This window comes from Amycolatopsis sp. NPDC000009, from assembly GCF_055563465.1.
In genome coordinates, this window is record NZ_JBVHDI010000009.1 from 230,426 (window position 1) to 284,414 (window position 53,989).

Annotated in this window: 61 protein-coding genes (2 of these 61 cut by a window edge); 29 read left to right on the forward strand and 32 right to left on the reverse strand. The window is 69.3% G+C overall.

The genetic code is table 11. The features are described from left to right. Window positions 1-650 carry the 5' portion of a thymidine kinase gene (locus ACZ3HL_RS24420; RefSeq protein WP_465419080.1) on the reverse strand. It extends 109 nt beyond the left edge of the window, so 650 of the gene's 759 nt are visible here — the first part of the coding sequence; it begins with the start codon at window positions 648-650; its stop codon lies beyond the left edge, outside the window. Window positions 651-680: 30 nt separating this feature from the next. Next, the gene (locus tag ACZ3HL_RS24425) at window positions 681-2,081 is read right to left on the reverse strand and encodes an MFS transporter (RefSeq protein WP_465533928.1); all 1,401 of its coding nucleotides are present in this window, start codon (window positions 2,079-2,081) and stop codon (window positions 681-683) included. Between the two features lie 234 nt (window positions 2,082-2,315). Here ACZ3HL_RS24425 and ACZ3HL_RS24430 point away from each other — a divergent pair, with 234 nt between their 5' ends. Further along, window positions 2,316-3,026 carry a transglycosylase family protein gene (locus ACZ3HL_RS24430; RefSeq protein WP_465533930.1) on the forward strand — a complete coding sequence of 237 codons (711 nt, stop codon included), beginning with the start codon at window positions 2,316-2,318 and terminating at the stop codon, window positions 3,024-3,026. A 57-nt stretch (window positions 3,027-3,083) separates the two neighbouring features. On the opposite strand, the gene ACZ3HL_RS24435 is transcribed toward ACZ3HL_RS24430, so the two are convergent. Further along, window positions 3,084-3,863, reverse strand: a complete 780-nt coding sequence (locus tag ACZ3HL_RS24435) for a glycerophosphodiester phosphodiesterase (RefSeq protein ID WP_465533932.1) — start codon at window positions 3,861-3,863, stop codon at window positions 3,084-3,086. 66 nt (window positions 3,864-3,929) lie between these two features. Here ACZ3HL_RS24435 and ACZ3HL_RS24440 point away from each other — a divergent pair, with 66 nt between their 5' ends. After that, on the forward strand, window positions 3,930-4,313 hold the full coding sequence (locus tag ACZ3HL_RS24440; protein ID WP_034320669.1) for a hypothetical protein: 384 nt from the start codon (window positions 3,930-3,932) through the stop codon (window positions 4,311-4,313). A 1-nt stretch (window position 4,314) separates the two neighbouring features. Here the strand turns inward: ACZ3HL_RS24440 and ACZ3HL_RS24445 are convergent, their stop codons facing one another. Next, the gene (locus tag ACZ3HL_RS24445) at window positions 4,315-5,295 is read right to left on the reverse strand and encodes a tyrosine-type recombinase/integrase (protein ID WP_465456841.1); all 981 of its coding nucleotides are present in this window, start codon (window positions 5,293-5,295) and stop codon (window positions 4,315-4,317) included. A 563-nt stretch (window positions 5,296-5,858) separates the two neighbouring features. Between ACZ3HL_RS24445 and ACZ3HL_RS24450 the strand changes: the two genes are divergently transcribed. Next, window positions 5,859-6,419 (forward strand): DUF4303 domain-containing protein, encoded by a 561-nt coding sequence (locus tag ACZ3HL_RS24450; RefSeq protein WP_465533934.1) that lies wholly within the window; start codon window positions 5,859-5,861, stop codon window positions 6,417-6,419. 43 nt (window positions 6,420-6,462) lie between these two features. Beyond that, window positions 6,463-6,903, forward strand: coding sequence for a VOC family protein (locus ACZ3HL_RS24455; RefSeq protein ID WP_465533936.1), 441 nt, complete (start codon window positions 6,463-6,465; stop codon window positions 6,901-6,903). On the opposite strand, the gene ACZ3HL_RS24460 is transcribed toward ACZ3HL_RS24455, so the two are convergent. Further along, on the reverse strand, window positions 6,869-7,240 hold the full coding sequence (locus tag ACZ3HL_RS24460) for a winged helix-turn-helix transcriptional regulator (RefSeq protein WP_465533938.1): 372 nt from the start codon (window positions 7,238-7,240) through the stop codon (window positions 6,869-6,871). The genes ACZ3HL_RS24455 and ACZ3HL_RS24460 overlap by 35 nt on opposite strands. A gap of 92 nt (window positions 7,241-7,332) precedes the next feature. Here ACZ3HL_RS24460 and ACZ3HL_RS24465 point away from each other — a divergent pair, with 92 nt between their 5' ends. Together ACZ3HL_RS24465 and ACZ3HL_RS24470 are read left to right on the forward strand one after the other, a co-directional pair. Then, the gene (locus ACZ3HL_RS24465; RefSeq protein ID WP_465533940.1) at window positions 7,333-8,172 is read left to right on the forward strand and encodes an NAD(P)H-binding protein; all 840 of its coding nucleotides are present in this window, start codon (window positions 7,333-7,335) and stop codon (window positions 8,170-8,172) included. A 50-nt stretch (window positions 8,173-8,222) separates the two neighbouring features. Then, window positions 8,223-9,044 carry a class I SAM-dependent methyltransferase gene (locus ACZ3HL_RS24470; RefSeq protein WP_465533942.1) on the forward strand — a complete coding sequence of 274 codons (822 nt, stop codon included), beginning with the start codon at window positions 8,223-8,225 and terminating at the stop codon, window positions 9,042-9,044. A 1-nt stretch (window position 9,045) separates the two neighbouring features. Here ACZ3HL_RS24470 and ACZ3HL_RS24475 read toward each other — a convergent pair whose 3' ends face one another. From ACZ3HL_RS24475 to ACZ3HL_RS24490, 4 genes are read right to left on the reverse strand one after another with little or no spacing between them, the layout of a single operon-like run. Continuing rightward, window positions 9,046-9,687: a class I SAM-dependent DNA methyltransferase gene (locus ACZ3HL_RS24475; RefSeq protein ID WP_465533944.1), complete on the reverse strand. Its 642-nt coding sequence runs from the start codon at window positions 9,685-9,687 to the stop codon at window positions 9,046-9,048. Window positions 9,688-9,697: 10 nt separating this feature from the next. Beyond that, window positions 9,698-10,456 carry a putative protein N(5)-glutamine methyltransferase gene (locus ACZ3HL_RS24480; RefSeq protein ID WP_465533946.1) on the reverse strand — a complete coding sequence of 253 codons (759 nt, stop codon included), beginning with the start codon at window positions 10,454-10,456 and terminating at the stop codon, window positions 9,698-9,700. Continuing rightward, complete coding sequence (locus ACZ3HL_RS24485; protein ID WP_465419109.1) at window positions 10,453-11,220, reverse strand: NAD(P)-binding domain-containing protein; 768 nt, start codon at window positions 11,218-11,220, stop codon at window positions 10,453-10,455. Before ACZ3HL_RS24485 ends, ACZ3HL_RS24480 begins: the two co-directional genes overlap by 4 nt. 2 nt (window positions 11,221-11,222) lie before the next feature. Next, entirely contained in the window at window positions 11,223-11,738 is a 516-nt protein-coding gene (locus tag ACZ3HL_RS24490; RefSeq protein ID WP_465419111.1) for a DinB family protein, read from the reverse strand. A gap of 144 nt (window positions 11,739-11,882) precedes the next feature. On the opposite strand from ACZ3HL_RS24490, the gene ACZ3HL_RS24495 reads away from it, so the two are divergent. From ACZ3HL_RS24495 to ACZ3HL_RS24520, 6 genes are all read left to right on the forward strand, one after another. Next, window positions 11,883-12,416, forward strand: a complete 534-nt coding sequence (locus tag ACZ3HL_RS24495) for an RNA polymerase sigma factor (RefSeq protein WP_465419113.1) — start codon at window positions 11,883-11,885, stop codon at window positions 12,414-12,416. 20 nt (window positions 12,417-12,436) lie between these two features. Then, on the forward strand, window positions 12,437-12,895 hold the full coding sequence (locus ACZ3HL_RS24500) for a peroxiredoxin family protein (protein WP_465533948.1): 459 nt from the start codon (window positions 12,437-12,439) through the stop codon (window positions 12,893-12,895). A gap of 32 nt (window positions 12,896-12,927) precedes the next feature. Then, entirely contained in the window at window positions 12,928-13,533 is a 606-nt protein-coding gene (locus ACZ3HL_RS24505) for a TetR/AcrR family transcriptional regulator (protein WP_465419117.1), read from the forward strand. Beyond that, window positions 13,517-15,136, forward strand: a complete 1,620-nt coding sequence (locus tag ACZ3HL_RS24510; protein WP_465419119.1) for an acyl-CoA dehydrogenase family protein — start codon at window positions 13,517-13,519, stop codon at window positions 15,134-15,136. Before ACZ3HL_RS24505 ends, ACZ3HL_RS24510 begins: the two co-directional genes overlap by 17 nt. A 306-nt stretch (window positions 15,137-15,442) precedes the next feature. Further along, on the forward strand, window positions 15,443-15,874 hold the full coding sequence (locus tag ACZ3HL_RS24515) for a hypothetical protein (RefSeq protein WP_465419121.1): 432 nt from the start codon (window positions 15,443-15,445) through the stop codon (window positions 15,872-15,874). A 30-nt stretch (window positions 15,875-15,904) separates the two neighbouring features. Beyond that, entirely contained in the window at window positions 15,905-16,552 is a 648-nt protein-coding gene (locus ACZ3HL_RS24520; RefSeq protein ID WP_465533950.1) for a DUF4865 family protein, read from the forward strand. Here the strand turns inward: ACZ3HL_RS24520 and ACZ3HL_RS24525 are convergent. Continuing rightward, complete coding sequence (locus tag ACZ3HL_RS24525; RefSeq protein ID WP_465533952.1) at window positions 16,489-17,649, reverse strand: SWIM zinc finger family protein; 1,161 nt, start codon at window positions 17,647-17,649, stop codon at window positions 16,489-16,491. The genes ACZ3HL_RS24520 and ACZ3HL_RS24525 overlap by 64 nt on opposite strands. Further along, on the reverse strand, window positions 17,646-20,363 hold the full coding sequence (locus tag ACZ3HL_RS24530; protein WP_465533954.1) for a DEAD/DEAH box helicase: 2,718 nt from the start codon (window positions 20,361-20,363) through the stop codon (window positions 17,646-17,648). The genes ACZ3HL_RS24525 and ACZ3HL_RS24530 overlap by 4 nt, the downstream gene beginning before the upstream one ends. Before the next feature lie 68 nt (window positions 20,364-20,431). Between ACZ3HL_RS24530 and ACZ3HL_RS24535 the strand changes: the two genes are divergently transcribed. Then, a complete protein-coding gene (locus ACZ3HL_RS24535; protein WP_465419129.1) occupies window positions 20,432-21,226 on the forward strand; it encodes a TetR/AcrR family transcriptional regulator in 795 nt (264 codons plus the stop codon). Between the two features lie 32 nt (window positions 21,227-21,258). Here ACZ3HL_RS24535 and ACZ3HL_RS24540 read toward each other — a convergent pair whose 3' ends face one another. From ACZ3HL_RS24540 to ACZ3HL_RS24560, 5 genes are read right to left on the reverse strand one after another with little or no spacing between them, the layout of a single operon-like run. Then, on the reverse strand, window positions 21,259-21,492 hold the full coding sequence (locus ACZ3HL_RS24540; protein ID WP_465533956.1) for a hypothetical protein: 234 nt from the start codon (window positions 21,490-21,492) through the stop codon (window positions 21,259-21,261). A 5-nt stretch (window positions 21,493-21,497) separates the two neighbouring features. After that, a complete protein-coding gene (locus ACZ3HL_RS24545) occupies window positions 21,498-22,046 on the reverse strand; it encodes a hypothetical protein (RefSeq protein WP_465533958.1) in 549 nt (182 codons plus the stop codon). Next, window positions 22,030-23,430 carry a hypothetical protein gene (locus ACZ3HL_RS24550; protein WP_465533960.1) on the reverse strand — a complete coding sequence of 467 codons (1,401 nt, stop codon included), beginning with the start codon at window positions 23,428-23,430 and terminating at the stop codon, window positions 22,030-22,032. Before ACZ3HL_RS24550 ends, ACZ3HL_RS24545 begins: the two co-directional genes overlap by 17 nt. Then, a complete protein-coding gene (locus ACZ3HL_RS24555; RefSeq protein ID WP_465419138.1) occupies window positions 23,427-23,714 on the reverse strand; it encodes a hypothetical protein in 288 nt (95 codons plus the stop codon). The genes ACZ3HL_RS24550 and ACZ3HL_RS24555 overlap by 4 nt, the downstream gene beginning before the upstream one ends. Before the next feature lie 12 nt (window positions 23,715-23,726). Further along, window positions 23,727-24,752 carry a hypothetical protein gene (locus ACZ3HL_RS24560; protein WP_465533962.1) on the reverse strand — a complete coding sequence of 342 codons (1,026 nt, stop codon included), beginning with the start codon at window positions 24,750-24,752 and terminating at the stop codon, window positions 23,727-23,729. A 74-nt stretch (window positions 24,753-24,826) separates the two neighbouring features. Here ACZ3HL_RS24560 and ACZ3HL_RS24565 point away from each other — a divergent pair, with 74 nt between their 5' ends. From ACZ3HL_RS24565 to ACZ3HL_RS24575, 3 genes are all read left to right on the forward strand, one after another. Beyond that, window positions 24,827-25,960 carry a glycosyltransferase gene (locus ACZ3HL_RS24565; RefSeq protein ID WP_465533964.1) on the forward strand — a complete coding sequence of 378 codons (1,134 nt, stop codon included), beginning with the start codon at window positions 24,827-24,829 and terminating at the stop codon, window positions 25,958-25,960. Then, window positions 25,957-27,183, forward strand: a complete 1,227-nt coding sequence (locus ACZ3HL_RS24570; protein WP_465533966.1) for an RNA polymerase sigma factor — start codon at window positions 25,957-25,959, stop codon at window positions 27,181-27,183. The genes ACZ3HL_RS24565 and ACZ3HL_RS24570 overlap by 4 nt, the downstream gene beginning before the upstream one ends. A gap of 72 nt (window positions 27,184-27,255) precedes the next feature. Beyond that, a complete protein-coding gene (locus tag ACZ3HL_RS24575; protein WP_465533968.1) occupies window positions 27,256-28,029 on the forward strand; it encodes an alpha/beta fold hydrolase in 774 nt (257 codons plus the stop codon). A gap of 5 nt (window positions 28,030-28,034) precedes the next feature. On the opposite strand, the gene ACZ3HL_RS24580 is transcribed toward ACZ3HL_RS24575, so the two are convergent. Next, entirely contained in the window at window positions 28,035-28,526 is a 492-nt protein-coding gene (locus ACZ3HL_RS24580) for an anthrone oxygenase family protein (RefSeq protein WP_465533970.1), read from the reverse strand. A 32-nt stretch (window positions 28,527-28,558) separates the two neighbouring features. Beyond that, the gene (locus tag ACZ3HL_RS24585) at window positions 28,559-29,386 is read right to left on the reverse strand and encodes a Rossmann-fold NAD(P)-binding domain-containing protein (protein WP_465419151.1); all 828 of its coding nucleotides are present in this window, start codon (window positions 29,384-29,386) and stop codon (window positions 28,559-28,561) included. Between the two features lie 80 nt (window positions 29,387-29,466). Between ACZ3HL_RS24585 and ACZ3HL_RS24590 the strand changes: the two genes are divergently transcribed. After that, window positions 29,467-30,405, forward strand: coding sequence for an AraC family transcriptional regulator (locus tag ACZ3HL_RS24590; RefSeq protein WP_465419153.1), 939 nt, complete (start codon window positions 29,467-29,469; stop codon window positions 30,403-30,405). Here the strand turns inward: ACZ3HL_RS24590 and ACZ3HL_RS24595 are convergent. Beyond that, window positions 30,384-31,337 (reverse strand): helix-turn-helix transcriptional regulator, encoded by a 954-nt coding sequence (locus ACZ3HL_RS24595; RefSeq protein ID WP_465533972.1) that lies wholly within the window; start codon window positions 31,335-31,337, stop codon window positions 30,384-30,386. The two genes, ACZ3HL_RS24590 and ACZ3HL_RS24595, sit on opposite strands and share 22 nt — an antisense overlap. A 115-nt stretch (window positions 31,338-31,452) precedes the next feature. On the opposite strand from ACZ3HL_RS24595, the gene ACZ3HL_RS24600 reads away from it, so the two are divergent. After that, window positions 31,453-32,091 carry an SDR family NAD(P)-dependent oxidoreductase gene (locus tag ACZ3HL_RS24600; RefSeq protein WP_465533974.1) on the forward strand — a complete coding sequence of 213 codons (639 nt, stop codon included), beginning with the start codon at window positions 31,453-31,455 and terminating at the stop codon, window positions 32,089-32,091. A gap of 5 nt (window positions 32,092-32,096) precedes the next feature. Here ACZ3HL_RS24600 and ACZ3HL_RS24605 read toward each other — a convergent pair whose 3' ends face one another. Beyond that, window positions 32,097-32,900, reverse strand: a complete 804-nt coding sequence (locus ACZ3HL_RS24605; protein WP_465533976.1) for a pentapeptide repeat-containing protein — start codon at window positions 32,898-32,900, stop codon at window positions 32,097-32,099. Window positions 32,901-33,162: 262 nt separating this feature from the next. Between ACZ3HL_RS24605 and ACZ3HL_RS24610 the strand changes: the two genes are divergently transcribed. Further along, window positions 33,163-34,344: a S8 family peptidase gene (locus tag ACZ3HL_RS24610; protein ID WP_465533978.1), complete on the forward strand. Its 1,182-nt coding sequence runs from the start codon at window positions 33,163-33,165 to the stop codon at window positions 34,342-34,344. A 116-nt stretch (window positions 34,345-34,460) separates the two neighbouring features. Here ACZ3HL_RS24610 and ACZ3HL_RS24615 read toward each other — a convergent pair whose 3' ends face one another. Further along, window positions 34,461-35,291 (reverse strand): SGNH/GDSL hydrolase family protein, encoded by an 831-nt coding sequence (locus tag ACZ3HL_RS24615; RefSeq protein WP_465419516.1) that lies wholly within the window; start codon window positions 35,289-35,291, stop codon window positions 34,461-34,463. A 146-nt stretch (window positions 35,292-35,437) separates the two neighbouring features. Here ACZ3HL_RS24615 and ACZ3HL_RS24620 point away from each other — a divergent pair, with 146 nt between their 5' ends. Next, window positions 35,438-36,670: a PucR-like N-terminal domain-containing protein gene (locus ACZ3HL_RS24620; protein ID WP_465533980.1), complete on the forward strand. Its 1,233-nt coding sequence runs from the start codon at window positions 35,438-35,440 to the stop codon at window positions 36,668-36,670. On the opposite strand, the gene ACZ3HL_RS24625 is transcribed toward ACZ3HL_RS24620, so the two are convergent. Next, on the reverse strand, window positions 36,620-37,471 hold the full coding sequence (locus ACZ3HL_RS24625) for a helix-turn-helix transcriptional regulator (RefSeq protein ID WP_465533982.1): 852 nt from the start codon (window positions 37,469-37,471) through the stop codon (window positions 36,620-36,622). The two genes, ACZ3HL_RS24620 and ACZ3HL_RS24625, sit on opposite strands and share 51 nt — an antisense overlap. An 85-nt stretch (window positions 37,472-37,556) precedes the next feature. Here ACZ3HL_RS24625 and ACZ3HL_RS24630 point away from each other — a divergent pair, with 85 nt between their 5' ends. Together ACZ3HL_RS24630 and ACZ3HL_RS24635 are read left to right on the forward strand one after the other, a co-directional pair. Further along, window positions 37,557-38,336: an SDR family NAD(P)-dependent oxidoreductase gene (locus ACZ3HL_RS24630; RefSeq protein ID WP_465533984.1), complete on the forward strand. Its 780-nt coding sequence runs from the start codon at window positions 37,557-37,559 to the stop codon at window positions 38,334-38,336. Window positions 38,337-38,434: 98 nt separating this feature from the next. Further along, complete coding sequence (locus ACZ3HL_RS24635) at window positions 38,435-40,081, forward strand: WXG100 family type VII secretion target (protein ID WP_465533986.1); 1,647 nt, start codon at window positions 38,435-38,437, stop codon at window positions 40,079-40,081. Between the two features lie 9 nt (window positions 40,082-40,090). Here ACZ3HL_RS24635 and ACZ3HL_RS24640 read toward each other — a convergent pair whose 3' ends face one another. Beyond that, window positions 40,091-40,696, reverse strand: coding sequence for a GNAT family N-acetyltransferase (locus ACZ3HL_RS24640; RefSeq protein WP_465533988.1), 606 nt, complete (start codon window positions 40,694-40,696; stop codon window positions 40,091-40,093). Between the two features lie 284 nt (window positions 40,697-40,980). Next, window positions 40,981-41,886, reverse strand: coding sequence for an NADP-dependent oxidoreductase (locus ACZ3HL_RS24645; RefSeq protein WP_465533990.1), 906 nt, complete (start codon window positions 41,884-41,886; stop codon window positions 40,981-40,983). A gap of 93 nt (window positions 41,887-41,979) precedes the next feature. Here ACZ3HL_RS24645 and ACZ3HL_RS24650 point away from each other — a divergent pair, with 93 nt between their 5' ends. After that, window positions 41,980-42,915 carry an AraC family transcriptional regulator gene (locus ACZ3HL_RS24650; RefSeq protein WP_465533992.1) on the forward strand — a complete coding sequence of 312 codons (936 nt, stop codon included), beginning with the start codon at window positions 41,980-41,982 and terminating at the stop codon, window positions 42,913-42,915. A gap of 15 nt (window positions 42,916-42,930) precedes the next feature. Here the strand turns inward: ACZ3HL_RS24650 and ACZ3HL_RS24655 are convergent, their stop codons facing one another. Both ACZ3HL_RS24655 and ACZ3HL_RS24660 read right to left on the reverse strand, forming a co-directional pair. Continuing rightward, complete coding sequence (locus ACZ3HL_RS24655) at window positions 42,931-43,632, reverse strand: class I SAM-dependent methyltransferase (RefSeq protein ID WP_465533994.1); 702 nt, start codon at window positions 43,630-43,632, stop codon at window positions 42,931-42,933. Next, complete coding sequence (locus tag ACZ3HL_RS24660; protein ID WP_465533996.1) at window positions 43,629-44,195, reverse strand: CGNR zinc finger domain-containing protein; 567 nt, start codon at window positions 44,193-44,195, stop codon at window positions 43,629-43,631. Before ACZ3HL_RS24660 ends, ACZ3HL_RS24655 begins: the two co-directional genes overlap by 4 nt. Window positions 44,196-44,276: 81 nt before the next feature. Here ACZ3HL_RS24660 and ACZ3HL_RS24665 point away from each other — a divergent pair, with 81 nt between their 5' ends. After that, window positions 44,277-45,422 carry an epoxide hydrolase family protein gene (locus ACZ3HL_RS24665; RefSeq protein ID WP_465533998.1) on the forward strand — a complete coding sequence of 382 codons (1,146 nt, stop codon included), beginning with the start codon at window positions 44,277-44,279 and terminating at the stop codon, window positions 45,420-45,422. Between the two features lie 9 nt (window positions 45,423-45,431). On the opposite strand, the gene ACZ3HL_RS24670 is transcribed toward ACZ3HL_RS24665, so the two are convergent. The 3 genes from ACZ3HL_RS24670 to ACZ3HL_RS24680 are packed head-to-tail and all read right to left on the reverse strand — an operon-like array spanning window position 45,432 to window position 47,277. Then, complete coding sequence (locus ACZ3HL_RS24670) at window positions 45,432-45,719, reverse strand: hypothetical protein (protein ID WP_465534000.1); 288 nt, start codon at window positions 45,717-45,719, stop codon at window positions 45,432-45,434. Next, on the reverse strand, window positions 45,716-46,507 hold the full coding sequence (locus ACZ3HL_RS24675; protein ID WP_465534002.1) for a dienelactone hydrolase family protein: 792 nt from the start codon (window positions 46,505-46,507) through the stop codon (window positions 45,716-45,718). The genes ACZ3HL_RS24670 and ACZ3HL_RS24675 overlap by 4 nt, the downstream gene beginning before the upstream one ends. A gap of 2 nt (window positions 46,508-46,509) precedes the next feature. Beyond that, window positions 46,510-47,277: an MBL fold metallo-hydrolase gene (locus ACZ3HL_RS24680; protein WP_465419187.1), complete on the reverse strand. Its 768-nt coding sequence runs from the start codon at window positions 47,275-47,277 to the stop codon at window positions 46,510-46,512. Between the two features lie 99 nt (window positions 47,278-47,376). On the opposite strand from ACZ3HL_RS24680, the gene ACZ3HL_RS24685 reads away from it, so the two are divergent. Beyond that, window positions 47,377-47,967 (forward strand): CGNR zinc finger domain-containing protein, encoded by a 591-nt coding sequence (locus ACZ3HL_RS24685; protein WP_465419189.1) that lies wholly within the window; start codon window positions 47,377-47,379, stop codon window positions 47,965-47,967. On the opposite strand, the gene ACZ3HL_RS24690 is transcribed toward ACZ3HL_RS24685, so the two are convergent. Beyond that, window positions 47,958-49,091, reverse strand: a complete 1,134-nt coding sequence (locus ACZ3HL_RS24690; protein ID WP_465534004.1) for an FAD-dependent oxidoreductase — start codon at window positions 49,089-49,091, stop codon at window positions 47,958-47,960. The genes ACZ3HL_RS24685 and ACZ3HL_RS24690 overlap by 10 nt on opposite strands. Next, window positions 49,088-49,762, reverse strand: a complete 675-nt coding sequence (locus tag ACZ3HL_RS24695; RefSeq protein ID WP_465534006.1) for a TetR/AcrR family transcriptional regulator — start codon at window positions 49,760-49,762, stop codon at window positions 49,088-49,090. Before ACZ3HL_RS24695 ends, ACZ3HL_RS24690 begins: the two co-directional genes overlap by 4 nt. Window positions 49,763-49,947: 185 nt before the next feature. Here ACZ3HL_RS24695 and rox point away from each other — a divergent pair, with 185 nt between their 5' ends. Next, entirely contained in the window at window positions 49,948-51,375 is a 1,428-nt protein-coding gene (rox, locus tag ACZ3HL_RS24700) for a rifampin monooxygenase (protein ID WP_465534052.1), read from the forward strand. Between the two features lie 230 nt (window positions 51,376-51,605). Here rox and ACZ3HL_RS24705 read toward each other — a convergent pair whose 3' ends face one another. Continuing rightward, entirely contained in the window at window positions 51,606-52,052 is a 447-nt protein-coding gene (locus ACZ3HL_RS24705; RefSeq protein ID WP_007034427.1) for an Lrp/AsnC family transcriptional regulator, read from the reverse strand. A gap of 92 nt (window positions 52,053-52,144) precedes the next feature. On the opposite strand from ACZ3HL_RS24705, the gene ACZ3HL_RS24710 reads away from it, so the two are divergent. The 3 genes from ACZ3HL_RS24710 to ACZ3HL_RS24720 form a co-directional block, all read left to right on the forward strand. Further along, window positions 52,145-53,014, forward strand: a complete 870-nt coding sequence (locus ACZ3HL_RS24710; RefSeq protein WP_465419195.1) for a TIGR03619 family F420-dependent LLM class oxidoreductase — start codon at window positions 52,145-52,147, stop codon at window positions 53,012-53,014. After that, on the forward strand, window positions 53,011-53,439 hold the full coding sequence (locus tag ACZ3HL_RS24715; RefSeq protein WP_465419196.1) for a nucleoside deaminase: 429 nt from the start codon (window positions 53,011-53,013) through the stop codon (window positions 53,437-53,439). Before ACZ3HL_RS24710 ends, ACZ3HL_RS24715 begins: the two co-directional genes overlap by 4 nt. Window positions 53,440-53,748: 309 nt before the next feature. Then, window positions 53,749-53,989, forward strand: the start of a protein-coding gene (locus ACZ3HL_RS24720) for a tyrosine-type recombinase/integrase (protein WP_465534008.1). Its footprint extends 884 nt past the window's final position; only the first 241 of its 1,125 coding nucleotides appear in the window; the start codon lies at window positions 53,749-53,751; its stop codon lies off the right edge, out of view.

Below are 53,989 nucleotides of genomic sequence, written 5' to 3' on the forward strand. Positions count from 1 at the left end.
GAACGTGATGCCGGTGAAGATTCAACGATCGTCTGCTCGGTATCCGCCACCACCACGGTGTCGCCTGCCCGCAGCACCTCACCGTCGGACACCCGCGCGTTGAACCGCCCCGTCTGCCCACACCAGCACAGCACCTCGACCTGAACCGGCTGCAACTCGTCCGCCAGCTCGAACAACCGCGCCGCACCCGGGAACAACATGCTCCGGAAATCCGTCGCGATCCCGAAGCAGTACACGTCGATCTGGACGTCATCGGCCAGTTCAGCCAGCTGATCCACCTGATCGGGCGACAAAAACTGCGCCTCGTCGACGATCAAGTAGTCCACGTGCCGCCCGGCCGCCCACTGCTCGCGCACCAGCAACCGCAGATCGGTCTCGTTCCCCACCTCGATCGCCTTGCGCGTCAACCCGATCCGGCTGGTGATCTGCGGCTCCCCGGACCGGTCATGCCGCACCAGCACCATCCCGCGACGACCCTGCCGCGCGTGGTTGTGGTCGATCTGCAACGCCAGCGTCGACTTCCCGCAGTCCATCGGCCCGTAACAGAACTTCAACTTCCCGACGACCGGCACACCCCGCCGTGAACCCGCCACCGGCACCGACGACAACGCGTCCGTGGGATCCGGGCCACTCTCCTTCAGTACGGTCACGACGGTCGACCCTATCGGCACGCTCCGCCCTCACAGCACCGCCGGTGGTCGGTTGCCCGCCGCCTCGATCGCCCGGCGCACCGGGACCAGCCACACGAACACGAAACCCAGCACGAAGAAGATCACCAGAGCGATGATCGCGTACCGGAACGACCCGGTGATCTGCCCGACCGCGGCGAACAACAGGGGACCGAGCCACGACGTCCCCCGCTCACCGACCACGTACAGCGAGAAGTACTGCGCGTCCTTGCCCTCAGGGATCATCTGCCCGAACAACGACCGCGACAACGCGTTCGTCCCGCCCAGCACCAGCCCGATCCCGACCGCCACCGCGTAGAACTGCAGCGGCTGACCGGCCTCGATGAAGAACGCGAAGCACAGCACGACCACCCAGGCCACCAGACTGCCCAAGATCGTCTTCTTCGCCCCGATCCGAGCCGCGATCGCACCATGGATCATCGCGCCGGCATAGGCCAGGAACTGGATCACCAGGATCGTGACGATCAACACCTGGGTGCTGTACTTCAGCTCGTCCTTGCCGTACTGAGCCGACACCGCCACCACCGTCGTGATCCCGTCGGTGAAGACCAGGTAGCTGCCGAGGAACGCCAGCGTCAGCGGATACGCCCTCGCCTCCTTGATCGTCCGCCCCAGCTCCTTGAACCCCGCCGTCAACACCGACAAGCCCCGCTCACTCGACTTCGGCACATGAGTCTGGGGGAGCGAACGCACCGCCGGGATCGTGAACACCGCCCACCAGATCCCCGACGTCAGGAAGCAGATCTGGATCGCCAATCCTTCACTCACCCCGAAGGACTCGTGCCCCATGAAGAACCCGAGCTGCAACGCCAGCGCCAGACCACCGCCGAGATACCCGAAAGCCCACCCCTTCGACGACACCGCGTCCCGCTCATCAGGCTCCGCGATGTCCACCAGGAACGAGTAGTAGACGACCAGCGCACCGCCGTAACCGATGTTGGCCAGGATGAACGTCCAGACCCCGACCTCCCAGTTCGTCCCCGCGATGAAGAACATCGCCGCCGACGCCACCGCACCCAGGAACGCGAACCCGCCGAGGATCCGCCGCTTGTGCCTGCTCCGGTCCGCGATCGCGCCGGCGATCGGCAGCACCAGCACCTGCGTCACCGTCGCGATCGACAGCAGATAGCCCCACAGCGAACCCGCGGGGAAGTGGAGCCCGAACAAAGAGACGTCGCAGCTCTGAAGGGTGCTCGAAGCTCCACTCGAATCGGTGCACGCCCTGTCCCCGTTAAGGGTGAAATTCGCCTTCGCGTCCGCCGACGCGATCTCGCTCAAATAGAGCGCGCCGAAGACGGTGATCACCGACGAATAGAACGGCGAATTGGCCCAGTCGTAGAGGTACCAAGCCCGCCACACCCGCTTGCGTTCACGGGTCACGGCCACCGTCATGCACTGCTCCTGAAGTCGAGAACGTCGAGGTCAGCGGGAGACTACTGGTGATCACGGCCACGTGTCCGGCACGAGTCCGGACCGTGTTCGTTTCGACGCGGGACGAACCCTTCCCGGACACCTTCCCGACCATCCTCGGCGTGTCGCTGCCACGATCCCCGTGTGTTTCGTGTGAGGCTGGTGAGCGTTCTGTGACTCTTGTGAAGCACGGAACTGATACTTACTGTTCCGCTCATGAGGACCCATCGCCTTCGCACAGCACACCGCGTAGTGGCGAGAACACTCCTGCTCGCCCTCGCCGTGACGGGCCTGCAGATCGCCACCACCGGATCCGCCGCCGCGGATCCCCACGGCTCCCACTGGGCCAAGCTCCGCATGTGTGAATCGAGCGGGCGCTACAACATCAACACCGGCAACGGCTACTACGGCGCCTACCAGTTCGACCTGCCCACCTGGCGCAGCGTCGGCGGCCAAGGCCGACCCGACCAGGCCGCCCCCCGCGAGCAGGACTACCGGGCCCTCTACCTCTACCGCATGCGCGGCTGGCAACCCTGGGAATGCGCCGGCAAACTCGGCTTCCGCAACGACAGCGACGGCCGCAGCAAACGCGTCCCGTCCTACGCCGACTCCGCCTACATCGGCGGGGGAGGACAACCCGCCCCGCCGCCTCCGCCCAAGCCGAAGCCCACCCCGCCCGCTCCGCCCGGCGGCCCCAAACCCGCCTGGCCCGGCGTCGTCTACGCCTACGGCGACTGCGCGGCACCCCTGAAGCAGTTCCAGCTGCGGATGAACGCCTTCGGCTACGGGTTCACCGGAACAGGCTGCTACTACGACAAAACCCGCGAAGCCGTCCTCGCCCTCCAACGGGCGAACGGCATCAACGACTCAGGACGACTCGGCCCCAAGACCTGGGACGCCGCCTGGAACGGCAAAGCACCCCGATGACCCTCGCGTTTAGTCCTCTAAATGCGCTTGGAGCGCATTTAGAGGACTAAACGCGGATCAGGAAGGCCAAGCGCCGCGTTCCCGAAGCACCTCACGCAGCAGATCCGGCCGGTCCGTCACGATCCCGTGTACCCCCAGATCCAGCAACAACCGCATCTCCGCCGGATCGTCCACCGTCCACGTGTGCACCTCGAAACCCCCACGCGTCGCCTGCCGCAGGAACGCCCGATCCACCACCTTCAACCGCCCCTGCCGCACCGGAACCTGCGCCATCGCGCCCCGCGACAATGCCCGCAACGACACCAGCGGCAAGAACCCGTTCGCCCACATCACCGCCACCGCACGCGGCCCCATCGCGGTCACCAGCTTCGGCCCCGCCAGCTTCCGGATCCGCGCCAGCCGCGCGTCGGAGAACGACGCCGCCGCGACCCGGTCATACGCGCCGGTCCGCTCGACCGCCCGCACGAACGGTGCCACCGCCTCGTTCGACTTCACATCGATGTTGAACCGCGCCTCCGGCAACTCCTCGAGGACGTCCTCCAGCCGCGACAACGGCACACGCCCACCGACCTTGACCGACCGCAACTGGGCCCACGTCTGCCGGGAGATCAACCCAGCGCCGTCCGTCGTCCGGTCCAACGACGCGTCGTGATGAACCACCACCACACCGTCCGACGTCGCGTGCACGTCCGTCTCCAGATAGCGATAACCCTCCGCCACCGCCTGCCGGAAGGCGGGCAACGAATTCTCCAGTCCTTCCAGGTCACCGAGGTGCCAGCCCCGATGGGCGAAGGCACGCGGGAGAGGGTCGGCGAGATACGGGAACAGTGTCGGCACCCCACTAGTGTGCACTTCGGTCGTGGCCCCGGCATGATCGCCGGATGGCCAGCTAGGGTCTGATCCGTGAGGGAAGTGGCCGAACACCCGAAGACGTCCGCCGAAGAGGTGTCCGAGCTACGCCGCGCCGGAGCACCCAAACACTGCGGATGGTGCGGCCGACGGCTCGAACAAGGCGGCAACGTCGGCAGGCGCCGCCGCTACTGCGGGCAATCCTGCCGCCAGCGCGCCTACGAACGCCGCACCGCCCTCCAACGCAGCGGTCTCCCCGAAGACGCCGTCGTCCTCTCCGACACCGAGATCGCCACCCTGCAGGACAGGCTCTTCCAGCTCCGGTGCGCCGCCGAAGACGTCGTCACCGCGGCCGACGACGGCGCTTCCGTCGCCGAACTCCGTGGCCTCGCGGGCGAAATCGCCCAAGCCGCCAAGGACCTCGAACAACTCCGCTGAACTACACGATCCCGTCCAGCGCGCGGTACGTCCGGTTGCTCGCGGCCGCCGCCCGCTGCTCACGACCGGTCGCCTCGATGTAGTTCTGACTGGTCGCCAGGCTCGCGTGCCCCAACAGCGCCATGATCTCCGAGGCTGTCGCGCCGTCCTCCGCCAGCCGTGTCGCGAAGGTGTGCCGCAACGCGTGGAGGTTCGCTCCGACCGGCACGCGGTCGTGCAGGCCCGCCCACCGGTAGCAGGATTTGACGAGGTACTCCAGCGCGCCGCGGCCGATCGGCTCGCCGGCACGATCCCGGAGGAGGGGAGTGGAGGGCCCGAACCGCTGCTGCGGGAACCGGCGGCGACAGGAGGCGAGGTACTCCTCGATGATCTTCTCCATGATCGGCTGCACCGGGATCGACCGGTCTCGGCTTCCCTTGCCATGGACGTGCAGCCGCATCTCGCCCTGGCGTCCGACCAGCGACCTTGCCGTCAGCGCCCGCATCTCCGCGGCACGCAGCCCGGCGACCAGCCCGAGCGCGATCACCAAGACGTCCCGCTCCGGCCACGGATCCCGCGTCCGGCGCGCACCGTCGGCGGCGGCCGCGAGCAACTGCTCCGGGGTTTCCTCACCCCGCAAGGGTTTCGGCGTCAACGGCGGCGCCTTCGGCCGGGCGACGGCGCCCATCGGATTGCCCGCGAGCAGTCCGTCGGACACACAGAAGGTGAGGAACTGGTTCCAGGTCGACCACGCCCGCAGGACCGAGCTCTTCGCGTGTGTGTCCGCGAAAGCGCCGAAGGCGTTGCGGAGTGCCTGGGCGGTGAGCATCTCGACCATGAGATCGTCCGGGGAGCGGTCCAGCTCGCGGAGCAGAAGAGCGGTGATGCCGGCGAGGTCGCGACGGTAGGCGTCGGTGGTGTGAGGAGAATCCTTACGGGGACGACGTGCGGCGAAAAAGGCTTGCTGTGCCTCGGAAACCCTCATGAGCATCTTGTACCGCATGGCACCGACAGTCTTACACTGGGTTATATTCCGTTTCATGCATAATAGTGATTATGCATGAAACGGAGTGATTGGTCCGGTAACTCCTCGCGGGGGATCTTGGTTCGCTTCGCTCTCTTCCGGATGTCATGAAAGGGTCGTTCCTGACGTTTTTCGTCCTGAACGACCCTTTCATGACATCCCTGACCATCGGGGGCACCTCAGGGGTTGCGAACGTCCCGACTCGACCGACTCGGCGAGATCTGGCCGCCGTAGACGCCTCCGTTGATCATCTGCAGCCAAGGGTTCCCAGATTGATTCGTCACAGTGACGTATTAGGGCCGGGTGATCGGACATCCGTTTCGCATCCCTGGGGGTGCCATCTGGCGACCTGGCGGCCAGGTCTCACGACGGGGCCAGGGTGGGCTGAAGGGAGCCATGTCCACATCTGGCGCAATGGAGGGCGCTTTCGCTGTGCGACATGCGGTGAAGGACGCTTTCAGTCCGCACCGGAGGCCCCTCTCGGGCGTCGTTATCCAGGCCAGCCAAAGTGCCGATAATGTACATTATGTCAAGTAAGCGTCGTGAGCGCCTTCCCCTCGGCGGTGTGGTTCGATGCCGCGATGATCCCGACCGAAGCGGACCTCGCCGGCGCGTTGACCAAGGCCACTCGCGCGGCTGTCACAGATCTGTTCCGCGGCAACCCCGGCCACACCTTCTACTACGTCACGCTGACGACACCCGGCGAAGCATTCGGCCCGGCGCTGTCGGCGTGGTCGCACGAGGCGCTGGCTCAGCGAACGGACGCCGACGAAGTCCGCTACTCCTATGCCGATTCCCCGTTTTCGATCTCGGGTGAGGAACATCTGAAGCCGGTCCGCGATCTGTTCGCCGCCCGGCCGGAGGTGTTCGAACTCGACGACGAAGCCTCCGACGCCGAGTTCGAACTTCGACTCCGCGCGATGGAGACGGCACTTCGCAGGCTGGCCGAGGAAGGACTGTTCGGTGCCGACGAGGCTCGCGCGGAAATGCTGATCCTGGCCGAGGTCGTTCCTGACGACGAGGACAACGTCGCCCGGGCTCGTCGGCTCAACCCGCCCGGGCCGGCACTGGACACGTGGCTGGCTTACTGGGACGTCAACTGATACACGACACAAGATGTCGCGTATTCGGTGGAATGGTCTCGCCATGGGATCTCGACTCAATCCGTACATCAGGTACAACGGGAACGCACGGCAGGCGACGGAGTTCTACCACCAGGTGCTCGGCGGCGAGCTGGAGATCGGCACGATCGCGGATTTCGGTTCGCCGGGCTCCCCCAACGCCGACAAGGTCATGCACGCCCAGCTCGACACCCCGCACGGATACACGCTGATGGCGAGCGATGTCGATGGCCAGATCGAGGAGGTGCCGCACTCCCCTGGCAACAACGTCGCGGTCTACCTCGGTGGCGACGGCGAGCTGCGCGGCCATTTCGAGAAGTTGGCCGTCGGCGGCACCGTGACCATGCCTCTGGAGAAACAGGTGTGGGGTGACGAGGCCGGCGCGCTCGTGGACAGGTTCGGGATCACCTGGATGGTCAACATCGCCAGCGCTACTGCGCGTCAGGAGGAGCCAGGCGCCGAGTGATCCGGTCGAACAGTTCCACCAGTGGCTCGCTCACGTCCCGGCCGAACTCCGTCAGTCCATAGTTGACCTGTGGTGGCGTTGTGGGTTCGACCTGCCGCCAGATCAGGCCATCCTGGACGAGTGCGCGCAGGGACTGGGCGAGCATCTTCTCGCTGATCCCCTGGATGCTCTCGCGTAGCTCGTAGAAGCGGAGATCGTTGCGCTGCAAGGAGATCAGCACCCAGATCCCCCATCGACTGGTGACGTGATCGACCACGTCACTGGCGGCGCAGTCGGTGTGAAACACCTCATACCGCGGCTCCGTGTCGGCCGGTTTGAACTGCGCGCCTCCCGCCATGGGAGGAGCTTACCCCGGGGTATGTACTTACGAAAAGTTAGCCGCTGTCCCTAGCGTCGTCGCCACGTCAAGATCGAACGAAGGAGCTGTTCATGATCGTGGTGACCGGGGCTACCGGGAACATCGGCAGGCCGTTGACCCAGGCGCTGGCCGAGGCGGGCGAACAGGTGACGGCGGTGTCGCGGCATGCCGCGGCGGCACCGTCCGGCGGCAGGCATGTGGTGGCCGATCTGGCCGAGCCCGCCACGCTCGAACCCGCCTTGGCCGGAGCGAAGTCGTTGTTCCTGCTGCTTTCCGGCGATTTGCATGCCGTCGGGGCGAACCCTGCCGACATCATCGGCCGGGCCGCGGCCGCGGGTGTCAGCCGGATCGTGCTGCTCTCGACGCTGGGTGTGGCGACGCGGCCCTTCGGCACGACGCGGGTCGCGATGCGTGAGCTGGAGGACGTGGTGAGGGAGTCCGGTTTGGACTGGGCGATTTTGCGGCCGGGTGGTTTCGCGTCCAACGCGTTGTGGTGGGCGGAGTCCGTGCGCTCGCGGCAGGTGGTCGCGGCGCCGTTCGGTGACACCGGGGTGCCGATCGTCGATCCGGCGGATATCGCGGAGGTCGCGGCCGCCTGTCTGCTGGATGATCGGCATCTCGGTGAGGTGTACGAGCTGACCGGCCCGGCGGTGATCACGCCACGCGAGCAGACCGAAGTGCTCGCCACCGTGCTGGGTTCGCCGGTGCGCTTTCAGGAGCTCACCCGTGCCGAGGCGAAGGCCGGTATGGCGCTGAGCATGCCGGCGGAGCTCGCGGACGACACGTTGGACATTCTCAGTTCTCCGACGTCGGCGGAACTGCGCGTGAGCCCGGATGTGCACCGGGTGCTCGGCCGTGCGCCGCGGTCGTTCGCCGATTGGGCCGCGAGGAATGTCGCCGCGTTCCGCTGAGGGGTTCGCGCTAGGGTCATCCTCCGGAAACGAACCTGGGGGTTGTCGAAATGCGTGTCGATCCGTCCAACGACCGGATGTTGAAGGCGTGGGATGGTGACGACGGCTCGTTGTGGGCGAAGCGCGCGAAGCGTTTCAACGACGGTGTCGCCGCGTACCGGGACCTGTTCTTCTCCGCGGCCGATGTCCAGGCGGCGGACCATGTCCTCGACGTCGGCTGTGGTGCCGGGCAGACGACGCGGGACGCGGCGCGGCTGGCTGCCGAGGGTTCGGCGCTGGGTGTCGATCTGTCCAGTGAGATGCTCGGTGTCGCTCGTCGGCTCGCCGAGGAGGAGCGTGTTCCCAACGTTTCTTTCGAGCAGGTGGACGCGCAGGTGCATCCGTTCGCCGAGGCGCGGTTCGACGTGGTGATCAGCAGGCATGGCTCGATGTTCTTCGGTGCTCCCCTGGCCGCGTTCTCCAACTTGGGCAGGGCGACCCGGCCTGGTGGCCGTCTGGTCCTGCTGACGTGGCAGCCGTTGCGGCTCAACGAATGGATCACCACGTTCCGGACGATCTTCGCGGCGGGTCGTGCGGTGCCGTCGTCGGATCTCGCGCTGAGCGACCCGGCCGAGACCGAACGGTTGCTGCTCTCGGCCGGGTACGCCGATGTCCGGTGCACCGCGGTGAACAAGCCGATGTACTTCGGCCGGGACGTGGATGACGCGGCCGACTTCATCGTCGAGCAGCACGGTGGGCGGTTGAGCGACCTGGATGACACCGCTCGAGCCGGTGTCATCCAGGCCTTGCGGGCTGATCTCGCCGAGCATCAGACCGACCGAGGCGTTTTCTACGGCTCGGCGGCCTGGCTCGTCGAGGCCCGGCGTCCTTGAGCTACTGCTTGCGGGCGATCAGGTAGGCCTGTTGCGTGCTTTCGAACTCCCCCGTTGGCTCGCGGACAAGGGTGGAGAGCACGCTGAACTTCGCCTCCCCCAGCTGCTCGGCGATCTTCTCGGGCGACAGGCGGTAGGCGTCGCAGGAGATGTCGTGCCCGTACGCGTGCTCGATGTGGCGTACTTCGTCGCCGACCTGGAAGGCCACGAGCAGGTGGCCGCCCGGGGCGAGGATCCGGTGGAAGTCGGCGAAGATCTCCGGCAGCCGCTCGCGTGGTGTGTGGATGATCGAGTACCACGCGACGACGCCGGCCAGTGCGCCGTCCTCAATGGACAATCCGGGCATCTCGCCGGTCTGGAAGTCCAGGTGGGGATACCACTTCCGGGCGACGGCGACCATTTCCGGCGAGAGGTCGACGCCGTGGATGTCGAGCCCCAGCTGGTGGAGGTGTTCGGTGATGCGGCCGGGTCCGCAGCCGATTTCGGCGACGCGGCCGCCGCCGGCGGCTTGGACGAGTTCGGCGTAGGCGCCGAGTATGGCGCGGTCCCAGGTGGATCCGGCGAGGTGGTCGCGGAGGAGTTCGGCGTAGTCGGCCGCGACCGTGTCGTAGGCGGTGCGGGTGGTTTGGAGGTAGTCGGTCACGGCGGCGACCCTATCCCCTGGCTCCGACGACAATCGTCGCGTACAGCTCGTCGTCGGTGCTCACTTCGGGGGTCAAACCGTTGTGTGCCATGGCTTCCGCGGTGCTCGCGGCTTGGCTTTCACCGGTCTCGATCAGCAGGTGCCCGCCCGGGGCGAGCCACTGCGGGGCTTCGGCGGCGACACGGCGGTGGACGTCGACTCCGTCGTGCCCGCCATCGAGGGCGACGCGGGGTTCGTGGTCGCGTGCTTCGGGCGGCATCATCGCGATGGCGTCGGTCGGGACGTACGGGGCGTTGACGACCAGGATGTCGACGCGGCCTCGTAGCGTCGCGGGCAGCGGTGCGTAGAGGTCGCCCTCGAAGACCTCTCCCCTGGCTTGGGCGACGTTGATGCGAGCGCAGCGGACGGCGGCCGGCTCGATGTCGGCCGCGTAGAGCCGGATGTCGCCGAGTTCGGCGGCGATGGCGGCGCCGAGCGCGCCGGTGCCACAGCAGAGGTCGAGGACGACCGCTCCTGGCCGGGCGAGGGCGGCGGCGTGGCGGACGAGGAGTTCGGAGCGTTGCCGTGGCACGAAGACGCCGGGTGCGACGGTGATGCGCAGTCCGTGGAATTCCGCCCAGCCGAGGATGACTTCGAGTGGTTCGCCGTCGACGCGGCGCTGGATCATCGTGTCGAGTTCGTCGGGTGTGCGGGCTTCGGCGGTGATCAGGCGGGCTTCGTCTTCGGCGAAGACGCATCCGGCGGCGCGGAGCCTGTCGATGACGGTCACTGGTCTCGCAGTCTGGTGAGGATTCCGTCGAGAGCCTGGCGGACGGTGTCGGGGACGCCGTTGGTGCGCAGGTCGGTGAGGAATTGTTCGTTGAGCCCACCGGGGGTCATGTGCTTGCCGGTGAGGGTTTCGAGGGAGCCGCTCTGCTGGACGAGGGCGTGTCCGAGCTGGCCGAAGATATGCCTGGTGAAGGTGGTCGCCGTGGTGTCTTCGATGCCTTGGTCGGTCATCCAGGCGGCGATGGTGCCGAGATAGTCGAGGTGGGCGGCGAAGGTGGCCGTGGCGCCGCTGAAGACGTCGAGGTCCTTTTCCGCGGCGGGGACGACGCTGCCGCCGATGCGGTCGAAGAGGGCTCTGGCTTCGGGGTTGTCGGGGTACATCGCGGTGAGGCTTTGGCGGCGCGCGGCAGGGGGCAGCGGGATGCTGCGGACGACTTCGCCTGCCGGGGCGGCCCAGTCCCGCAGCTGGTCGAGGGGGACGCCGGCGAGGGCGCTGATCAGGACGTGTCCGGGCCGGAAGGTGAGGTCTTGGAGGACTTCCTCGGCGATCGGCGGGCGGACGGCGAGGATGATCGTCTTGGCGCTGTCGACGACTGCTTGGTTGCTGTCGCGGACTTCGACGTTGGCGAAGCGTGCCGAGAGTTCTTGGCCGACGCTGCGGCTGCGGGGTGAGAGGAAGATCGAGGGTGGGTCGGCGATGTCCTTGCTGAGGCCTTCGACGATGGCGGCGGTGATCTCGCCCGCGCCGACGAATCCGTATTCCATGGTCAGGCTCCCGTGTGGCCGTCGACGCGTTCGCGGATGAGGTCGGCGTGGCCGTTGTGGCGGGCGTATTCGCCGATCATGTGGAGGTACAGCATGCGCAGCGAGAACGGGTTCCCGCCGAGGTCGAAGGTGTCGTCGAGGGATCCTTCGGCGGCGGCTTCGTCGGCGAGGCGGATCTCGTCCAGGAGGATGTCGTATGCCTCTTCGGCTTTGGCGGCGTCGAGGACTTCGAAGTCGTGGTCCTTGCCGAGGGCGGGGTCGTAGAGGGGTTCGATGTCCTGTGCGGCGTAGCGCAGGCGGAACCAGAAGCGTTCGACCTTGGCGAGGTGCCGGATGAGGCCGAGGAGGGTCATGTTCGACGGCGGGACCGACGCCGTGGCGAGCTGTTCTCCGGTGAGGCCGGCGAGTTTGTGGAGGAAGGTGCTGCGGTGCCAGGCCAGCAGGGAGGGCAGGAGGGTCCGCTCGTCGGCGGCGGTGTCGCCGGACGGCCGGGTGACCTCGGGGGCGGTCCATGTCATAGCGGCGATCATGCCATCGGGTGACGTGGGGTTCGTGGTGTGCCCGCTGGGGTGAGCGGGGTCACGTGGAGGCTGCTGAATCCTTTCGCGAGGGTCGCGGCTCTTGTAGGGGCCGGGACAAGCTCGGCGCAGGAGGAGGTTGTCGTGGAGGCCGAGTGGCCGAGGGAGTCGTTGATCGTGGCGGCGCAGGGCGGGGACGCGTCCGCCATCGCCGCGCTGGTCTCGGGTTCCCATCCGCATGTTCAGCGGTTCGCGCGGTCGCTGTGTGCTTCACCGGAGGACGCGGAGGATTCGGCGCAGGAGGCGCTGATCATCCTGTACCGGAAGATCGGCACGTTGCGGGCCACGGGTGCGCTCGCGTCGTGGATGTTCCGGATCGTGCGCAACGAATGTCTTCGCCGGGCCCGCCGGGCGTTGCGTGGTGTGGATCCGGCGGAGTCCGTCGCGATGGTTTCGGCCGAGGAAGACGCGTTGGATCGGCTGGAGGCGCAGCGGGTGGCGGCGGCGATCGCCGAGTTGCCCGCGGACCAGCGTCGCGTCTTGATCATGCGTGACATCCAGGGCCATTCGGGCCGGGTGGTCGCGGACGCGCTCGGGCTGAGCACGGCCGCGATGAAGTCCCGGTTGCATCGTGCGCGGGCGACGGTTCGTGCTCTTCTCGACAACCCCGTTTCCTGACCTTCCGTTGAGGAGTTTTCATGCTCGAAATCGGTTCCACGGTCCCTGACGTCGCGCTGGAGGACACGACTGGACAGGTCGTGCGGCTTTCGGAGTTCCGCGGTACGGCAAGCGTGCTGATCTATTTCATGCGTTCGACCACGTGTCCGGTGTGCACCGGCCATGTGAAGGACCTGGCGGCGCGGTCGGAGGAGCTGGCGGCCGCCGGTGTGCGGGTGCTGGTGGCGGTTCCCGAGGGCCGGGCGGAGGCCAAGGCGTGGCGGGCGAAGCGCGGGTTGTCGCTCCGGGTGGTCTCGGGCCGGGACGGCACGCCGCATGAGGCGTTCGGGCTGGCGAAGAAGATGCTGCAGCAGTCGGGCAGTGTGCTGATCGACCGGGACGGGGTGGTCCGGCATGCCCATGCGGCGACCATGCCGACCAGTGCTTATGACAAGAAGGGCATCGCGAAGGCCATCGAGGAGCTCGCCAGGGTGCGTTGACTGAAGGTATGAATCAGTGCTTCACTTCTTGGGTGCCGTATCGCCGTACACCGAAGGTCCAGGAGCGCCTGGACGCCCAGCGTGACGCCGTCCTCGCCGCCGCCATGGAGCAGTTGGCCGAGCGCGGGTACGCGGGCTGCTCGGTGTCGGCGGTCGCCGAGCGGGCGGGAGTGGCGGTCGGGAGCGTGTACCGCCACTACCCCACCAAGGCAGCCCTGGTCGTGGAGTTGTTCCGCAAGGTCGTCACGCGTGAGGTCGAGGCGGTGCGCGAGGTGTCGGAGCGGCCCGGCTCGCCGGCGGAGCGGGTCGTGGCGGTCTTCGACACCTTCGCGAGCCGGGCGCTGAAGACGCCGCGGATGGCGTACGCGCTGCTGGCCGAGCCCGTCGACGCGCCGATCGAGGCCGAGCGGCTGGTGTTCCGTCGTGCCTTCCGTGACGTCGTGGCCCAGCACGTGGCCGACGGCGTCCGGTCCGGGGTACTGCCCGCCCAGGACGCGGACGTCACCGCGGCGGCGCTCGTCGGGGCGGCCGCGGAGGTGCTGATCGGCCCGTTGACCACCGGCAGTGCGGACGAGGTGTCCGGGCTGCGCACTTTCGTCCTGCGTTCCTTGGGAGGTTTCGATGCCGGTCACTCATGAGGTCACCAATCAGGTCCCGCCGCTGGCGGACTACGACGTCGCCGCCGATCCGGCCTTGCTGGAAGGGCTGGAGCGGGCGGGTGCGGGCTGGGCCGTGGCCGAGGTGCACGCGCTCGGCAGGCTGGCCGGGAGCGAACAGGCTCAGGAGTGGGGCAGGCTGGTCAACGAGAACGAGCCGGTGCTGCGGACGCACGACCGGGTCGGGAACCGGATCGACGAGGTCGAGTTCCATCCGTACTGGCACGAGCTGATGGACGTCGCGGTGTCGCACGGGCTGCACGCGGCGCCGTGGCGGGATTCCCGTCCGGGCGCGCACGCGGCGCGGGCGGCGAAGATGTACGTCTGGGGGCAGGTCGACGCGGGGCACACGTGCCCGATTTCGATGACGTACGCGGCGGTTCCGGCGTTGCGGTTCAATCCCGAGCTGTCCGCGCGGTACGAGCCGTTGCTGGCGGCGACGGAGTACGACTTCGGGTTGCGTGAGCCGAGTTCGAAGCGCGGGCTCATCGCCGGGATGTCGATGACGGAGAAGCAGGGTGGATCCGACGTACGGGCGAACACGACCACGGCGCGTCCGCTGGGTGACGGCAGCTATGTGATCGTCGGGCACAAATGGTTCACCTCCGCGCCGATGTCGGACATGTTCCTGACGCTGGCGCAGGCGCCGGGCGGGTTGTCGTGTTTCCTGCTCCCCCGGGTCCTGCCGGATGGCACGCGTAACGGGATCCGGTTGCAGCGGCTGAAGGACAAGCTGGGCAACCGGTCCAACGCGTCGTCGGAGATCGAGTACGACGACGCGATCGGCTGGCTGGTCGGCGAGGAGGGCCGCGGGGTGCGCACCATCATCGAGATGGTGAACAACACCCGGCTGGACTGCGCGGTCGGGAGTGCCGCGGGGATGCGGTACGGCGCCGTGCGGGCGATCCACCACGCTCGGCATCGGCAGGCGTTCGGGGCGAATCTGGTGGATCAGCCGCTGATGGGCAACGTGCTGGCGGACCTCGTCGTGGAGTCCGAGGCGGCGACGACGGTCGGGATGCGGCTCGCGTCGGCGACCGACCGGCCGGAGGACGAGCAGGAGCAGGCGTTCCGGCGGCTGGGGCTGGCGGTGACGAAGTACTGGGTGTGCAAACGCGGTCCTTCGCACGCGGTGGAGGCGCTGGAATGCCTGGGCGGGAACGGGTATGTCGAGGAATCGGGGATGCCGCGGCTCTACCGTGAGGCTCCGCTGATGTCGATCTGGGAGGGTTCGGGCAACGTCGCGGCGCTGGACGCGTTGCGGGCGATGGCGAAGCAGCCGGAGTCGGTGGCGGCGTATTTCGCGGAGGTCGAGCAGGCGTCCGGCGCCGACACGCGGCTGGACGACGCGCTGGGCAGGCTGCGCAAGGAGCTGTCGGATCTGTCGGACATCGAATACCGGGCGCGGCGGCTGGTCGAGTCGATGGCGCTCGTGCTCCAGGGGTCGCTGCTGGTGCGGCACGGGACGCCGGCGGTGGCCGACGCGTTCTGCGCGTCGCGGCTGGGGGGCGACTGGGGTGTCGCGTTCGGGACGCTTCCGTCCGGAGTGGACACGCGGGCGATCATCGCCCGCGCGGAGGTCTGAGCGACGCGGAGTGCCAGCCTTCCACGATGTCCGTGAAGGCCTCCTTGCCTACCTTCAGGGTAGGCAAGGAGGCCTTCACGGACATCTGAAGTTCGGGGCGCGGTGGAGGCCTGTGAGTCCTTGCCCAAGTCGGCGGTTTCACCGTCGCTTTTCGCGCGTTTCGGACTCTCGGTGTCCAGATGACCACGTGCTGCGGCGGTCCGGCCGATTCCCCCGGTCGGACCGCCGCCGATCACTGCGAACAGCCGCAGGATTGCGGAATTCGGGTGCATGCAAGGGCTCGCGCTTCGGCTACGTTCGTCGGTCATGGTCGATCGCCGAAGATGCCTGGCCCTGGTTCCCCTGGTGCTGTTCGCCGCCGGCTGCGCGGCGGCCGAGCCGACGCCGATCTTCGCCGCGGCGAGCTCGACGCCTTCCGCGGAGAGCGTGCCGTTGATGGGGGCGGCGGCCCCGTCCGGCGCACCGTTCGTGGCGGCGGACGGAAGGGACCTGAGGGCCTGCGCCGACGGCGAGTGTGAGGTCCTGGTCCGGACCGGCGACCAGGTTCCCAACGACGGGGGCGCAGGCCCGCTGGCGGTCGCGGTCCAGGCGGGGAAGGTGGGACTCGCCCCGGCCTCCGGTGGGATGGGCGGGGCGATGTCCGGTCCGGCGGGGGCGGTCCACCAGATCAACCGGCAGGTGATCGTCGTCGTCGCGGTCAAGGACGATGAGGGGATCATCCGGCTCAACCGGAAATAGCGAGTTCCTGTACCTACTAGTATGTACGGCATGCATGCGATGCAGTACGAAATCACCCTCCCCGCCGACTACGACATGGGCGTCATCCGCGAGCGCGTCGCCACGCGCGGGCATCTGCTTGACGACTTCGGCGGTCTGGGGCTGAAGGTCTACGGGATCCGCGAGCGCGGCGTCGACGGCTCGACGCTGAACCAGTACTCGCCCTTCTATCTGTGGCACGACGAGGCCGGGATGAACGCGTTCCTCTTCGGCGGCCCGTTCAGCGGCATCGTCGAATCCTTCGGGCGACCCGCCGTGCAGCACTGGACCGTGCTCGGCTTCGAGGAGGGGCCCGCGTTCGGCTCCGCTCCGGTCGCGGCGGGAAAGCACGTCGTGCGGATCCCCGACGAGACCGACCCGGTCGCCTTCCTCGGCGAGGCCCTCGACGGGCTGCGCGAGCACCTGCGCCGGGACGGCGCGCATTCGGGCGCGCTGGCCGTCGATCCGCGGACCTGGCAGGTCGTCCGCTACAGCCTGTGGGCGGGCGAGGCACCGGACTCGGACGAGACCCGGTATCGGATCCTCCACCTGTCCTCGCCGCACCTGGATCAGCTGCGGCGAGGACGGCAGTGGGATCAGCCGAGCATCGCGGCGAACAGCGCGCCGGGATCGGCTTCGGGCGGACCGGCCGGCCACTGATCCCGGTACGGGTACCAGAGCCCGTCCTTGCCCAGCCGCACCTGCACCCCTGTTCCGTGGACGGCGCAGTGATTCCGTTCGACGTCCAGCCCCTCGCCGGGGTCGTCCACGACCTCGGCGAAGGCGGCCCGTGCCCGGCCCATCGCCTGCGGTGGCGGGGACCACGTGGTCTCCAGGACGTCGAGACCGGCGCGGCCACCGTGCCGCCAGGCGAGCACCGCGCGATCGAAGCCCTCACCGCTCTCGGCCGGGCGCAGCCTGTCGGCAGCCTCCGGACGAGTGGCGGCCAGGCGGACGGCGTCCTGTTTGCGGGTGAGCTTCGGCTGCGACGTCAACAGCGCACCGGCCGTCTGGCTCGCGTTGGCCACCAGCAGGGCGAAGGTCTCGGCCGGGATGCCGGGCGCCCCGGGCACGGTCGGACCTCCGGCGGGCACGAACCCGTCGAGATCCGGCAAGGGACCCGGCTCGTCGGCGTACGCGCGCTCGGCCGCGATGCCGTCGTCCCCGGTCCGCACGAACCGAGGTGCGTTGCGCCGCTGCAATTCGTCGAGCAGCTCCCGCTCCCCCATGCCACGCATCAGCAGCAGCACGAAGGGATCCGCGTCGAGCAGCCACGAGGCTTGGAACGACAGCGCCGCGGCATGGCGGCACGGCAGCTCCCAGCCGGGGCAGTCGCAGTCCGGATCGAGGTCACCGATCCCGGGCAGCAGATGCACCCCGGCGTCGTCGGCGGCTTCGACCAGGTCGTGCGGCATGTCCCGGTCCAGCAACGCGGCGAGATGCCCGGCGCGCGAGGCGACCCGGTCGAGGAACCGGTCCCACTCGTCGGCGGTCAGCTCCGCGAGCCGGACCTCGGTGCGGTACTGGCCCTCCTGGTCGTCGACCACGGCGGCGATCCGGCCAGGGCTGACCGTGATCGGACCGACCCGGCCCGCCGCGGCGTACTTGCGACCCTGTTTGAGCTGACGCAGATCCAGCGCGGTGTCCTCCATCGCGCTGATCCACGCCCGGCCCCACCACGAGCGGGCGAACTGGCCACGGCCGCCCTGGGCACCGAAGGCGGGGAAACCGCGGACGCGATCGTCTGGCGTGCTCATCGGCGGCTCCTCAACTCGACCAGATCGGCCAGCTCCTCGTCGGTCAGTTCGGTCAGCGCGGCCTCGCCGCCGGCGAGCACCGCGTCGGCGAGCGCCCGCTTCTCCCGCAGCATCGCCGCGATCCGGTCCTCGACCGTGCCCTCGGCGATGAGCCGGTGCACCTGCACCGGCCTGGTCTGCCCGATCCGGTACGCGCGGTCGGTCGCCTGGTCCTCCACCGCCGGGTTCCACCAGCGGTCGTAGTGCACGACGTGATCGGCGCGGGTCAGGTTGAGCCCGGTCCCCGCCGCCTTGAGCGACAACAGGAACACCGGCACCTCGCCGGCCTGGAACCGGCGCACGAGCTCCTCGCGTTTGGGCACCGGGGTGCCGCCGTGCAGCAGCTGTGTGCCGATCCCGCGCTGCGCGAGATGCCGTTCCAGCAGCCGCGCCATGGCGACGTACTGCGTGAACACCAGTACCGATCCGTCCTCGGCGAGGATGGTGCCCAGGAGTTCGTCGAGCAGTTCGAGTTTGCCCGATCGCCCGTCCAGTACCGCTTCCGACGGCTCCTTGAGGTACTGCGCGGGATGGTTGCAGATCTGCTTGAGCCCGGTGAGCAGTTTGACGATCCGGCCACGGCGCGCGATGCCCTCGCTCCCGGCGATCTCGGCCATCAGTTCGCGCACCGTCGCCTCGTACAAGGCCGCCTGCTCGGCGGTGAGCGTCACCGGCCGGTCGGTCTCGGTCTTGGGCGGCAACTCCGGCGCGATCCCCGGATCGGATTTGCGGCGGCGCAACAGGAACGGGCGGACCAGCCGGGACAGGCTCTCCGCGGCCTCCGGATCCTTCCCGGACTCGACCGGTTTCGCCCACACCCGGCGGAAATCGGCCATGGTCCCGAGCAGTCCCGGCGTCGTCCAGTCCAGGATCGCCCACAACTCGGCGAGGTTGTTCTCCACCGGGGTGCCCGTCAAGGCCACCCGCGCCGACGATTTCAGCGTCCGCAACGCCTTCGCCGTGCCGGAGCGATGGTTCTTGACGTGCTGCGCCTCGTCGGCGACCAGCAGTCCCCAGTGGACGCCCGCCAGCGGTTCCGGGTCGGCACGCAGGGTGCCGTAGGTCGTGAGCACGAAGCCGCCGTCGAGATCAGCGAGGGAGCGTTCGGTGCCGTGGAACCGGCGCACCGGGACACCGGGGGCGAACCGCGTGATCTCGCGCTCCCAGTTCCCCAGCAGCGAAGCCGGGCAGACGACCAGCGTCGGGCCGTCCGCGCGATGCAGATGGAGCGAGATCAGCGTGATCGTCTTGCCGAGACCCATGTCGTCGGCGAGGCAGCCGCCGAGCCCGATCGAGGTCATGGCGGTGAGCCACTGCAGGCCACGCATCTGGTAATCCCGCAGGGTCGCGGCCAGCCCGGGCGGCGGCGCCTGCGGCTCCGGTGGCGCGAGCAGCCGTTCCCGCAGCGCGGCGAGCCAGCCGTCGGTGAGGACGTCGACGCGTTCCCCGTCGACCTCGGCTGTCCCGCTCAGGGCGGCGCCGAGCGCGTCGATCGGCGTGAGCGGCTTCAGCGCGCGATCCCGCGCCTTCGCCGCCAGCGCCGGGTCGACGAGCACCCACTGATCGCGCAACCGCACGACTGGACGGTGTGCCTCGGCCAGCGCGTCCATCTCGGCCGCGGTGAGCGGTGCGCCGCCGAGTGCCAGCTGCCAGTCGAACTGCAGCAGGGTGCCGCCGGCGAAGAAGGACGGAAGGTCGGCGGGCGGCGCGTCACCGCCGCCGACGACGGCCTTCGCGCTCAGGTCACGGACGAGATCGGCGGGCCAGTGCACGTCGATGCCCGCCGTGGCCAGCAGGGGCGCGGCGGTGGTGAGCAGTTCGGTGATGTCGGCGTCGCCGAGTCCGACCTCGTCGGGCACCGCGGCGCCGAGGAGGGGTTCCAGCGGTGGCCACAGTTGCGCCGCGCGGCGCAGGGCCAGCATCACGTCGATCCGCGCTCGCGGGCCGAACCGGTCGTCGCCTGCCCAGAGCGCGGCGGCGTCGACCAGGACGCCGGGGTCGGCGAGACTGTGCACCTGGACGACCCCGCTGAACCGGCCGCTCGTGAAGTCGTCTCCCGGTGCCTCGATCCGCACCGAGACCCGGACGCCGGAGTCCAGCCCCGCCGCGACTTCGGCCGCCCAGTCCCGCAACTGCGGGACACGATGGGCGGGCGTGGCGGCGAACGCCTTGACTCCGGCCGCCTGTGCGGCCGCGGGCGTGCGGGGAAGGGTGTCGGCCACCGCGTCGAGGAACGCGCGCAGCAACGGATACCGCGCGGGGAGCAGGTTTCCCTCACCCGGGATCGCCCGTGCCCGCGCCGGCATCGCCTCGGACAGCTCCCGCAGCCAAGCTGCGTCGGCGGGTTCCAGCGGGCCCGCGCGCCAGGCGTCCACATCGGACTCCGTGAGCCCGGGCAGCAGCCTGCCCGCCTCGGCCAGCTTCAACGCGGCCGTGGCCGCGGTACTCCAGAACCGCGCGGAGGGATCGTCGCTCTCGCGAAGCCGCAGCAGCGCGGGGAGCGCCTCGGCCATCGGCAGCCGTACGCACGGCACCGTGACGATCTCGGGGAGGGCGACAGTCACCTCCCCGGCCCCTGGCACGTCCCCCTCGGCGTTCCAGAAGACGAATCCGCTGGTCCGTGGGGGGTTGTTCGGTTCGAAAACGACACTGCCGAAACCGTCGTGAGACGCCACTCAGCCCCAATCTCTGTACGGTGTACAGTTCAGGATAACACAACTCTGTACACCGTAGAGAGAACGTGATGACAGACGCGGACCACACCGGCACGGGCGATCCACGGCGGACCATCGAACTGCTCTGGGGTGTGCGCGAGAAGCCCCGTCGCGGCCCCAAACCGAAGCTCACCGTCGAGGAGATCGTCACCGCTTCGATCGAGCTGGCCGACACCGAGGGCATCGCCGCGCTGTCGGTGCGCCGGGGCGCGGAGAAGCTCGGCGTCTCCCCCATGACGATCTACACCTACATCCCCGGCCGCGCCGAACTCCTCGACCTGATGATCGACCGGGTCCACGGCGAACTGACCGATCCGCCCGAGAGCCACGACTGGCGGGTCGCGATGACGATCCTCGCCGAGGACGCGTGGGAGATGTACCACCGGCATCCGTGGATGCTCCAGCTCACCACCGGCCGTCTCCCCCTCGGCCCGCACACCTTCGCCAAACACGAACGCGAACTGAAGGCCGTCGACGCGATCGGCCTCACCGACCTGGAGATGGACGCCGTCGTGGCGATGGTCAACGGATTCGTCCAGGGCATCGCACGCGGTTCGGTGGAATCGGCGAGTCTCGTGCGGCGATCCGGGCTGACCGACCTGGAGTGGTGGACCGCCAGCGCGCCCGTGCTCGCGGAGATCCCCGAAGCCGATGCCGGGCTGTTCCCGCTCGCGGCGCGGATCGGGCAGGCGGCCGGGGAGACGCACGGTGCGGCGAGCGCGCCGCTGCACACCTTCCGCTTCGGGCTGGCGCGGATCCTGGACGGCGTCGAGCAACTGCTGAACGGCGGCTCCGGTACCTCGGGGGTCGAGCTGCCGTCGTGAGTGGTAATGACGGTTAGAACGATCATTACCACTCACGACTTGCCGCGTCGCCGTAGTGAGCGGTAGACCAGCCACAGCGCCAGCGCGACCGGGATCAGGATCGCCGTGAACAGGATTCCCCCGAACATCCCGTAGCCGTGCGGGTCGAAGGACAAACCGGTCGCGCTGAGCACCACACGGACGGCGAGCAGCACGATCACCGCGGCGACGCAGACGAACGCGCCGAGCACGACACGCCGTATCACCGTCCGCGAAGTGTTCTCCATATCCGTCACTCCGGGTCGGGAGTGCAAATGGTCAGGAACGACTTCCGGTTCTCCCGCTGGACACCCGACGCGTCGAGCCAGCCGCTCCGGCCGAACAGGTAGGTCCCGGCCGGATGCTGGGCCGACTCCCGCAGCACCTGGGCGACGTCGGCCTTGGCACCGTTCGCTTTCGGGCCGTCGACGGCGACGCTGACCGAGCCTGCCTTGGTCCAGTCGTAGGCCGCGGGCAGCGGTGTCCGTATCTGGAGCGGACTCTCGGTGTCCGGAAAGGACACCCCGAGCAGGTCCAGGCGCTCGACCCGCACCCCCGGCCGCGGCGCGGCCCACACCTGCTCGGTGCTCGCCTGCGTGCCGGAGTCGAACGTCAGCCGCAAGCCGGTGACGCCCTCGCACGGGGTGCCCGTCCACAGTTTCAGGACGCCGTCGTCGACGCGGAACCCGGCCTCCGGGGGCAACGACGGCGCGAACTGCGCCTTGGTGTCGCACGCCGCGGTCACCGCCACCACGAACAAGGCGGCGCAGGCGACGCGTGACGCCCTAGTGATATCCGCCATCGGTGAGTCCCGCGTCTTCCTCGGTTTCGTTGCCGCCGGTGATCTGCTCCCACGCGTAGGAGGCGAGGAAGCCGGCATAGCCTTCGCGCGCCCATTGCTGGGAGTGACGCTCCTCGTGATGCAGCAGCCGGTCCAGGTCCAGCGAACCCTGGGACGCGCCCTTGTCGTCCTCGTACCAGGCGTGACCCGACTTCGCGACCTCGCGAAGCTGCTGTGCCGGGTCCTTCGCGTCATCGATGTTCAGCATGAACGTGTCGCCCCAGGCGGTTCCGCCCTGCTGGCTGAACTGGTCCTGGATGAGATTCCCGCCGAGGCCCATCATCATGCCGTTCGGGGTGGTCACCAGCCGCCCGCCGTTGCCGTGCACGAAGCCCACGTCGTCGTCGTAGCTCCAGGAGTTCTCCCGCTGCCGCTCGGTGATCCGCCGCAGCTCCTCGGACCCGTACGGCGTCGGCGCGAAGTCGGTCTTCTCGCCTTCGGTCCCGTAGTCGGTGCCCGCGTTCATGATGTAGGTCATCCGCACCGCCTTGGCGGCGTCGTCCCCGCTGATGTCGGTGGGCATCAGGAAGTACGACTTGAAGGTCCCGTCGCCGTCCTCGTCCTCGCGGATCTCCTCCATGCCGTCGAGGACCTTGAAGTCCTCGGGCGTGATGTCGTGTTCGGAGGCGATCTTCTTGATGGTGTCGATCGATACGCCCCGGCGTACGGCGTTCTCGAGCCACTGCCGGTAGTGGCCGGACGCGGGTGGCCCGGTCAGCAGCCCCGCCTCGCGCAGGGACTGCTCCATCTCGATCACCTTGGCGTCGATCTCCCCGCTCTTCTTGGCTCCCGCGAGGGTGGTCGCTCCGTCATCGCTGACCTCGCCGTCCTGCGCGAGCCGCATCACGCGGGCGAGGGCGGCGTCGATGTTGGTCGCCGTGGTGAGGATCGCCTTGGTTTCCTGCTCCAGCTGCTTCCTGATGGTCTCGCGGTGCCGTCGGGACTCGGCGTACTCTTCGGCCTCGAACCGCGATTTCGGCGGTGGGTCGGCAGGTTTGTCGTCCACGAGCGCGCCGTCGGCGGCGATGCGGAACTGGTAGGTGTGGGCGAGGGAGTCGTTGTTGGCGACCCTGGTCTTCAGGGCGGCGACCTCGTCCGACGCGTTCTGCAGGGCGGTTTCGACGGCGGACAGTTCCGCGACCAGGACCTCGGCCTTGTTCCGCGTGTCGCCCAGCGAACCGCGTGCGCGCTCACCTGCCGGGCCGCGCCAATCGGGCAGTTTCCGGGCGTCGTCGAGTTCGTCCTGCAACCCGATGAGCTTGTCCCGCCGCCCGCCCAGGTTGGTGGCCGCCGTGTCGAGCGCCTCGGCGTCCCATTTGCGGACGTCGTCGTAGCCGATCGTCATCGCCCGAACGCCTCCTCCGCGGAGTTTTCGTTCTCGGCGTACGCGTTCGCGGCCTTCGTGATCGATTCGCTCCAGCCGTCGATCTCGCCGGCCCACCCCTTCGCGCGCTCGGTGAACGTCGACGCCAGCGTGGGCGCGCTCTTCGCCGCCTCGCCACCGGGCAATGCCGTCGCTATCGCGTCCAGGCCGGTGCCCGGTTCCACGGCCCTGGCCTGGTCCGCGGCGGATCCCGCCGCCTTGGCCGCGTTCCGCAGCTGACCGATCTGGACCTCGTACCCGCTCACAGCCGGTGGACTCTACTTGAGCTCGGGGGCCTCCACAGGCGATTTGGGCGATTCTTCGACTACCGGGGGACGGGCGAGTTCGGCCAACTGCCGGACCACGTCGTCGTACCGCGCCTGATCCGCGGCGGCACGGGCCTGTGCGCGCTCCAGTTCTTCGGCCAGCGCCGTCGTCCGGGCTTCGGCGAGGCTCCTGGCCGTGTGCTCCTGAGCGAGTTCGGCTCGGACCCGGTCCAGATCTCCACGCAGAGCTGTCGATTCCGCCCGCGCGGCGGCACAGTCCTTTTCGGACACCGTCGCCCTGGCCTTCGCTTCGTCGAGCCGGTCCAGCAGTGCTTCGAGCTCCGCGACGGCCCGGGCCAGCGCCGTGTCGCGCTCGCCGAGCTCCGCCGTCAGCCGGGTCTTTTCCTCACGGACGGCCGCGAAGTCCTCGCGCAGCGTCCGGAGGTCGGAGACCAGCGTGTCGCGGGCGCGTTCGGCCGCCACGGTCGCGGCCTCCGCGGCGCCCCGGGCCCGTTCGTGCGCGGCGACTTCGGCCCACGAACGCTGGCGAGTCTCCTCCGCGTCCTTCAAGGCCTGCTCGGCGGTGCGTTCCGCTTTGGCCTTGGCCATCTTGTCGTCGCGGGACGCGGCCAGCGCGGTCGCGCGGGCGGTGTCGGCCTTGGCCGCGGCCTGCTGCGCGTCTTCGGCCTCGCGCCGGGCCGCGGCCGCGTCGGTTTCGGCTTCGGTGACCCGCCCCAGCGCCGCCTCGGCGGCGTTGTCGAACCGCGAGCGCATGGCGTCCAGCAGTTCCACCAGCGACGCCGCGGCCGGGGTGAACTCGTCGGCGATCCGGCGGACCTCCAGCAGCGGGTCGGCCACGCTCGCCACGGCGGCCGCCCGCCGGGCGCGCGACGCGGCGTCGGCGTGGGTCTTGCCGCAGTAGGCCGAAGGCCTGCCGCCCTTGCGTTTCCCGTCGGCGTCCACCGCGGGCGGGGGCAAGGGATTCTCGCAGCCTTCCAGCGCGCACAGCCGGACCTCGTCGGCGTCCGTATCGATCACCGCAGCAGGGTAGCGCTGCCCGCCCGCGCGAAAAGCGAGGCAACGCCGGGAGGACCACCGATAGGGTCGATCGCGTGCGTGTCCTGTTCACCTTCGCCGGCGGCAACGGTCACTTCCGGCCGCTGCTCCCCCTCGCCCGCGCGCTCACCGACGCGGGCCACACGATCGCGTTCACCGGCGAGCCGTTCATGGTCCCGGTCGTCGAAGCGACGGGATTCGCCGCGTTCCCGTCGGGGCCCAACCTCGGCAGTGACGGTCGCCGTCGCCCGTTGCTTCCCGTCGACAGGGACCGGGAGGACGCCGATCTCCGCGACGGGTTCGTCCGTCGCACCGCGCCCCTGCGCGCGAAGGACGTCTTGGCGCTCTGCGAAGACTGGGCACCGGATCTGCTCGTCTGCGACGAAGCCGATCACGGCGCGATGATCGCGGCCGAACGGCTCGGTCTCCCTCACGCGACCGTCCTGGTCATGGCAGCGGGTGTCCTCATCCGTCCCGGTCTGGTCGACGACGCGCTCAACGAGGTCCGTGCCGCCCATGGGCTTCCCCCGCAGCGGGATCTCGAAATGGCCTACCGCCATCTCGTGCTCTCACCGTTCCCCGCGGGCTTCCGCGATCCACGGTTCCCGCTGCCGCCGACCACGCAGCCGTTCCACGATCCCGTTCCCGGTCGTGGGCCGGTGCCGGACTGGTACGTCGAGGGCCGCGAGACGGTCTACTTCACCCTAGGCACGATCTTCAACACCGAATCCGGCGACCTGTTCGCCCGGGCGCTGGCCGGCCTGCGGGAGGTCGACGCGACCTGTGTGGTGACCGTCGGGAACCTCATCGACCCCGCCGAGTTCGGCCCGCAACCGGAGCACATCCACCTCACGAGATATCTGCCGCAGGACGACGTCCTCCCGTACTGCGACGCGGCCCTCACCCACGGCGGTTCGGGCAGCCTGCTGGGCGCGATCGCCCACGGGCTGCCGATGGTGCTGCTCCCGATGGGCGCCGACCAGCCCCACAACGGCGACCGGGTCACCGAACTCGGGCTCGGCACCGTCCTCGACGTCCTCGAAGCCACGGCGGAAGACATCCGCGACGCCGTGACCACGGTGCTGAGGGAACCGTCCTACCGGGAGGCGGCCGGGCGGTTGCGTGACGAGGTCACGGCGTACCCGCCGCCGGAGAAGGTCGTCCCGCTCCTGGAAGGTCTGCTGCGGTGACCACCGAACTCGACGCCGCGATCACCCGGGCGTTCCGCGAGGAGTCCGGACAGGTGATCGCCACCCTGATCCGGATCACCGGCGACTGGGACCTGGCCGAGGAATGCGTCCAGGAGGCGTTCGCGCTCGCGCTGCGGACCTGGCCCCGCGACGGTGTCCCGGCGAAACCCGGCGCCTGGCTGACCACGGCGGCACGCAACCGGGCCACCGACCGGATCCGGCGGGAGACCGTCGGTGCGGCGAAACTGCGGGAAGCCGCCGCGCTGGACGTCCACACCGAGCCGGAACAGGACGAGAGCGGCGTTCACGACGACAGACTCCGGCTGATCTTCACCTGCTGCCACCCCGCGCTGCCGCTGGAAGGCCAGGTCGCGCTCGCGTTGCGGACCTTGGCCGGGCTCACCACCGCCGAGATCGCCCGCGCCTTCCTCGTCTCCGAGGCCACGATGTCGCAGCGTCTGGTCCGGGTGAAACGGAAGATCCGCACCGCGGGCATCCCGTACCGGGTGCCGCCGGCCGATCTGCTGCCCGAACGCACGGCCGCGGTACTGGGGATGCTGTACCTGCTGTTCAACGAGGGCTACTCGGCCAGCGCCGGCACCGATCTGCTCCGGCCCGACCTGTCCGCGGAAGCCATCCGGCTCACCCGGATCCTCGCGGACCTGATGCCAGGCGAACCCGAGGTTCTCGGGCTGCTGGCCTTGGTGCTCCTGCACGACGCCCGGCGTGCCACGCGGGTCGACGGTGACGGCACCCTCGTCTCACTCGAAGACCAGGACCGCGGCCGCTGGAACACCGCCGAGATCACCGAAGGCACCGAGTTGCTGGAGTCCGCGCTCCGCCGCGGCGTCCCCGGGCAGTACCAGATCCAGGCCGCCATCGCCGCCTGCCACGCGACGGCGGCGCACGCGTCCGAGACCGATTGGGCGCAGATCGCCGCCCTCTACGGGGAGCTACTGCGTTTCGTGCCCTCGCCGGTCGTCGAGCTGAACCGCGCGGTCGCCGTCGCCATGGCCGAAGGTCCCGAAGCCGGGCTCGTGCTGGTCGACCAGCTCGCCGGCAGTCTTCCGGGCTACCACCTGCTTCCCGCGACCCGCGCGGACCTGCTGCGGCGCCTCGGCCGCCTCGATGAGGCCGCCGGCGCCTATCGCGAGGCGCTCACGCTCGCCGGTACGGACGCCGAGCGCACCTACCTGTCGGGAAAACTCGCCGAAATCTCCTGACATCGGGTGTCTGTCCCCGGCGACGCCGTTCGTCGGTGGGTGACAAGTCCCGACAGAGGAAGGGGTCCTCCGATGGCCGTTCTCGACGTTCCCGGTGCCCGGCTGCACCACACCGTCACCGGCAGTGGTCCGGTGCTCCTGTGCATCCCCGGTGGTGCGGCGGATTCCGGCATGTTCGCGCCGATCGCGGGCCTGCTCGCGGAGCACTACGCCGTGATCACCTACGACCCGCGCGGGATCTCCCGCAGCACCCTCGACGATCCCGATGAGGAACAGCGGATCGAGGTCCACACCGACGACGCGCTCCGGCTGCTCGACAGCGTGAGTCCCGAACCCGCGGTGATCTTCGCGTCCAGCGGCGGTTGCATGCAGGCCTTCGAGCTCGTCGCCCGCCATCCCGGTCGGGTGCGGACGCTCGTGGCACACGAACCGCCGCTGACGAGCCTGCTGGACGAGCAGCCCGACGTCGATCCCGACGAGCTGCTGCACATCCACCGCGAGCACGGCATCGAGGCGGCGATGGCGAAGTTCATGGCCGACGCCGGCTTCGAGGCCGGCGAGGGAGACCTGCCACCGGAGATGCGGAAGAACATGGAGTTCTTCGTCGTCCACCTGATGACGATGATCGGGAACTACACCCCGGACTACCCGGCCCTGAAGGCGTCGGCGACCCGGATCGTCATCGGTGTCGGCAAGGAGTCGGCCGGGCAGCCCGCACATGAGGCCGCCGTGCTCGCGGCCGGCCGTCTCGGGCTGGCTCCGACCTATTTCCCTGGCGACCATGGTGGTTTCGCCTCCGAAGCCGCCTCCTTCGCTCCGCTGCTCCGGGAGGTGCTCGACGCCTGACCCGGTCAGGCGCGGACGTGCACGATCAGCCCGCCCACGAGAGCGCCGAAGCCGCCGATCGCGGCCAAGGTCCGGACCAGGTTCCACCGTTCCCAGACACCCTCGAACTTCGCCCGCAGCGCCTCGAAGTCGGTTTTGTCGCCGTCGAAACCGGCTTCGAGCGCGTTGTTCAACGGCACGTTGATCGCCATCGTCACGATCAGCATCACCAGCAGCAGGACGAACCCCGCGATGAGCCACGGCAGCGCGGACCGCAGTTCCGACCGGAAGTGCAACGCCGCGGCCGCCGCGGCGAGCAACGGCGCGCCGCCGAAGCTGAGCCCGAACCAGCCGTTGAGGATGGCGATGTTGATCTCCCGCATCCCGGTCACATAGGTCCGGGCGTCGGCCCGGCCCAGCCCCGGCATGACCGAACACGTGTAGGCGTAGAACAAGCCCGCGATCAACCCCGCCGTGATGACGGCCGCGATCAGGACGATCTCGCTCAGCGTCGCCATTCCTGTCGCCTCCCTTCCGATTCCCGCTCGTTTCACTGATTCCAGACCCCGGTGGCCGCGGCTTTCGCGGCATACAGGGAGAAGTCCCTCGCGGGCCTGCCCAGCACCTTCTCCACGTCACCGGTGAGGGATTCGTTCCGGCCGTCGAGGACCCGGGTGAACAGGTCGGTCAGGCCCTCGATCTCTTCCTCCGGCACACCCTGTTCGGCCGCTCCCGCGGCGAACTCCGCCGGGGAAACCGGAACGTACTGGATCTCCCGTCCCGAAGCCTTGCCGATTTCCGCCGCCGCGTCCGCGAAACCCAGCAATCGGGGCCCGGTCAGCTCGTACACCTCGCCGTCGTGCCCGTCGGTGGTCAGCGCGGTCACCACGACGTCGACGATGTCCTCGACGTCGATGAACGGCTCGGTGACCTGCCCGGCGGGCAGCACGATCTCCCCGGCGAGCACCGGCTCCAGCAAGAAGTGCTCGCTGAAGTTCTGCGCGAACCAGCTGGCCCGCACGACCGTCCACTCGGCACCGGAGTCCCGCACCCCCTGTTCGCTGACCACGGCCTCCTCCTCGCCGCGGCCGGACAGCAGGACCAGCCGCCGTACGCCGTGCTCGACGGCCAGCTTCGAGAAGTCGCGGATCGCTTCGGCGGCACCGGGGAAGGCGAGGTCGGGGTAGTAGGTCACGTAAGCCGCGCTGACTCCGGTCACCGCCGCCGGCCAGGTCGACCGGTCGTTCCAGTCGAACCCGGGACGTGACGCCTTGCGGACCTCGACGCCCCGCTCGGTGAGGCGCTTCGCCACCCGGCTCCCCGTCTTGCCGGTAGCGCCGAGGACCAGGACCGTCTCGTTGTTCTTCGTCTCTGTCATGCCCCTAGTCAAGCGCCTCCCAATGAGACGGAACATAGTTCAAAGGCTCTATTCCATGTTTCATCGTCTACACTCGGAGCATGGATCCCCTCGCCGGTCTGCTCGACGGACCTCGCGCCCGTGGCGCGTTCCTGCTGAAGTCGGTCATGACCCCGCCGTGGTCGCTGCGGATCGAGGACGAGGCCCCGCTGACGGTGATGGCGCAGGTTCGCGGGGAATCCTGGGTCGTGCCCGATCGCGGGGACGCGGTCCGCCTCGGCACCGGCGACATCGCCATCGCGCGCGGTCCGGACCCGTATCTCGTCGCGGACGATCCGGCCACACCTCCCCAGGCGATGATCCTGCCAGGACAGGAGTGCCTGACCCCGGACGGGCAGCACCTCACCGAGCTGTCCGATCTCGGCGTCCGCACCTGGGGCAGCGATCCGGACGGCCCCGTCGTGCTGCTCACCGGCACCTACCCCTTGGAAGGCGAGATCAGCAAACGGCTCCTCAACGCGCTGCCGTCGCTGCTGGTCGTACGGGACGAGGAGTGGGACAACCCGCTCGTGCCGCTGCTCGCCGGCGAGATCGTCAAGGACACGCCCGGTCAGGAAGCTGTCCTGGACCGGGTGCTCGACCTGCTCCTGGTCGCCGCGCTGCGGACCTGGTTCGACCGGCCCGGCGCCGAAGCGCCCGCCTGGTACCGCGCGCATAGCGACCCGGTCGTCGGACGGGCGCTGAAACTGTTGCAGCACAAGCCTTCCGAACCGTGGACCGTGGCGAGCCTCGCGGCCGACACCGGAGTTTCCCGCGCCGCGTTCGCCCGCAGGTTCACCGCCGCGGTGGGCGAACCGCCGATGGCCTACCTCGCGAGCTGGCGGATCGCGCTCGCCGCGGATCTCCTGCGTCAGCATCCCGACGTCACGATCGGCGCGGTCGCCCGCCAGGTCGGCTACGGCAGCTCGTTCGCGCTCAGCACCGCGTTCAAACGTGAGCACGGCGTCAGCCCGCAGGGTTACCGCGCCGGCGTCGCGTAACGCTCGACCAGCTCCGCGCCGATCCGCGCGAGTTCCGCCTGGACCGACGGCGGCCCCAGCACTTCGATCATCGAGCCCCAGCCCGCGAGTTGCTGGGCGATCATCCATGCCACCGGCGCGGACACCGTCACCCGGACGCGGCCGTCATCGAGCGTCTCCTCCACAGTGGACTGCCGTCCGAAGTGGTCCTGGAGGATCGGCAGGTGCCGCTCGGCGATGAGCACGGTCGCGTCCAGCCCCGAACGACGTTCCTCGACCCGGTCCACCACCTGCTCCCACGCCGTCGACAGCTCGAAGTCGTCCGGGCGGCCGGCGGGCACGTCGCTGACCTCGGCGTCGGACATGCGGTCGACCCGGAAGGTGCGCTGGCCCTTCTCGGTGCCCGCGACGAGGTACCAGATGTCGTCCTTGTCCACGAGTCCCCAGGGATCCACGACCCGCTCGACCGGTTCCGCGCCCTTTTTCGCGTAGCCGAAGCGGACCTTACGGCGCCGGACGATCCCGGACTGCAGCACGTCGAGCAGTTCGGGCCGTTCCTTCTCGCGCTCGCCCCATCGCGACGGGTCGATGACGACCGCGTCCGCGGCGGCCTGCGCGTCGGCGCGGAAGGTGTCGGGCAGGGCCCGGACCAGCTTCCGCAGCGCGGATTTGACCTCGGGCGAGATCGACGCGGCCGGTCCCGCGAGCAGGAACAGCGCCTGAGCCTCCGGCGCCGACAGTCCACTGAGGTCGGTCCGCGCCCCGCCGACCAGCGACCATCCACCGCCACGGCCGGGCTGGGGGTACACCGGTACACCCGCGGCGGACAACGCCTCCAGGTCACGCCTGGCGGTGGCGACGGAGATCTCGAGTTCCTCGGCCAGTTCGGCAGCCGTGACGCGGCCACGAGCCTGCATCAGCAGGAGGGTGGCCACCAGGCGATCGGCACGCATGCGCCCAGTCTCGCAGGCAAACCGCTCACCCGGTGAACACTTTGCGGCGCGGACTTGACCTTCACATCGATGTCAGGCCCTACGGTCACCGCACCCATCCGGAAGGAGAAAGCCCATGGCAGGCGCAGTGATCATCGGTGCGGGACCGGGTATCGGCCGCTCGGTCGCGCTCCGGTTCGCGCGGGAAGGACTGCCGATCACGGTGCTGGCCCGCGGCGCGGCGACTCTGGAGCCGCTGGCCGCCGAGCTCGGGACCGCGCTGGCCCTCACCGCCGACGTCACCGACGCGGAGTCCCTCAAATCCGCCCTCGACACCGCCGCGCGCGAGCACGGCGAACCCGACGTCGTGGTCTACAACGCGGCGATCATCCAGGCCGACACCCCCGGAGAGCTTTCCGTCGAACGGCATCTCGCGGCGTGGTCGGTCAACGTCGTCGGAGCGATCACCACCGCGGCCCATGTCGCGCCGGGGATGGCCGAACGCGGTTCGGGCACCATCGTCGTGACCGGCGGGATGCCCGAAGCCGTGCCCGCGTACACGAGCCTCTCGCTCGGGAAGGCGGGTGTGCGGGCGCTGGTGTCCCTGCTGGACACGCAATTCGGTCCTTCGGGAGTGCACGTCGCCACGGTGACCGTCGCCGGCCCCGTCGCGAAAGGGACCGCGTTCGACCCCGACGACATCGCCGAGCACTACTGGCGGTTGCACACCCAGCCACGGGACGCCTGGCAGCAGGAGATCGTCCACAAAGGATAGACCGGCTACCAGTGCGCCGGGTGGGCGAGCGATGCCGGCAGCTTCGTCGTCGCGTCGCCCTTCGCCGCGTCCAGCTGGGACTGGATGAGGAAGAGCGCGTCGCGGAGATCCGCGCCGCGGACGTCGGCGTCACGCAGGTCCGCGCCGGTGACGTCGGCCTGCCGGAGATCGGCTGCCCGCAGGTCCGCCCCGATCAGTAAGGCACCGCGCAGCAGCGCGCCGCGCAGGTTCGCGCCCTTCAGCTTCGCGCCGATGAGGTCCGCGCCGCGCCGGTCCTTCTTCTTGCCCGGCACGGCGGCGCGAGCGAGTTCGCTGGCGCGCACCAGCAGCCCGTTCACCGCGGCCCGATGCGTGGGGACGTCCAGCTTCCTCAGCACGCCGGGTGTGTCCAGCGTCATCCGCTCGGTCCGGTCGATCATCTCGGCAAGGTCGTCACGGATCGGCGCGGACGTCGGCAGCGAGGCCGCCTCGGTGAGGTAGCAAAGAAGTTCCTGCAGATCCCGCATGACCGGGAAGACCGCGAACATCGACTTCGCCGCCTTCGGCGCCTTCCGCCAGTCCTCGCCGTCGAAGGTGACCTGAGAGACCTTCTGGCCCGCGCCGAAGCAGTCGTAGACCGTGCAGCCGGTGAAGCCCGTCTTGCGGAGCTTGTCGTGGATGCCGCACCGGGAATCCTCGCGCAGGTTCGGGCACGCCTGACCGGCCGGTTTGGTGATCGCGAAATCGGCCGACGCCGCGAAGGCCGGGACGACACAGCACAGGCCGAAGCAGTTCTCGCAGTCGGCTCGCAGGCTGGAAAGGGCTGGCACGGCGGTTCGGACTCCAGATGTTCGTCAAGGTGTTCCGGCTACAGGGTACGGAGAGCACTTTCCGTGCAGGGCACCCGCCGCCAATGGCCGCCAGACGAAGGTCGGGTGCTGCCCCGTTCAGTCGATATCGGACATCTCGGCCGCTCAATAGCCTCGGTCTTCGTGGGATCCGGCAGGTGCCGTCCCATGCGGTCGCGCCGGACCGCCTATCCGCCGCTGTGGTCCTGACCGGCCGGTCCCCTGCGAACGACAGGACGAACACATGCGAGAGACGAGACAAGCGCGTTGGCTGTCGCGTGCCGGAATGATGAGCGCGGTCGCGGTGGCGATCAGCGTGACCGCCGCTCCCGCCCAAGCCGCCGAAGGACGGATCCTCGCCGCCGGATCAGCCGAAGCGATCCCGAACAGCTACATCGTCACGCTGAAGGACACCGGCGTGGTGAACGCGCTGGCGAACCGCTTCGGCGCGAAGGTGGAGCAGGTCTACAGCAGCACGCTCAAGGGCTTCTCCGCGACACTGTCGGAGCGGCAGGCCAAACGACTCGCCGCCGACCCGACGGTGGCGTCCGTCGAACAGAACCAGGTGGTCCACGCGGACGCGACCCAGACCAACCCGCCGTCCTGGGGCCTCGACCGCGTCGACCAGCGCAATCTGCCGCTCGACAAGAAGTACAGCTACACCAGCACCGGCGCGGGCGTGAACGTCTACGTCATCGACACCGGCGTGCGGATCAGCCACCAGACCTTCGGCGGCCGCGCCCGCAACGGCTACGACTTCGTCGACAACGACGCCGTCGCCCAGGACGGCAACGGCCACGGCACCCACGTCGCCGGCACCATCGCCGGGTCGCAGTACGGCATCGCCAAGCGCGCCACCGTCTACGGCGTCCGCGTGCTCAACAACTCCGGCAGCGGCACCACCGCCGGGGTCATCGCGGGTATCGACTGGGTCACCAGGAACCACGTCAAACCGGCCGCGGCCAACATGAGCCTCGGCGGCGGCGCCTCCAGCACACTCGACGACGCCGTCCGCCGGTCGATCGCCGCGGGCGTCACCTACGGCGTGGCCGCCGGGAATTCCAACTCGAACGCCTCGGGCTTCTCCCCCGCCCGCGTGACCCAGGCGATCACCGTCGGCTCGTCCACCGAGACCGACGCGCGCTCCAGCTTCTCCAACTACGGCAGCGTCGTGGACATCTTCGCACCGGGCACGAACATCACCTCGGCGTGGAACACCAACGACACCGCGACGAGGACCATCAGCGGCACCTCGATGGCGACCCCGCACGTGGTCGGCGTCGCGGCCCGGTACCTGCAGAACAACAAGAGCGCCACGCCCGCGCAGGTGGCCACCGCGCTGATCAACGCGGCGACCCCCGGCAAGGTGACCAACCCGGGCTCCGGTTCCCCGAACCGGCTCCTGTACTGGTCGCCGACCGCCTGATCACCTCGTGACCTGACCGCCTGAAGTACGTGAAGGCCTCCTTCCCTACCCTCAAGGTAGTGAAGGAGGCCTTCACGGACTCGCAGCCAGCGCACGAACACCCGCAGGGTGTTGCGCTACAGCACTTTCCGGATGCTCGGCACCACGGCGGCGAGCCCGGCCGCGTTCGGGTGCAGCGGGGCGAAGCTGTTGTTCACCACCGACGGGATGAGTCCCTCGATCCACTTGACGCCGATCGGCTGGCAGGCGTCGTGCCCGATGCTCGGCGTGCGGATGTCGACGTACTTCGCGCCGTGCGCGGCGGACTGCTCGGCCATCCGCGCGTTGAGCCGGTCGATATTGGCCTGGATGTAGTCGGCGTCCTGCGGCAGGACCGGGACGAGCGGCCAGCACCCACCCGGCTTGATCCCGGTCGGGTAGCCCACCATGACGATCTCCGCGCGCGGCGCGCGCTGGCGGATCTGCTCGATGACCGTGCCATAGGTCGCGGCGAAGGCGTCGATCTTGGTGGCGTACTTGTCCACGCCGCCGGCGGTGTTGGCCGCCTTGCACGAGGCGCCCACCGGCAGCAGGTTCACGCACGACGTCGCGAGCCCGACCAGACCCACGTCGTTACCGCCGATCCCGACGGTCACCAGCGTCGTGTCGGCCGAGAGCGCGTCGTACTGAGGCGGGTTGGTGCCGGAGATGATGCCCTTCTGCGGGTTGCCGAAATGGGTCGTGGTGGCCGCGCCGCAGGTGACGTCGCGCAGTTCGTCGACGTCGAGCTGCTTCGCCAGCAGTCCGGCGTAGTTGATCGCCGATCGGGCGCAGGTGAGCAGGTCGGACTGCGGCAGCACCACCGAACCCGCCGAGAACGAGTCGCCCATCGCGACGTACACCTGCCGTTCCGCCGTGGCGAGGGCCGGTGTCCCGATTCCGGCGAGGGTCAGTGCGGTGCCCGCCACCGCGGCGATCCGGGCGAGTCTTCCCCAGCGTGTCACTGCCGCCTCCTGCATGCGTCGTCGAATGCCGCGATCAGCGTCCGCCGAGCCGGCGAGAACCACTAGAACGGAGGCGCGCGTTCTTGATCGGGGTTTTGTAGGTTCCCTCTATGACGAAGGCGTCGGCACAGCCCTGGCGCAGGCTGGACGCTTCGGTACTGACACGGCTGGAGCCGGACACCGCCGCGATCGCGTCCGCCGCGATGGACCAGGTCCGTGCCGGGCTGCGCACCCCGCTGGACGACCGGACGGCGGCGAACCTCCAGGTCACCCTCGACGTCGCCTTGCACACCTTCTTCAGCGAGATCGGGCATCCCGACATCACCACCGACCGGGAGGTCTACCGGGCGCAGGGCCGGGCACAGCACACCGCGGGCCGCAGCCTCGAGGAGATGCTCGGCTTCTACCAATCCGCGGCGCTGGGTGTCTGGCGGCAGCTCACTTCGGCGGCGCCGGCGGTGGACCTGCCGACCCAGGCGATCGTCGAACTCGGTGAAGCGCTGTTCGCGTTCATCGCGGAACTCTCGGCGGCGGCCGCCGACGGATACGCCGAAGCCCGGTCGCAGGCGGCACGAGCCGGACAGGCACGGCGCGACCGTCTCCTCGGCCTCCTGCTCGCCGAACCGCCCGCCACCCGCGAGCAACTCGACGACGCCGCGAACCAAGCCGCGTGGGTGCTGCCTGGCCGGCTCGGCGTCGCCGTCACCAGCGCCGATATGGCACCGCGGCTGCTGGACCGGATGCCGGGCCGGGTGCTGATCGGCCGCCACCACGAGCTGACCGCGGTCGTCATGCCCGCCGACCGGCTCGAGTGGTACCTCGGCCGCTTACGGGACCTGCTCGGCGACGACCAGGCCGGGGTCGGCCCGGTCGTGCCGCTCCGCTCGGCCGCGCTCAGTGCCCGCCGGGCGAGCGCGTTGTGGCGGCTGACCCGCACCGGCGCGCTCGGGGACAGTCCGCTGGTCCATACGGTCGACCATCGCATCGATCTGCTGCTGACCGCCGACCCCGAACTCGCCGCCGAGTTCGCGAAGGACGTCCTCGCGCCGTTGGCCGGTCTGCCCGAACCGGCGAGGCAACGGCTCACCACGACTCTCGCGGCATGGCTCGCGCGACCGGATCAGCCGCAGGCGATCGGCGTCGAGCTGCACGTCCACGTTCAGACCGTCCGGTACCGGATCCGGCAGTTGCGGACGCTTTTCGGCGGCACGATCGACGACCCGGCCGGGCGATTCGCGCTGGCGATCGCGCTGAGAATCGATCCGCTGGTATCGAGGGAACCTACAAAACGCTCAGAACGGGGCGTCCATCCGCTGCGTCCCGACGACGGACAGCAGGCGTAAGGCGTTCTCCGACGGCGTTCCGGGGTCGGCGGTGTAGATCACGACCTGCTGGTCACGGTCGGAGATGTCGAGGACATCGCAGTTCACGCTGACCGGGCCGACCACCGGATGCCGGAAGGTCTTGCACAGGGTGGGCGCGCCGCACACGTCGTGCGCGGCCCACAGCCGGGCGAATTCCTCGCTGCCGTCGAGGAGTTCCCGGATCAGGCCGGCGACCTCGGGGTCGTCGGGATAACGGCCCGCGGTGGCCCGGAGATTGCGGACGGCGCTCGCGGAGAACTCGTCCACATCGGACACCCCGTACAGCCGGCGCCCATCGGGCCGCGGCCCGAGGAAGGCGCGGCGGACGAGGTTGCGGTCGCGCGGCGGCAGCGCGGAGAAGTCCTCCATCAACGCGGCGGCGAGGTCGTTCCAGGCGAGCACGTCGTAGGTCGCGGACAGCACGATCGCCGCCGCCTGCGGAAGACGGTGCAACAGCGCGAGAATGCTCGGCCGGACCTCTCTGGACGGGCCGGGTGGTGGTCCCGGCGGCGCGCCGGCGAGATGGTGCAGGTGATCGCGTTCCACATCGGACAACCGAAGGGCCCTGGTCAGCCCGGCGAGCACCTCGCGAGAGGGCCGCGGGCCACGGGCCTGCTCCAGCCGGGTGTAGTACTCGGTCGAGATGAACGCCAGCTGCGCCACTTCCTCGCGCCGCAGCCCTGGCGTACGGCGGCGGTGCCCGGCAGGGAGGCCGACGTCGGCGGGGGTGATCCGCTCGCGCCTGGTGCGCAGGAAGTCCGCGAGTTGTCCTCTGTCCACCACTCCAGTGTGGACGATGGCGGTCCGCCAGCCAGGTACCGCCGGTGCCTGGATACGCGCCGACGGCGGAGGAACTCTCGGTGCCATGACCACTACAACGACTGTTCCGGGCCTGCTCGACGGCAAGGTCGCCTTCGTCACCGGCGCCGGCCGCGGTATCGGCGCCGCCGCCGCGCGGCTGTTCGCCAGGGAAGGCGCCCGTGTCGTACTCGCCGCCCGCACCGAGTCCCAGCTGAAGGCCGTGGCCGAGGAGATCCGCGCGGACGGCGGCGTCGCGGACCACGTGGTGTGCGACCTCGGCGACGCGTCGAGCGTCCGCGCGGCCGTGGGCCGTGCCGTTGACCTGCACGGCAGGCTCGACGTCGCGTTCAACAACGGCGCGACGAACGTGCCGCCCGGCCCGATGGATCAGGTGACCGAGGCCGATTTCGACCATATCTACGCGGTGAACCTCAAGGGCCCGTGGCTGGCGATGGTCGCCGAGATCGAGGCGATCCGGGCCACCGCGAAGACCGGGGCCATCGTCAACAACACCAGTGTCGGCAGCCTGATGGCCAACCCGGAACTCCCCGCGTACGGGGCGATGAAACGGGGCGTCAACAGCCTCACCGCCTCGGCGGCCACCACTTACGGCCCGGAAGGGATCCGCGTCAACGCCGTCGCCCCCGGCACGACGTTGACCGAAATGTTCAACGAGTGGGTCGAGAGCTCCCCGGACATCCTCGATCAGCTCAACGCGCGTACGCCCTTGGGCCGGGTGGCCGAACCCCAGGAAATCGCGCAAGCCGCCGCGTGGCTGCTGAGTGACCGCGCCTCCTACGTGACCGGCACGGTCCTGCGGGTGGACGGCGGCATGCTGGCCTGACCCGGGCGGGGTGGGTGATGCGCGGGAACCGCTGTCCGCCGGTCGGCGTCTGAACGCGCACGACCCACCCTGACCAGGGGTTGCCCGAGGAGAAGCCGATGCCGTTCCTGGATCCCGAACCGCTCCACGCCAAGCTCACCTCGGGGGACGCGGCGGGTATCGCCGAGGTCGGAGCCACCATCGCCGACACCAAGGCGTCGTTGCAGACCGTCGCGGACGGCATCTCCGACGGCGCCCTGCGGGCGGCACGGTCCTGGCGTGGCACGGCGGCAGCCGAGTTCGTCGGCAAGGCGAAAGCGTCCTCGCGGGCGGTCGCCGAGGTGTACGGCGAACTCCAGACCGCGGAGGCTGCCGTCAAGGGCGCCGCGAAGGCGTACTCCGCGCTGCGGACGTCGGCCGACGCCGCCATCGGGCCGTGGCGGAAGCTCGGCCTGGGTGACCTCCTCGAAGCGCCGGAAATCGCGATGAAGACCATCCGGGCGCTGACCGTGGCCCAGCAGACCTACGAGAGCAGGCTCACCGCGCTCGCGGCCACGGCCGACGGCGGCGGGGAGGGCTGGGACAGCGAGGGCAACGCCGACATCAGCCGCGTCGACCCAGGCGAACCGTGGACCTCCCAGGGCTTGGCCTACGACGGCGAGAATCTCCTCGTGGGCTCGTACCACGACGGCGATGGGGACGGCTCCGGTGACAGCCCGATCGGCCCCGGGCTGACCCCGAGCAGGCTGACCTACGTCGACTACGAGACCGGCGTGGAGACGGGGAACGTCTACCTCAACGGCAACGGCGACGTCGGCGCACCTACCCATACCGGTGGCGTCGCGACGGACGGCGAGCACGTCTGGGTGTCGTCCAACGGATACGTGTATGTCTACGACAAGGCCGCGCTCGACGCCGCGCAGGACGGCGGCCAACCGGTCGACGCCGTCGACGTGGTCCCGACGCCCGCCCACAGCTACGTCACCTACGCCCAAGGCAAGCTCTTCGTGGGCGACTACGGGAACAACCGGCTCTACGAAATTCCCGTCGGCCCGGACGGCTCGCCCCAGCCGGACAAGGCCGGAGAGCCGATCGATACACCGAACAACGTCCAGGGAGTCGTGGTACGCGACGACGAGTTCATCTTCTCCTCGTCCGATGGGCACAGCGGCAAGTTCTACCGGCAGGACCGGACGCCGGAGTGGTACGACTTCAACGATCGTGAGGAGATCGAGCTGAAGGGCGGCGAGCCGGGCAACGAAGACGGCTACGACTCGCACGGTGTCGAGGAAGCCGTCGAGATCGACGGCGAGATCGTGCTGGCGCACGAATCCGGTGCCTACGGCTACCAGAAGAACCCGGGTTCGAAATGGGACGAGCCCGAGCTGACCAGGATCTCCTTGGAGGAGCTGGGACTCGACCCGGACGGTGCGCTCTCCCCCGGCGACGCCGGATACGAAACCGATCCCGATTCGCTGGTCGGCGCCGCGGGTGTGCTGGACGGGGCGACGTCGACGTTGAGCGCCGCGGCCGGGGCGATGTCGCGGCTGCAACTGGTGGCGCGTCTGCTCGGCGAGGTTCCGGCCGCCGCCACCTTCAGCGACAGGCTGACCAAGCACGTCAATGCCGCCGGGGATCGGCTCACGGCGGGCGTGGACACGGTGGGTGGCATCGCCGACAGCCTGGTCACGGGCGCGGACACCTACCGCCGCGTCGAGGACGGGATCCGCGAGGACTTGGACAAGCTCGGCAACCTCCTCCCCTAGCCCGGCCTCTCAGCTCGGATCCCTGCGCATGCACCACGTGCGGGGACCGTTGCCGGGTAGCCGGACCTCGGCTGTGACCTCGAAGCCGAGGCGCTGGTAGAACCGCAGGTTCGCCTCGCCGCACGTATCCAGGAACGCCGGATGACCAGCGCGCTCGGCCTCCTGGATACCGGGCATCAGCACCGCGCTGCCGAGGCCTTGTCCTTGGGCGTCGGGCGCGGTTCCCACGGTTTCCAGGAACCATCCAGGCTCCTTGGATCGGTGCGGGGCGATGGCCGCCTCCGCGGCCTCGGCCGCTGCCGCCCGGTCACCACTGAGTTCGCTGAGCATCGGCCCCAGTTCGGCGAACGCCGGCGAGCGGTCCTGGCCGGGAACGCTCCACACAGCGACGGCGCGGCCTCCGTCGGCGACCCAGACGCGGCCGTACACCATGCCGATCCGGGTCAGGCACAGCTCCTGAGCACGCCGGATCCGGTCCTCGTGTCCGTCCTCGGCGATCACGTGCCTGGTGAAGGGGTAGTCGGCGAAGGCGCGCGCGAGGGTGTCGACAGCGGTGGGGACGTCGGCGTCGGTGATGGGGCGTACGGAAGCGGCGTTGTGGAGCGGCGTGGTCACCGGGCGATCTTGACCACGAGGCCGCCCCCGTGGCAACGCATTTGACCGGCGCCACGCGGGGAACCCTGTCCGTTTTGGGTGTTTGCGCGATACGCGTATCTAGTAACGCGTCAGCCATGCGCGAAACCAGTCCGGGTCTGAGGCACCGTGATAATGCCCCTTATGACTGAGTGCCCCGGAAAGGAGCGCGAAATACGCAGTCCGGAGACCGCGGAAGGCTGGGGCGAAGACACCAGGCGGCCCGGATTAGGCGCTCAGCGGCGATCTGAGAGCGTTTTGCCTGGTCAGACCACTGGCAGAACGACGACCTTGCCCCGGATGCCACCCGCTTCACTTCTGCGGTGCAGGGAGGCGAGCGCGCTGAGCCGGTGCCGTTCGGCGATCTCGACGGTGATCGTGCCGCTGTCGACCAAGGCCACCAGTTCGGCGAGATGGGCGGAGTCGTTACGGGCGACGACACGCTCGGCGATCGGCGTCTCGAACTCGTTGGTGACCGAGACGATGCGGCCACCGGGCCGGACGAGCGCGGCCAACGCGGCGCTCCGCGGCTTGTCGAGACCGACGAGGTTCAGGACGACATCGACCTGATCGTCGAGCGCGTCCCCGAGCGACGTGGTGGCGTAGTCGACGATCTGATCCGCGCCGGACCGCAGGACCGCTTGCCTGCTGCGCGGACCGGCGGTGGCGACCACGTGTGCACCGGCGCGTTTCGCGAGTTGGACGACGAAGCCGCCGATGCCGCCGCCCGCGCCGTTGACCAGAAGCCGTTCACCCGGGATGAGGCGTGCGCGCTCGACCGCCTGCCACGCTGTCGACCCGGCGAGCGGCAGGGCGGCAGCGTCGGTGAGAGGGATGGCGGTGGGCGCGGTGACCAGCGCCGCGGCATCGGCGACGGCGAACTCCGCGGCCGCACCCTCGATCCAGCCGACGACCTGGTCGCCGACCGTGTGCGTGCGCACTCCAGCACCGAGTTCGACGATCGTGCCCGCGACATCCCAGCCCAGGGTGAGCGGCAGAGTCACGGGCACCAGGTCGCGGAGTGCGCCGGAGCGCAGGGCCACCTCGGTGGGATTGAAGGAGGTGGCGGCGACCTCGATCAGCACCTGACCCGACGCCGGGACGGGCCGTGCGATCTCCTCGATGCGGATGACGGTCGCGTCACCGTGCTGATGAATCCGTGCGGCTTTCATGTTCTCGACCGTAGGGACGCCAGGAGAGACGAACCATGTGCCAAACCCGCCTATTTCCTTCGCGATCGTCTCCGAACGCGTAGGGTCGCCGCCGTGGACGTGCTGAGCGACGTGCTGTCGGTGGTACGCGCCGGCCGTCCGAGGTCGGCGCTCGTGACGTGGCAAGGATCCTGGGCGCAGGAATTCTCACCGGTGCCCGGTGCCGTCGGCTTTCGTGTGCTGGTGCGAGGCAGTTGCGTTCTCGTCCCGGCCGGTGCCGAGCCGGTGCGGCTCGTCGCGGGTGACGTCGTGCTCCTGCCGCACGGACGAGGGCATGTGCTGGCGGACAGTCCGGCCACGCCGCCGACCGCGCGGCCTTGCGGTCCAGCCGCCGAGGACCGGCCACTCGCGCTCGCCGACACGCGGGAACCTTCGACCGTCACCCTGTGCGGCGCCTACGAACTCGCCCCCGAGGGCCGGCATCCCTTGCTGCAGGACCTGCCCGAGGTCGTCCACCTCGATACCCGTGCCGACGGTCTCTCGGAGCTGAGAACCGTAGTGGACATGCTCGGTGATGAAGCGGCTCGGCCGCGGCTCGGCACGGACGCCGCCATTCCCGCACTTCTGGACATGCTGCTGCTGTACGCCTTGCGCGCCTGGTTCGACGGCGCCCGGACCGGGCCTGACACCGGTTGGGCGAAGGCGTTGCGGGATCCGGGCGTCGCCGCAGCGCTGCACGCGATCCACCGGAAACCGGCGCACCCCTGGACGGTCGCTTCGCTCGCCGCGGTCGCGGGCCTGTCCAGGGCCCCGTTCGCCAGAAGGTTCACCGAACTGGTCGGCAGGCCACCGATGCGCTACCTGACCTGGTGGCGGATGACCACGGCGGCCCGGCTGCTGCGCGAGTCCGAAACGCCGCTCAGCGCCATCGCCGAGGCCGTCGGCTACCAGTCGGAATTCGCTCTCGCCGTGGCGTTCAAACGCCAGTACGAGACCCCGCCCGGCAGGTACCGTCGGTCGGCCGCTTCCTCGAAGGCCTTGATCAGGTAGGCGGCGAAGTCGTCCCTAGACGGCCTCGAGGACGAAAAACAGGAAGCTCAAGAAGGCGGTCTTGCCCGCGAGCTCCTCGGGGAAGCGCTCGTGCGCGCCCGGCGCCGGCGGGGGCTCGCTGACGACCGCGGTCCGGAAGCCGGCCGCGGTGAACGCGTCGGTCATCGCGTGCAGCGGCCGATGCCAGTAGGTCAGCACGGCTTTCCGACCGTCGAAGGTGTACTCGTCGGACCACTTGGCGGTCTGGAAGTAGTCGGCGCCGGGATGCACCAGTTTGAAGATGAGCGGGTGGTTGACGGCCATGATCAGCCTGCCACCGGGTTTCAGGACGCGCCGGATCTCGGCCAGCGGCGCGGTCCAGTCTTCGAGGTAGTGCAGGACGAGGGCCGCGACGACGTCATCGAACGCGCCGTCGGGAAAGGGCAGCGGGGCGCCGATGTCGGCGACCTGGAGGGCCGCGTCGTCCCCGAGTCGTTTCCGGGCAAGCTCCAGCATCTTGGCGCTGGAATCGAAACCGGTCATGATCGCGCCCCGCTCACGCAGTGCCTCGAAGAGGGGGCCGGCGCCGCAGCCGGCGTCGAGGATCCGCCTGCCGGCCACGTCTCCCGCGAGGTTCAGGATCGCGGGCCGTGTGTAGTAGGCGTTGAGCAGGCTGTTCTCGGTCTCGGCCGCGTAGGCCTCGGCGAAGGCGTCGTAGTCGTTCTCGGGGATCTTCAACGGGCTGCTCCGGGAGTCTTGCGCTGGTTGGCGTTGAAACGAGCCTTCTTCTGACGATTTCCGCACGTGTTCATGTCGCACCATCTGCGGGTGCGGCTTTGGCTGGCGTCGAAGAAGGCAGCCCGGCAGGTCGGTGACGCGCACAAGGCGAATCTTCCGTCTCGTTCACCCGCGATGATGCTGATCGCGTCGGCGGCGATCACGCTGAGGGCGTCTTCCACGCCGGAAACCCGCCATCGCCGCTCTCCTGTGGGCGTCAGGACGGCCACGGACCGTCCCCGGGCGCTGTGCTCGTTGATGACCCGGACGGCAGGCGCCGGGAGGGCTTCCTGGAGCGCGGTCGCTGTCGCGGCGGCGTGAATCGCTTCCCTCAGCTCCCGGGCCAGGTCCAGTTCAGCGGCGGAGCAGGACTCCACGTCGAGGCCGCTCACGGCCAGCCAGTCGATGAGCCGTCGCGGCGTGGGTATGCGCTCCACAGCGTCGCCATGACGCTCCGTCAGCGTCGCCGTGAAGCTGGTCGCCAGCACGCTACCGAGGCGGAAGTCGGGGAACCCAGCAGGCATGGAACCACCTTAGCCGGTTGCACGCGGACCGCCGGAACTGTTAGAACCGTCTTAGCCGGTTCCGCGATGGCAGGAGGTCTCATGACCGACGAAGTACAAGCATTCGAAACCCGCGCGACGGACGCCGAACTCGACGAGTTGCGTGCGCGATTGGCCGCGGCGCGGCTACCGGAAGCCCAGCCGGTCCCCCGCTGGGAACAGGGCGTTCCGCTCGCCGACCTCGTCGACGTCGTGGACTACTGGCGCACCGGGTACGACTGGCGGTCGTTCGAAGAGCGCCTCGACCGGATCGGTCAGTTCCGCACGACCATCGACAATCTGGGGATCCACTTCCTGCACCGCCGGTCCGCGCGCGCGGATGCCACTCCCCTGCTCATGACGCACGGCTGGCCGGGAAGTGTCGCCGAGTTCGCCGACGTGATCGAAGAGCTCGCCGATCCGAAGGACGCGGACGCGCCGGCGTTCCACGTCGTGGCCCCGTCGCTGCCAGGGTTCGGGTACAGCGACAAGCCCACCACCACCGGGTGGGGCACCGAAAAGATCGCGGCCGCGTGGGTGGAGCTGATGGGAAGGCTCGGCTACGAACGGTTCTTGGCCCACGGCGGCGACTGGGGAGGCAATATCACCACGGTGCTCGGCGGCAGGTTCCCGGCGCACGTACTCGGCATCCACACGACGTTCGCGCAGGGGCCGCCAGGGTTGCCCCTGGACGGGCTGACGACGGTCGAGCGCGAGTGGGCCGAACAGACCCGTGATTTCTGGGGTCGTCGCGCGGCGTACGCCAAACAGCAGGCGACCCGGCCGCAGACCATCGGATACTCCCTCGTGGATTCACCGGTCGGACTGCTCGCCTGGATCCTCGACAAGTTCGCCGAGTGGTCGGACACCGAAGACAGCCCGTTCGAGACGATCTCCCGAGACCGCGTTCTCGACGACGTGACGCTGTACTGGCTGACCCGGACCGGCGCGTCGGCGGCCCGCATCTACTACGAAAGCCACGACTCGCTGGACCCCGGACTCCAGGTCGACGTCCCGTCGGCGATCACCATGTACCCACGCGACATCGAGAAGTGCCCGCGCCCTTGGGCACAGGAACGGTACCGGCGGATCGTCCGGTGGAACTCTCCCGAATCCGGGGGCCATTTCCCGTCGCTGGAGGTTCCCGGATATTTCGTCAAGGACCTGTGGGAAGGCCTCGCGGCGGTACTGGCCGCACAGAATCGGTGAGGTTCTCGATCATCGGGGAACGAAGCGCTCTCCGTCGAAGACCATCTCGAGCGGCGGGCGTCGCGTAGCGGGCTGCCAGCCGGCGCGAAAGGCGTCATGAATGGCGCGGCGGACCTGTGTCCGCGTCGGCAGGAAGTCGTGGTGGTACGGGTCGAGAACGAGTATCTGCCCGTCGGTGCCGTCTTCCTTGACGCGGATCTCGCGCGTCGTCGTTTCCCAGTCGGCGTCGAGGTGCCAGAGGAAGGACTGGCCGTTTCGCAGCGAAACCCGACGGGTGTCCTTCTCCGGCCAGGTCATCCCAGCGTGTTGTCGAGAAGGGCGAGCAGTCGTTCCCAGTGGCGCCGCGATCCGGCCTCGTCGAAGGCGTCGGTGTCGGACATGGTGAAGCCGTGGACGGTGCCGGGGTAGATCTCGCAGCTGTAGCCCACCCCGGCCGCGTCGAAAGCGTGGCTGATCTCGGTGATCGCCTCGGGGGTCATGTCGTTCTCGGCGAGTCCGAGATGGACTTTCGCGGTGAGGCGCGGGATCTGCCGGTGCGGGCTGTCGGGTTCGCCGGTGACCAGGGCTCCGGGGTGGAAACCGGCGACGGCGGCGACCCGGTCGGGGTGGGCGGTCGCGGTGCGCATCGCGAGGACGGCGCCCATGCAGTAGCCGATCGTGGCGACCCGCCCGCCGCTCACCTCGGGCCGGGAGGTGAGGAAGTCGAGGTACGCGGCGCCGTCGCTCAGGGCGCGTTCGGTGGTGTGCTCTTCGATGAGCGGCATGATCTGTTCGAAGAGCGCGGGACGGTTTTCGGTGGTGATGTGCTCGGGCAGGTCGAACACGGGTGCCGGGCGGTGCCGGTAAAAGACGTTCGGGACGAGTACGTAGTAGCCGTGTCCGGCCAGCTCACGGGCCATGTCCCACAAGGCGGGGCGTGGCCCGAACGCGTCCGGGTACATGAGGACACCCGGACGCGTGCCGCCGCCGTCGGGGAAAGCGGCGAAGGCGTCGGACGCGCCGTGCGGGGTGGGAATGCTCAGCGTGGTGGCGGGAATGGCGGTGCTCCTCGTCTCGTCGGTGTGACCCCGAACGTAGACGATCAAGCTCAGCTCAGCCGCAGCCGATCGGCCAGTCCGGCCGCGGTGAACGCGGCGACCAGGTCGTCGCGGCCTTCGGTGAAGTGGTCCCAGCTGTCGATGTGCACGGGAACGACCGTGCGGGCGCCGAGGATCCGCGTCGCTTCCGCGGCCAGCGCGCTGTCGAGGACGAGCAGGGCGCCGTCGAAAAGCGGCTTCAGGCGCGGAGCCCCGGCGAAGAGCACGGCGGTGTCGACCGGGCCGAATCGGTCGGCGACCTGCCGGACGGCGTCGAGCGAGGCGTTGTCTCCGCTGACGTAGACCGTCGGCAGGCCCTGGCCGGTGAGGACGAAACCGACGACGTCGCCGGTGATCTTCTCCGAGCCTTCCGGCCCGTGGAGCGCGGGCGCGCCGGTCACGGTCACGATTCCCCCACCTGGCCGGTCGAGCTCGACCGTTTCCCAGGTCTCCAGCCCTTTCGCGGTGCCGCCGAGCCTGACCGCGCCGCTGGGCGTGGTGAGCGTCAGGGGCACGTCCGCCAGCAGCTTCCGGCCGGAGTGGTCGAGGTTGTCGGGATGCTCGTCGTGGGAGAGCAGGACGGCGTCGATACGGCCGAGGTCGGCGGGGTTCACCGAGGGCGGCGCGGTCTTGGTGAGGCCAGGTCTGCCGTCGGGCCGCCCGTAGTGGCCGGGCTCGTCGAAGGTCGGGTCGGTCAGGAACCGCAGGCCGCCGTAGTCGATCACCGCGGTCGGACCGCCGGAGACCTGGACCGAGAGCTGTTCGCCGATCTGGTGCATCGTTTTCTCCTCACGGATACTGATTTTGTCTTCCGTGAGAACCCTAGCCAGTTCTCACGGACAAGTGCAACCACTTCCGTGAGGAACTATCATGGGAACGTGGACGACACCGCTGCCCTTCCCCCTGCCCCGGGTGCCGAGCAGTACGTCGCTCTGGCGTTGGCCAACACCACGATCGCGCTGCCCGGTGGCCAGTACGCCGACCTTCTCGGCACTCCGGCCGCCGCGACGGAGTGGCTCGCCGAGCGGGGGCTGGCCCCGGTGGATGCCGGTCTGCAGGAGATGTGCGCGGGCCTGGTCCGGTCGTTGCGTGAGCAGGTGCGGGTGCTGCTCGCATCGAGGTCTTGCTCGGATCCGGCTCCGCAGAGCGCCCTCAACGCCGTCAACGAAGCACTGAGCAAGGCGCCCACCGCCGAACTTCTGCGCTGGGACCCGGCCCGTGGGCTGTACCGCACCGCGTCGCATCCGATCACCCAGATCGTCGAGCACGCGTTGGCGACGCTCGCCGCCAACGCCGCGGATCTGCTGACCGGGCCGGACGCGGAGCGGATCGCCGCCTGCGGGTCGCCGCCGTGCACCCGGTTCTTCCTGCGCAACGGGCGGCGCCAGTGGTGTTCCGTGCGTTGCGGCGACCGGGCTCGCGCCGCCCGCGCCTATGCCAGGCGTTCGCAGCCCGCCGGTCAGCGGTAGGACGCGAACTGGTCCAGCAAGGGCTTCGGGGAGTCTTCGGTGAAGCAGAGGGCGAGGCTTTCGGCGGATTCGGCGGCCGCGGCCGCACTGCGCGGGAACAGGGCCGCCTCGTACGTGCTGAGCGCGGCTTCGACGTCGCTGGGATTCGCGGCGAGCGCGAGGCCGAGTTCGGCGCCGTCGAGCATCGCGAGATTGGCGCCCTCTCCCGCGAACGGTGACATCAGGTGGGCGGCGTCCCCGAGCAGGGTGGCACCGGGGACCCGGTCCCAGCGGTGACCGATCGGCAGCGCGTGGATCGGCCGCGGGGTCAGTTCGCCGTCGGCGTCGGTGATCAGCGCCCGCAGTCCCGCGTCCCACCCTTCGAAGTGGTCCAGGAGCGCCGTTTTGGCGGCGGCGGTGTCACCGAAGTCGAGGGTGGCGATCCAGTTTTCGGCGGTCTTCAGCGCGACGTAGACGTGGAGGCTGCCGGCGGCGTCGTAATGCGCCAGAAACCCTTTGCCCGCGCCGAGCGCGAAGAACATGCCGCCGCCGACGAGCGCCGCGCTCGCCGGATGGCGGCGCTCGGCGTCGTTCAGGTGCACTTCGACGAAGGAGACGCCCTCGTAGGCCGGTTCGGCGGCCGACACCAGGGGCCGGACCTTGGACCACGCACCGTCGGCGCCGATCAGCAGATCCGTGGTGAACGCCGTCCCGTCGGCCAGGACGACTTCGTGCCTGCCGCTGCCGAGCGGGTGGGCACCGGTGACTTTGGCGCCCCAGCGCACCGTGCCTTCGGGCAGGGAGCCGAGCAGCAGGTCACGCAGATCGCCCCTGGCCACCTCCGGGCGTCCGCCGTCACCGTCGTCGGACTCCTCGTGATGCACCACCGCGTGCCGGTCGAGGATGCGCAGGGCCTCGCCGCCGGGATGCACGATCGCCCGGAATTCGTCGTGGAGACCGGCGGCCCGCAGCGCCGCCTGCCCGGATTCCACGTGGATGTCGAGCATTCCGCCCTGCGTGCGCGCGTTCGGCGAGGTGTCGAGGTCGAAGACGGCGGCCTCGACGCCGTTCACGTGCAGGACCCTGGCCAAGGTGAGTCCGCCGAGTCCGGCGCCGATGATCGCGATGGGGTGGTGTGTGGTCATGCGGGGTTCCTTTCGGCGGGGAGGCCGGTGTGGGTGATTCCGGTGATCAGCACCCGCAGCCCCCACGACATCCGCTGCGCGGGTGCTCCGGTGAGCAGGTCGTCCGCGTGGGCGGCGATCTGGGGGTGGGTCGTCTCGTCGGCGTCCCGGACGGCGCGGGCCAGCGCGTCCCATTCCTCCGGTGACTTCTCGTCGGCATGCTCGGCCGCGGTCGCCGTCGCGTGCTGCAGGAGGATGTCGATCCCCCACGCGCGCCGCTCGGGCGCCACGTCACCCTCGGCCAGGAGGGTGAGCAGGTTTTCGCACAGCGCGAGGTAGTTCTCGCCGCTCGGGCGGGCCACCAGCGCGGACAGGGCCAGGCCGGGGTACTCGAGCAGCATCGCGGTGTAGGCCGTGAGCAGCCGTTCGAGCCGGTCACGCCAGTCGCCGCCGGACTGCGGCGGGGTGATCGTGCCGAGGAGTTCGTCCAGGATCGCCGCGTGCAATTCGGCGGTGTTGCGGACGTAGACGTAGAGCGAGGCCGCGCCGGTGTCGAGTTCCTGCGCCAGACGGCGCATGGTGACCTTCCGGAGGCCTTCCTCGCGCAGGATCGCGACCGCGGCGGCGACGATGCCGTCACGGGTCAACGCGGGTTTGGCCGGTCGTTCCCGGCGGCTCTTCTCGGGTGCCATACGACCATCATACCGAACATGTTCGTTACGAACATGTTCGGTATGATGCAAACGACAATGGCAGGGAGATCGACTCTCCCTGCCACTTCCAACGTATAGCGCACCTGGGGGCTTGCGGCAAGACCCCGGTCATGCCGCAGAATCCCCCGCCGTACCGGCTCGAGCTCGACAAGCAGGGGGAACTCTTGATCGACGTGATCATCGCCGGCGGCGGACCGACCGGCATGATGCTGGGCGCCGAACTGCGGTTGCACGGCGTCCGTGTGGTCGTTGTGGAGAAGGATCCGGAGCAGACCAAGGTCGTCCGCTCCATGGGCTTGCACGCGCGCAGCATCGAGGTGATGGACCAGCGTGGCCTGCTGGAGCGCTTCCTCGAGAACGGAACGAAGTATCCGGTCGGTGGCTCGTTCGCGGGCATCGTCAAATCACCGCCGTCGCTGGACAGCGCGCACGCCTACATCCTCGGCATCCCGCAGACCGTCACCGACCGGCTGCTGGCCGACCACGCCGCCGAGGTGGGCGTCGAGATCCGGCGTGGCCACGAACTGACCGGCCTGAGCCAGGACGAGGACGGGGTGGACGTCGAACTGGCCGACGGCACGAGCCTGCGTTCGCGGTATCTCGTCGGCTGCGACGGCGGCCGCAGCACGGTGCGCAAGCTACTCGGGATCGGCTTCCCCGGTGAGCCCGCCACCGCCGAGACCCTGCTGGGCGAGATGGAACTGACCGAGGACTGGGAAACGGTGCTCGCCGTGATGACCGAGGTCCGCAAGACCCAGCTGCGCTTCGGCCTCTCGCCCATCGGCGACGGGGTGTACCGGGTCGGCGTGCCCGCCGAGGGCCTGGCCGAGGATCCGCGGGTCCCGCCGACCTTCGACGAGGTCAAACGACAGCTCATAGCCGTCGCGGGCAGCGATTTCGGCGTGCACTCACCGCGCTGGCTCTCCCGCTTCGGCGACGCCACTCGCCTGGCCGAGCGTTACCGGTCCGGACGCGCGTTCCTGGCGGGCGACGCGGCGCACATCCATCCGCCGGTCGGCGGGCAGGGGCTCAACCTCGGCGTGCAGGACGCCTTCAACCTCGGCTGGAAACTGGCGGCCGCGGTCAACGGCTGGGCACCGGAGGACCTGCTGGACACCTACCACACCGAACGGCATCCGGTGGCCGCCGCGGTGCTGGACAACACGCGGGCGCAGATGCAGCTGATGTCGCTCGATCCGGGCTCCCAGGCGGTCCGCCGGCTGCTGGCGGAACTGATGGAATTCGAGAACGTGAGCCGGTTCCTGGCCGAGAAGATCACCGCGACCGCGATCCGGTACGACTTCGGCGAAGGCCACGAACTTCTCGGCCGCCGGATGCCGGATCTGGAACTTGGGCAGGGGCATCTCTACGGGCTGACCCGCGGCGGCCGGGGTCTGCTGCTCGACCGAACCGGCGCGCTGTCGGTCCGGGGCTGGTCGGACCGGGTCGATCACGTCGTCGACGGCAGCGAGGAACTGGATGTGCCGGCCGTGCTGCTGCGGCCGGACGGTCACGTGGCGTGGGTGGGCGACGACCAGGACGAGCTCGTCGGTGCCGTGCGCCGGTGGTTCGGAGAGGGCGAAGTCCTCTAGCGCGCCGGGAGTCGTGGCTATTGGCTGAGGGGAGGTCTTCGGCTGGAAGGCCGACACGATGCCGGGATGGACTACACGATTGATCGTGCTCGACGTCGACGGCACGCTCGGGGTCATCGAGAAGCAGGGCGGCGCGACCCTGGTCGGCCGGACCGCGGTCGGCGAGGGTCGCGCCGCCCTGCTTCAAGGATCCGGAAGGCAACGTCATGGGGCTCTGGGAGACCGCGTGATCACGGGCCCTGCGGTCCCCGGTACGGCAGCGTCTGGTTGTAGACGATGTTGGTGTTCGTGCTCCCGAAGAGTGCGAGCTCGTTGACGATCTCCTCCAGCCGTCCCATCGACGGGGCCGCGATCTTCAGCGAATAGCAGTCGTCGCCGGTCGTGCGGAGGCATTCGAGGATCTCGGTCCGCTCGGCCAGGAGCTTGTGCAACGGCGCGTGCTTGCTGCCCGGGTATTTCAGCCGCACCACCGCGAGCACCACGTACCCGGCCTTCTCCAGATCGACCTCGGCGCGATAGCCGGTGATCACCCCGGCCGACTCCAGCCGCTTGACCCGTTCCGTGGTCGCCGACGCGCTCAAGCTGACCCGCTTCCCCAGCTCGGTGAGCGGCAGGCGCCCGTCCTTCTGGAGCTCGACCAGGATCGCCCAGTCCGTCGCGTCGAGAGTCTCGGCCATCCGGGGAGAATACCGGCAGATCCACGGCGGAAGCGGCCATACGCCGGGAAAGATCTCTTCCCGGGGTTCGGGCCCGTCGATAGCCTTGACCTGTGCGAATAGGTGTCAACGTCCCGAATTTCGGCCCGGGGACCGACCCCGGGATCCTCCGCGGCTGGGCCACCACGGTCGAAGGCCTCGGCTACGACCTGCTCATGGTGTCCGACCACGTCGTCATCACCCCCGACGTCGCCGAGCAGTACCCGGCGCCGTTCTACGAGCCGTTCACGACGCTGTCATGGCTCGCCGGCGTGACGAACCGGATCCGGCTGGGTACCACCGTGCTGATCGTCCCGTACCGGCATCCGCTGCTCATCGCGCGCATGGCCGCGAACCTGAACCAGCTCAGCGGCGGACGGCTCGTGCTCGGCGTCGCCTCCGGCTGGGCCCGTCAGGAGTTCGAAGCGCTCGACGTCCCGTTCGAGCAACGGGGAAGGCTGACCGACGGCCACCTCGACGCCGTCCGGAAGGCGTGGGCCGACGACGCCGACTACCGCGCCGGCGACATCCCGATCTGGGTCGGCGGCAACAGCGACGCCGGGATCCGCCGCGCCGTCCGGGTCGGGGACGCCTGGCATCCGTTGCGGGCGACCCTCCCCTGGCTCACCGAAGCGCTCACCAGGGTCAAGACCATCGCCGACGCCCACGATCGGGCTGTCCCCGCGTTCGCCCCGCGGATCCTGCTCAACCTCACCGAACACCCGGTCACCGGCCCCGATCGTCCCGCCGGGGAAGGCACGATCGAGCAGATCGTCGGCGACCTCGAGCGCCTCCGGCACCTCGGCGCCGAGACGGTGGTGCTCGACCCGTTCTCCGGCGACCCCGACGAGACCCTCCGCCCGGAAGCCGCCTGGCAGGCACTGGCGACCGTGGCCGCACACTGGGAGCTGGGCCACTACCGAACCGAACAGGACCGACGATGACCGAAGAAGACGAGAAGTTCCTCCGCCGCGCCATCGAACTGGCCGCGAAGTCCCGTAAGGACGGTGACCCGCCCTTCGGCTCGCTGCTCGTCGGCTCCGACGGCACGGTGCTGGCCGAAGACCACAACACCACGGTGTCGCAATCGGACATCAGCCTGCACCCGGAGCTGAAACTCGCCGTGTGGGCCGCCCGCGAACTCGAACCCGCCGTCGCCGCGGCGACCACCATGTACACCAGCTGCCAGCCGTGCGGGATGTGCCAGGGCGCCATCGAACGCTCCGGCCTCGGCCGGGTCGTGTTCGCCCTCTCCGGCGAACAGGTCACCGCACTCAAACCGCCCGCCACCGCACCGCCGGTTCGGCTGGAGGGACCGGCGCTGTACGACGAGGCCCGGGTCCCGGTGGAGGGCTACTACACCTCGTGAGTGGTAAGGACGGTTCTGGCGGCCTGGGGGTCTGGCGCCGGTGTCGCGAAAGCCACTTTCGGGACATCAGAGGTCTCGAAAGTGGCTTACGCGACCTGCTCACCAGGACGGTGCCGGGCCCGGCCGCGGCCGACGTTGCGAAAGCCACTTTCGCAACCTTCAACGTTGCGAAAGTGGCTTTCGCAACCCTTCGGCCAAGCCCAGCAGCACCCCCGGTACCGAGTGGGTCTCGTCTCGTGAGTGTTTAGGACGGTTCTAACCGCCCTTACCACTCACGAGGGGTGCGGTCCCGTCGCTAGGATGATCACGATGTCCGCCGAACTCGTGCCCACCGCGCCGGAACCGCCGGCCCGCCTTCCGGAGACCAGGCCCGAGAACCGGCGGCGGATCCTCGCCGAAGCCGTCGCGCTGCTGCCCGCGCTTCCTCCGGCCGACCCGCTCGACCGGTACGCGATCCGGCACATCACCACGCTCTGGCTCGAAACCGACAAGACCGACCACACCCGCCGCGCCTACTACGCCGACCTGTCGGCGTGGCTCGGCTGGTGCG

Bases quoted from the DNA above. Each gene is read 5' to 3' on its own strand.
- ACZ3HL_RS24425 (WP_465533928.1), bottom strand. From the start codon at position 2,081: ATGACGGTGGCCGTGACCCGTGAACGCAAGCGGGTGTGGCGGGCTTGG.
- ACZ3HL_RS24430 (WP_465533930.1), top strand. From the start codon at position 2,316: ATGAGGACCCATCGCCTTCGCACAGCACACCGCGTAGTGGCGAGAACA.
- ACZ3HL_RS24445 (WP_465456841.1), bottom strand. From the start codon at position 5,295: ATGCGGTACAAGATGCTCATGAGGGTTTCCGAGGCACAGCAAGCCTTT.
- ACZ3HL_RS24455 (WP_465533936.1), top strand. From the start codon at position 6,463: ATGGGATCTCGACTCAATCCGTACATCAGGTACAACGGGAACGCACGG.
- ACZ3HL_RS24460 (WP_465533938.1), bottom strand. From the start codon at position 7,240: ATGGCGGGAGGCGCGCAGTTCAAACCGGCCGACACGGAGCCGCGGTAT.
- ACZ3HL_RS24465 (WP_465533940.1), top strand. From the start codon at position 7,333: ATGATCGTGGTGACCGGGGCTACCGGGAACATCGGCAGGCCGTTGACC.
- ACZ3HL_RS24470 (WP_465533942.1), top strand. From the start codon at position 8,223: ATGCGTGTCGATCCGTCCAACGACCGGATGTTGAAGGCGTGGGATGGT.
- ACZ3HL_RS24485 (WP_465419109.1), bottom strand. From the start codon at position 11,220: ATGGAATACGGATTCGTCGGCGCGGGCGAGATCACCGCCGCCATCGTC.
- ACZ3HL_RS24490 (WP_465419111.1), bottom strand. From the start codon at position 11,738: ATGACATGGACCGCCCCCGAGGTCACCCGGCCGTCCGGCGACACCGCC.
- ACZ3HL_RS24500 (WP_465533948.1), top strand. From the start codon at position 12,437: ATGCTCGAAATCGGTTCCACGGTCCCTGACGTCGCGCTGGAGGACACG.
- ACZ3HL_RS24510 (WP_465419119.1), top strand. From the start codon at position 13,517: ATGCCGGTCACTCATGAGGTCACCAATCAGGTCCCGCCGCTGGCGGAC.
- ACZ3HL_RS24515 (WP_465419121.1), top strand. From the start codon at position 15,443: ATGGTCGATCGCCGAAGATGCCTGGCCCTGGTTCCCCTGGTGCTGTTC.
- ACZ3HL_RS24520 (WP_465533950.1), top strand. From the start codon at position 15,905: ATGCATGCGATGCAGTACGAAATCACCCTCCCCGCCGACTACGACATG.
- ACZ3HL_RS24525 (WP_465533952.1), bottom strand. From the start codon at position 17,649: ATGAGCACGCCAGACGATCGCGTCCGCGGTTTCCCCGCCTTCGGTGCC.
- ACZ3HL_RS24535 (WP_465419129.1), top strand. From the start codon at position 20,432: ATGACAGACGCGGACCACACCGGCACGGGCGATCCACGGCGGACCATC.
- ACZ3HL_RS24540 (WP_465533956.1), bottom strand. From the start codon at position 21,492: ATGGAGAACACTTCGCGGACGGTGATACGGCGTGTCGTGCTCGGCGCG.
- ACZ3HL_RS24545 (WP_465533958.1), bottom strand. From the start codon at position 22,046: ATGGCGGATATCACTAGGGCGTCACGCGTCGCCTGCGCCGCCTTGTTC.
- ACZ3HL_RS24550 (WP_465533960.1), bottom strand. From the start codon at position 23,430: ATGACGATCGGCTACGACGACGTCCGCAAATGGGACGCCGAGGCGCTC.
- ACZ3HL_RS24575 (WP_465533968.1), top strand. From the start codon at position 27,256: ATGGCCGTTCTCGACGTTCCCGGTGCCCGGCTGCACCACACCGTCACC.
- ACZ3HL_RS24580 (WP_465533970.1), bottom strand. From the start codon at position 28,526: ATGGCGACGCTGAGCGAGATCGTCCTGATCGCGGCCGTCATCACGGCG.
- ACZ3HL_RS24585 (WP_465419151.1), bottom strand. From the start codon at position 29,386: ATGACAGAGACGAAGAACAACGAGACGGTCCTGGTCCTCGGCGCTACC.
- ACZ3HL_RS24590 (WP_465419153.1), top strand. From the start codon at position 29,467: ATGGATCCCCTCGCCGGTCTGCTCGACGGACCTCGCGCCCGTGGCGCG.
- ACZ3HL_RS24595 (WP_465533972.1), bottom strand. From the start codon at position 31,337: ATGCGTGCCGATCGCCTGGTGGCCACCCTCCTGCTGATGCAGGCTCGT.
- ACZ3HL_RS24600 (WP_465533974.1), top strand. From the start codon at position 31,453: ATGGCAGGCGCAGTGATCATCGGTGCGGGACCGGGTATCGGCCGCTCG.
- ACZ3HL_RS24610 (WP_465533978.1), top strand. From the start codon at position 33,163: ATGCGAGAGACGAGACAAGCGCGTTGGCTGTCGCGTGCCGGAATGATG.
- ACZ3HL_RS24620 (WP_465533980.1), top strand. From the start codon at position 35,438: ATGACGAAGGCGTCGGCACAGCCCTGGCGCAGGCTGGACGCTTCGGTA.
- ACZ3HL_RS24630 (WP_465533984.1), top strand. From the start codon at position 37,557: ATGACCACTACAACGACTGTTCCGGGCCTGCTCGACGGCAAGGTCGCC.
- ACZ3HL_RS24635 (WP_465533986.1), top strand. From the start codon at position 38,435: ATGCCGTTCCTGGATCCCGAACCGCTCCACGCCAAGCTCACCTCGGGG.
- ACZ3HL_RS24645 (WP_465533990.1), bottom strand. From the start codon at position 41,886: ATGAAAGCCGCACGGATTCATCAGCACGGTGACGCGACCGTCATCCGC.
- ACZ3HL_RS24660 (WP_465533996.1), bottom strand. From the start codon at position 44,195: ATGCCTGCTGGGTTCCCCGACTTCCGCCTCGGTAGCGTGCTGGCGACC.
- ACZ3HL_RS24665 (WP_465533998.1), top strand. From the start codon at position 44,277: ATGACCGACGAAGTACAAGCATTCGAAACCCGCGCGACGGACGCCGAA.
- ACZ3HL_RS24670 (WP_465534000.1), bottom strand. From the start codon at position 45,719: ATGACCTGGCCGGAGAAGGACACCCGTCGGGTTTCGCTGCGAAACGGC.
- ACZ3HL_RS24680 (WP_465419187.1), bottom strand. From the start codon at position 47,277: ATGCACCAGATCGGCGAACAGCTCTCGGTCCAGGTCTCCGGCGGTCCG.
- ACZ3HL_RS24690 (WP_465534004.1), bottom strand. From the start codon at position 49,091: ATGACCACACACCACCCCATCGCGATCATCGGCGCCGGACTCGGCGGA.
- ACZ3HL_RS24695 (WP_465534006.1), bottom strand. From the start codon at position 49,762: ATGGCACCCGAGAAGAGCCGCCGGGAACGACCGGCCAAACCCGCGTTG.
- ACZ3HL_RS24705 (WP_007034427.1), bottom strand. From the start codon at position 52,052: ATGGCCGAGACTCTCGACGCGACGGACTGGGCGATCCTGGTCGAGCTC.
- ACZ3HL_RS24715 (WP_465419196.1), top strand. From the start codon at position 53,011: ATGACCGAAGAAGACGAGAAGTTCCTCCGCCGCGCCATCGAACTGGCC.